General features: G+C 53.7%; 59 protein-coding genes, 1 tRNA gene and 5 pseudogenes (2 of these 65 cut by a window edge). 21 read left to right on the forward strand and 44 right to left on the reverse strand.

The genetic code is table 11. The annotated features are described in order from the left end of the window. The 9 genes and pseudogenes from DW082_RS00275 to cls all read right to left on the reverse strand — a co-directional run. A pseudogene (locus DW082_RS00275) lies at positions 1-492 on the reverse strand (glycoside hydrolase family 78 protein) (it extends 2,282 nt beyond the left edge of the window). Positions 493-530: 38 nt separating this feature from the next. Further along, a complete protein-coding gene (locus tag DW082_RS00280; RefSeq protein ID WP_118456844.1) occupies positions 531-1,529 on the reverse strand; it encodes a diacylglycerol kinase family protein in 999 nt (332 codons plus the stop codon). Between the two features lie 5 nt (positions 1,530-1,534). Continuing rightward, positions 1,535-1,765 carry a hypothetical protein gene (locus DW082_RS15255; protein ID WP_310648281.1) on the reverse strand — a complete coding sequence of 77 codons (231 nt, stop codon included), beginning with the start codon at positions 1,763-1,765 and terminating at the stop codon, positions 1,535-1,537. Beyond that, complete coding sequence (gene pepD / locus DW082_RS00285) at positions 1,762-2,997, reverse strand: beta-Ala-His dipeptidase (RefSeq protein ID WP_310648282.1); 1,236 nt, start codon at positions 2,995-2,997, stop codon at positions 1,762-1,764. Before pepD ends, DW082_RS15255 begins: the two co-directional genes overlap by 4 nt. Before the next feature lie 35 nt (positions 2,998-3,032). Continuing rightward, positions 3,033-3,986, reverse strand: coding sequence for a phosphoribosylaminoimidazolesuccinocarboxamide synthase (locus DW082_RS00290; RefSeq protein ID WP_101572328.1), 954 nt, complete (start codon positions 3,984-3,986; stop codon positions 3,033-3,035). Positions 3,987-4,012: 26 nt separating this feature from the next. Further along, positions 4,013-4,972 carry a PhoH family protein gene (locus DW082_RS00295; RefSeq protein WP_118456845.1) on the reverse strand — a complete coding sequence of 320 codons (960 nt, stop codon included), beginning with the start codon at positions 4,970-4,972 and terminating at the stop codon, positions 4,013-4,015. Positions 4,973-4,985: 13 nt separating this feature from the next. Then, positions 4,986-5,603, reverse strand: a complete 618-nt coding sequence (locus DW082_RS00300) for a porin family protein (protein ID WP_055205294.1) — start codon at positions 5,601-5,603, stop codon at positions 4,986-4,988. Positions 5,604-5,743: 140 nt separating this feature from the next. Continuing rightward, positions 5,744-6,547 carry a transglutaminase domain-containing protein gene (locus DW082_RS00305; protein WP_101572326.1) on the reverse strand — a complete coding sequence of 268 codons (804 nt, stop codon included), beginning with the start codon at positions 6,545-6,547 and terminating at the stop codon, positions 5,744-5,746. 63 nt (positions 6,548-6,610) lie between these two features. Further along, positions 6,611-8,080: a cardiolipin synthase gene (gene cls, locus DW082_RS00310; protein WP_055205289.1), complete on the reverse strand. Its 1,470-nt coding sequence runs from the start codon at positions 8,078-8,080 to the stop codon at positions 6,611-6,613. A 536-nt stretch (positions 8,081-8,616) separates the two neighbouring features. Between cls and DW082_RS00320 the strand changes: the two genes are divergently transcribed. Beyond that, complete coding sequence (locus tag DW082_RS00320; RefSeq protein WP_055205287.1) at positions 8,617-9,099, forward strand: hypothetical protein; 483 nt, start codon at positions 8,617-8,619, stop codon at positions 9,097-9,099. A gap of 3 nt (positions 9,100-9,102) precedes the next feature. Here the strand turns inward: DW082_RS00320 and DW082_RS00325 are convergent, their stop codons facing one another. Together DW082_RS00325 and argS are read right to left on the reverse strand one after the other, a co-directional pair. After that, entirely contained in the window at positions 9,103-10,593 is a 1,491-nt protein-coding gene (locus DW082_RS00325) for a lipopolysaccharide biosynthesis protein (RefSeq protein WP_101572322.1), read from the reverse strand. A 33-nt stretch (positions 10,594-10,626) separates the two neighbouring features. After that, complete coding sequence (gene argS / locus DW082_RS00330; RefSeq protein WP_101572320.1) at positions 10,627-12,408, reverse strand: arginine--tRNA ligase; 1,782 nt, start codon at positions 12,406-12,408, stop codon at positions 10,627-10,629. A gap of 66 nt (positions 12,409-12,474) precedes the next feature. Here argS and dusB point away from each other — a divergent pair, with 66 nt between their 5' ends. The 5 genes and pseudogenes from dusB (at position 12,475) to DW082_RS00345 (ending at position 16,371) form a co-directional block, all read left to right on the forward strand. Next, positions 12,475-13,497, forward strand: a complete 1,023-nt coding sequence (gene dusB / locus DW082_RS00335; RefSeq protein ID WP_101572318.1) for a tRNA dihydrouridine synthase DusB — start codon at positions 12,475-12,477, stop codon at positions 13,495-13,497. A 438-nt stretch (positions 13,498-13,935) separates the two neighbouring features. Then, a pseudogene (locus tag DW082_RS15260) lies at positions 13,936-14,621 on the forward strand (trypsin-like peptidase domain-containing protein); the annotation flags it as partial. Between the two features lie 30 nt (positions 14,622-14,651). Next, the gene (locus DW082_RS15265) at positions 14,652-14,963 is read left to right on the forward strand and encodes a S1C family serine protease (protein WP_409049064.1); all 312 of its coding nucleotides are present in this window, start codon (positions 14,652-14,654) and stop codon (positions 14,961-14,963) included. Further along, positions 14,960-15,403 (forward strand): PDZ domain-containing protein, encoded by a 444-nt coding sequence (locus tag DW082_RS15270; protein WP_310648286.1) that lies wholly within the window; start codon positions 14,960-14,962, stop codon positions 15,401-15,403. Before DW082_RS15265 ends, DW082_RS15270 begins: the two co-directional genes overlap by 4 nt. Positions 15,404-15,510: 107 nt before the next feature. Continuing rightward, positions 15,511-16,371, forward strand: coding sequence for an RNA polymerase sigma factor RpoD/SigA (locus DW082_RS00345; RefSeq protein ID WP_055205283.1), 861 nt, complete (start codon positions 15,511-15,513; stop codon positions 16,369-16,371). Positions 16,372-16,512: 141 nt separating this feature from the next. Here DW082_RS00345 and rpsT read toward each other — a convergent pair whose 3' ends face one another. The 3 genes from rpsT to DW082_RS00360 form a co-directional block, all read right to left on the reverse strand. Then, on the reverse strand, positions 16,513-16,764 hold the full coding sequence (rpsT, locus tag DW082_RS00350; protein ID WP_055205282.1) for a 30S ribosomal protein S20: 252 nt from the start codon (positions 16,762-16,764) through the stop codon (positions 16,513-16,515). A gap of 33 nt (positions 16,765-16,797) precedes the next feature. Next, a tRNA-Glu gene (locus DW082_RS00355) sits at positions 16,798-16,869 on the reverse strand. Between the two features lie 159 nt (positions 16,870-17,028). Next, positions 17,029-17,397 carry a hypothetical protein gene (locus DW082_RS00360; protein ID WP_147387404.1) on the reverse strand — a complete coding sequence of 123 codons (369 nt, stop codon included), beginning with the start codon at positions 17,395-17,397 and terminating at the stop codon, positions 17,029-17,031. 61 nt (positions 17,398-17,458) lie between these two features. Between DW082_RS00360 and DW082_RS00365 the strand changes: the two genes are divergently transcribed. Next, complete coding sequence (locus DW082_RS00365) at positions 17,459-18,664, forward strand: pyridoxal phosphate-dependent aminotransferase (protein ID WP_055205280.1); 1,206 nt, start codon at positions 17,459-17,461, stop codon at positions 18,662-18,664. Between the two features lie 36 nt (positions 18,665-18,700). Here the strand turns inward: DW082_RS00365 and DW082_RS00370 are convergent, their stop codons facing one another. Then, the gene (locus tag DW082_RS00370) at positions 18,701-20,137 is read right to left on the reverse strand and encodes an aminoacyl-histidine dipeptidase (RefSeq protein WP_118456849.1); all 1,437 of its coding nucleotides are present in this window, start codon (positions 20,135-20,137) and stop codon (positions 18,701-18,703) included. A 104-nt stretch (positions 20,138-20,241) separates the two neighbouring features. Between DW082_RS00370 and ispF the strand changes: the two are divergent. Beyond that, positions 20,242-20,723: pseudogene (gene ispF / locus DW082_RS00375) on the forward strand (2-C-methyl-D-erythritol 2,4-cyclodiphosphate synthase). A gap of 72 nt (positions 20,724-20,795) precedes the next feature. On the opposite strand, the gene topA reads toward ispF, so the two are convergent. The 12 genes and pseudogenes from topA to DW082_RS00435 form a co-directional block, all read right to left on the reverse strand. Further along, the gene (gene topA / locus DW082_RS00380; protein ID WP_118456852.1) at positions 20,796-23,099 is read right to left on the reverse strand and encodes a type I DNA topoisomerase; all 2,304 of its coding nucleotides are present in this window, start codon (positions 23,097-23,099) and stop codon (positions 20,796-20,798) included. Between the two features lie 114 nt (positions 23,100-23,213). Continuing rightward, positions 23,214-24,581 carry a DUF4270 family protein gene (locus DW082_RS00385; RefSeq protein ID WP_182424052.1) on the reverse strand — a complete coding sequence of 456 codons (1,368 nt, stop codon included), beginning with the start codon at positions 24,579-24,581 and terminating at the stop codon, positions 23,214-23,216. Then, a complete protein-coding gene (locus DW082_RS00390; RefSeq protein WP_101572305.1) occupies positions 24,574-25,392 on the reverse strand; it encodes a glycogen/starch synthase in 819 nt (272 codons plus the stop codon). Before DW082_RS00390 ends, DW082_RS00385 begins: the two co-directional genes overlap by 8 nt. A 94-nt stretch (positions 25,393-25,486) precedes the next feature. After that, the gene (queA, locus tag DW082_RS00395) at positions 25,487-26,536 is read right to left on the reverse strand and encodes a tRNA preQ1(34) S-adenosylmethionine ribosyltransferase-isomerase QueA (protein ID WP_101572303.1); all 1,050 of its coding nucleotides are present in this window, start codon (positions 26,534-26,536) and stop codon (positions 25,487-25,489) included. Between the two features lie 118 nt (positions 26,537-26,654). Next, complete coding sequence (gene truB, locus DW082_RS00400; protein ID WP_228385808.1) at positions 26,655-27,386, reverse strand: tRNA pseudouridine(55) synthase TruB; 732 nt, start codon at positions 27,384-27,386, stop codon at positions 26,655-26,657. 33 nt (positions 27,387-27,419) lie between these two features. Next, positions 27,420-28,216, reverse strand: a pseudogene (locus tag DW082_RS00405) (undecaprenyl-diphosphate phosphatase). A gap of 3 nt (positions 28,217-28,219) precedes the next feature. After that, the gene (locus tag DW082_RS00410) at positions 28,220-28,486 is read right to left on the reverse strand and encodes a DUF3098 domain-containing protein (RefSeq protein ID WP_055205271.1); all 267 of its coding nucleotides are present in this window, start codon (positions 28,484-28,486) and stop codon (positions 28,220-28,222) included. Between the two features lie 103 nt (positions 28,487-28,589). After that, the gene (locus tag DW082_RS00415) at positions 28,590-29,471 is read right to left on the reverse strand and encodes an ABC transporter permease (RefSeq protein WP_055205270.1); all 882 of its coding nucleotides are present in this window, start codon (positions 29,469-29,471) and stop codon (positions 28,590-28,592) included. Positions 29,472-29,478: 7 nt separating this feature from the next. Next, positions 29,479-31,890, reverse strand: coding sequence for a YfhO family protein (locus DW082_RS00420; protein WP_118456856.1), 2,412 nt, complete (start codon positions 31,888-31,890; stop codon positions 29,479-29,481). A 67-nt stretch (positions 31,891-31,957) separates the two neighbouring features. Next, entirely contained in the window at positions 31,958-32,809 is an 852-nt protein-coding gene (locus tag DW082_RS00425; RefSeq protein WP_055205268.1) for a metallophosphoesterase, read from the reverse strand. A gap of 28 nt (positions 32,810-32,837) precedes the next feature. Then, positions 32,838-33,692: an endonuclease/exonuclease/phosphatase family protein gene (locus DW082_RS00430; RefSeq protein ID WP_055205267.1), complete on the reverse strand. Its 855-nt coding sequence runs from the start codon at positions 33,690-33,692 to the stop codon at positions 32,838-32,840. 4 nt (positions 33,693-33,696) lie between these two features. Next, positions 33,697-33,867, reverse strand: a complete 171-nt coding sequence (locus DW082_RS00435) for a MarR family transcriptional regulator (protein WP_055205266.1) — start codon at positions 33,865-33,867, stop codon at positions 33,697-33,699. A 253-nt stretch (positions 33,868-34,120) separates the two neighbouring features. On the opposite strand from DW082_RS00435, the gene rpmI reads away from it, so the two are divergent. The 5 genes from rpmI (at position 34,121) to DW082_RS00455 (ending at position 37,070) form a co-directional block, all read left to right on the forward strand. Beyond that, positions 34,121-34,315, forward strand: coding sequence for a 50S ribosomal protein L35 (gene rpmI, locus DW082_RS00440; RefSeq protein ID WP_055205265.1), 195 nt, complete (start codon positions 34,121-34,123; stop codon positions 34,313-34,315). Between the two features lie 98 nt (positions 34,316-34,413). Then, on the forward strand, positions 34,414-34,758 hold the full coding sequence (gene rplT, locus DW082_RS00445) for a 50S ribosomal protein L20 (protein ID WP_055205264.1): 345 nt from the start codon (positions 34,414-34,416) through the stop codon (positions 34,756-34,758). A gap of 306 nt (positions 34,759-35,064) precedes the next feature. Next, on the forward strand, positions 35,065-35,349 hold the full coding sequence (locus DW082_RS14210) for a hypothetical protein (protein WP_145996532.1): 285 nt from the start codon (positions 35,065-35,067) through the stop codon (positions 35,347-35,349). A 69-nt stretch (positions 35,350-35,418) separates the two neighbouring features. After that, positions 35,419-36,543, forward strand: coding sequence for a 6-bladed beta-propeller (locus tag DW082_RS00450; RefSeq protein WP_118456857.1), 1,125 nt, complete (start codon positions 35,419-35,421; stop codon positions 36,541-36,543). After that, complete coding sequence (locus tag DW082_RS00455; RefSeq protein WP_118456859.1) at positions 36,540-37,070, forward strand: hypothetical protein; 531 nt, start codon at positions 36,540-36,542, stop codon at positions 37,068-37,070. The genes DW082_RS00450 and DW082_RS00455 overlap by 4 nt, the downstream gene beginning before the upstream one ends. 131 nt (positions 37,071-37,201) lie before the next feature. Here DW082_RS00455 and greA read toward each other — a convergent pair whose 3' ends face one another. From greA to DW082_RS00475, 3 genes are all read right to left on the reverse strand, one after another. Beyond that, positions 37,202-37,678 carry a transcription elongation factor GreA gene (greA, locus tag DW082_RS00460; RefSeq protein ID WP_055205263.1) on the reverse strand — a complete coding sequence of 159 codons (477 nt, stop codon included), beginning with the start codon at positions 37,676-37,678 and terminating at the stop codon, positions 37,202-37,204. A 50-nt stretch (positions 37,679-37,728) separates the two neighbouring features. Next, complete coding sequence (locus DW082_RS00465) at positions 37,729-37,923, reverse strand: hypothetical protein (RefSeq protein ID WP_055205262.1); 195 nt, start codon at positions 37,921-37,923, stop codon at positions 37,729-37,731. Positions 37,924-38,189: 266 nt separating this feature from the next. After that, on the reverse strand, positions 38,190-39,110 hold the full coding sequence (locus tag DW082_RS00475) for an alpha/beta hydrolase (RefSeq protein ID WP_118456862.1): 921 nt from the start codon (positions 39,108-39,110) through the stop codon (positions 38,190-38,192). A 170-nt stretch (positions 39,111-39,280) separates the two neighbouring features. Here DW082_RS00475 and DW082_RS00480 point away from each other — a divergent pair, with 170 nt between their 5' ends. Genes DW082_RS00480 through DW082_RS00490 form a run of 3 tightly spaced genes read left to right on the forward strand, consistent with a single transcriptional unit; the run spans position 39,281 to position 42,403 of the window. Next, positions 39,281-39,868 (forward strand): SagB/ThcOx family dehydrogenase, encoded by a 588-nt coding sequence (locus tag DW082_RS00480; protein WP_259335435.1) that lies wholly within the window; start codon positions 39,281-39,283, stop codon positions 39,866-39,868. Positions 39,869-39,887: 19 nt separating this feature from the next. Beyond that, complete coding sequence (locus DW082_RS00485) at positions 39,888-41,771, forward strand: ATP-dependent DNA helicase RecQ (RefSeq protein ID WP_310648287.1); 1,884 nt, start codon at positions 39,888-39,890, stop codon at positions 41,769-41,771. An 11-nt stretch (positions 41,772-41,782) separates the two neighbouring features. After that, entirely contained in the window at positions 41,783-42,403 is a 621-nt protein-coding gene (locus DW082_RS00490; protein WP_055205421.1) for a 3'-5' exonuclease, read from the forward strand. Positions 42,404-42,446: 43 nt separating this feature from the next. Here DW082_RS00490 and rimM read toward each other — a convergent pair whose 3' ends face one another. The 3 genes from rimM to DW082_RS00505 all read right to left on the reverse strand — a co-directional run bounded on the left by rimM (position 42,447) and on the right by DW082_RS00505 (position 43,907). Further along, positions 42,447-42,983: a ribosome maturation factor RimM gene (rimM, locus tag DW082_RS00495; protein WP_055205258.1), complete on the reverse strand. Its 537-nt coding sequence runs from the start codon at positions 42,981-42,983 to the stop codon at positions 42,447-42,449. 11 nt (positions 42,984-42,994) lie between these two features. Beyond that, positions 42,995-43,540, reverse strand: coding sequence for a 30S ribosomal protein S16 (locus DW082_RS00500; protein WP_081032616.1), 546 nt, complete (start codon positions 43,538-43,540; stop codon positions 42,995-42,997). Positions 43,541-43,604: 64 nt separating this feature from the next. After that, on the reverse strand, positions 43,605-43,907 hold the full coding sequence (locus DW082_RS00505) for a hypothetical protein (protein WP_118456868.1): 303 nt from the start codon (positions 43,905-43,907) through the stop codon (positions 43,605-43,607). Between the two features lie 174 nt (positions 43,908-44,081). On the opposite strand from DW082_RS00505, the gene DW082_RS00510 reads away from it, so the two are divergent. Further along, complete coding sequence (locus DW082_RS00510) at positions 44,082-44,300, forward strand: hypothetical protein (RefSeq protein ID WP_055205255.1); 219 nt, start codon at positions 44,082-44,084, stop codon at positions 44,298-44,300. A 145-nt stretch (positions 44,301-44,445) separates the two neighbouring features. Then, entirely contained in the window at positions 44,446-45,579 is a 1,134-nt protein-coding gene (locus tag DW082_RS00515; protein ID WP_101572283.1) for a glycosyltransferase family 4 protein, read from the forward strand. 282 nt (positions 45,580-45,861) lie between these two features. Here the strand turns inward: DW082_RS00515 and DW082_RS00520 are convergent, their stop codons facing one another. From DW082_RS00520 to DW082_RS00535, 5 genes are all read right to left on the reverse strand, one after another. Continuing rightward, positions 45,862-47,007, reverse strand: a complete 1,146-nt coding sequence (locus DW082_RS00520; protein ID WP_259335436.1) for a transglycosylase SLT domain-containing protein — start codon at positions 47,005-47,007, stop codon at positions 45,862-45,864. Beyond that, positions 46,944-47,234, reverse strand: a complete 291-nt coding sequence (locus DW082_RS14775) for a hypothetical protein (RefSeq protein WP_259335437.1) — start codon at positions 47,232-47,234, stop codon at positions 46,944-46,946. The genes DW082_RS00520 and DW082_RS14775 overlap by 64 nt, the downstream gene beginning before the upstream one ends. Before the next feature lie 31 nt (positions 47,235-47,265). Next, entirely contained in the window at positions 47,266-49,212 is a 1,947-nt protein-coding gene (locus tag DW082_RS00525) for a putative porin (protein WP_259335438.1), read from the reverse strand. Between the two features lie 246 nt (positions 49,213-49,458). After that, positions 49,459-50,148, reverse strand: a complete 690-nt coding sequence (pssA, locus tag DW082_RS00530; protein WP_055205252.1) for a CDP-diacylglycerol--serine O-phosphatidyltransferase — start codon at positions 50,146-50,148, stop codon at positions 49,459-49,461. A gap of 55 nt (positions 50,149-50,203) precedes the next feature. Next, positions 50,204-50,482, reverse strand: a complete 279-nt coding sequence (locus DW082_RS00535) for a hypothetical protein (RefSeq protein WP_101572281.1) — start codon at positions 50,480-50,482, stop codon at positions 50,204-50,206. Positions 50,483-51,160: 678 nt separating this feature from the next. Here DW082_RS00535 and DW082_RS00545 point away from each other — a divergent pair. The 3 genes from DW082_RS00545 to DW082_RS00555 all read left to right on the forward strand — a co-directional run bounded on the left by DW082_RS00545 (position 51,161) and on the right by DW082_RS00555 (position 52,974). Beyond that, on the forward strand, positions 51,161-51,460 hold the full coding sequence (locus tag DW082_RS00545; RefSeq protein ID WP_101572277.1) for a hypothetical protein: 300 nt from the start codon (positions 51,161-51,163) through the stop codon (positions 51,458-51,460). Positions 51,461-51,736: 276 nt separating this feature from the next. Continuing rightward, positions 51,737-52,162, forward strand: a complete 426-nt coding sequence (locus tag DW082_RS00550) for a hypothetical protein (RefSeq protein WP_101572275.1) — start codon at positions 51,737-51,739, stop codon at positions 52,160-52,162. Next, positions 52,159-52,974 (forward strand): class I SAM-dependent methyltransferase, encoded by an 816-nt coding sequence (locus DW082_RS00555; RefSeq protein ID WP_101572273.1) that lies wholly within the window; start codon positions 52,159-52,161, stop codon positions 52,972-52,974. Before DW082_RS00550 ends, DW082_RS00555 begins: the two co-directional genes overlap by 4 nt. A 166-nt stretch (positions 52,975-53,140) precedes the next feature. On the opposite strand, the gene DW082_RS15385 is transcribed toward DW082_RS00555, so the two are convergent. From DW082_RS15385 to DW082_RS00585, 6 genes and pseudogenes are all read right to left on the reverse strand, one after another. Then, positions 53,141-53,401, reverse strand: a complete 261-nt coding sequence (locus DW082_RS15385) for a DUF362 domain-containing protein (RefSeq protein ID WP_101572270.1) — start codon at positions 53,399-53,401, stop codon at positions 53,141-53,143. Beyond that, positions 53,398-53,751 carry a DUF4405 domain-containing protein gene (locus DW082_RS15390; protein ID WP_118456873.1) on the reverse strand — a complete coding sequence of 118 codons (354 nt, stop codon included), beginning with the start codon at positions 53,749-53,751 and terminating at the stop codon, positions 53,398-53,400. The genes DW082_RS15385 and DW082_RS15390 overlap by 4 nt, the downstream gene beginning before the upstream one ends. Positions 53,752-53,755: 4 nt before the next feature. Next, on the reverse strand, positions 53,756-54,184 hold the full coding sequence (locus tag DW082_RS00570) for a MarR family winged helix-turn-helix transcriptional regulator (RefSeq protein WP_101572266.1): 429 nt from the start codon (positions 54,182-54,184) through the stop codon (positions 53,756-53,758). Positions 54,185-54,806: 622 nt separating this feature from the next. Then, positions 54,807-55,100, reverse strand: coding sequence for a hypothetical protein (locus DW082_RS00575; RefSeq protein WP_259335439.1), 294 nt, complete (start codon positions 55,098-55,100; stop codon positions 54,807-54,809). Beyond that, positions 55,046-56,478: pseudogene (locus DW082_RS00580) on the reverse strand (MFS transporter). The gene DW082_RS00575 and the pseudogene DW082_RS00580 overlap by 55 nt, the downstream one beginning before the upstream one ends. A gap of 31 nt (positions 56,479-56,509) precedes the next feature. After that, positions 56,510-56,582: the 3' portion of a bifunctional 4-hydroxy-2-oxoglutarate aldolase/2-dehydro-3-deoxy-phosphogluconate aldolase gene (locus tag DW082_RS00585; RefSeq protein WP_118456875.1), read on the reverse strand. It continues 599 nt past the right edge of the window; the window shows 73 of its 672 coding nt (coding positions 600-672); the start codon falls outside the window, past its right edge — the gene reads right to left on this strand; the stop codon is at positions 56,510-56,512.

Raw genomic sequence — 56,582 nt, forward strand, 5'->3', positions numbered from 1 at the left:
GGCGGCCAGACGGCTGTCGCCGGTCAGGCGATCCGTCGCGTTCAGCGAACTGTCGATCCCGATCCACTGCGCCTGCCAGTCGCCGTCATCGAGCAGCGCCATCGACCACTGCGCGGCATCGCTCCACAGCGAGTCGCCCTTATTGGTGGTAATCAGCACCTTCCAGTAGTAATCCTTGCGGGATTCGAGCTGAGATCCCGCGTAAGGAACGAACGTAGACTGGTCGGACGAAACGACGCCCGAATCCCACACCAGATTTTCCGCTTTGTCGAGATCGGTCTTCGTAGGAGCCACCATGATCCGATAGGAAGTCTGCATCACGTCGTCCTGATCGGATTCGATCCGCCATCCGAAACGGGGATGCTGCTCGTCGAGCCCGATAGGGTTCTCCTGCAACTCGACAGTCAAATCGACGACGCCCGCCGGTTTTTCACCGCAGCCCATAAAAAACAACGCCGCGCAAACCAGTGATAAAAGTTGATTTTTTTTCATTTTTGGTTTTGTTAAGGTTAGTTCGTAAAAATATCGTTTTATTTTTTATTTTCCAAAATTCTATCCGCAACGGACTTGCCGGCGCTTCCTTCTTCCAGGAAGCGTTTGGCCACGACCACCCGGACGGCGCGGTCGATGATCTCGAACTCGAACGGCGAATATCCGAGCGCTTCGCCGTCAACCTCCAGCGCGATCTCGGGCGACGACTCGATCCGGATGCGCCTTCCCCGGTTCAGGCTCGTCTTGCTCAGCCTGTAAATTTTCCCGTTGAACAGCACCTTGAAATGGAACAGCACCGAGAGCCAGCTCATTTTGCGAATCACGGTCAGGTCGAACAACCCGTCGTCGGCCACGGCGTCCGGCGTTTGTAACATCCCGCCGCCGTTGTACCTGCCGATCCCGATCGTAGCGCTGTAAACCAAGTCGTTAACGACCAATTCATCGTCGACATACACCTTGACGCCGGTCGAAGAGTAACGCAGCAGGGCTTTCAGCGTGCTCCACAGATACAGCCATTTACCCCGCTTCCCTTCCTCTTTCAGGTGGTTGTAACGACGGTTCACGACGGCGTCGAAGCCCACCCCGGCCACGTTGGCCATATAACGCTCCTGCTTGTAAGTCGCCTTGTGGTACGAAACCACGCCGACGTCCTGCAAAAAAGAGTGTCCTTCGACGATCGCCCGGATCGCTTCGGAATATTTGCGCGGAATCCCGAACATCCGGATCCAGTCGTTGCCGGTACCGACGGCGATCACGCCCACCAGCACCTCGGTCGTAGGAACCGCCTTTTGAATAAACAGGCCGTTGACCACCTCGTGGATCGTCCCGTCGCCGCCGACCACCATGATCTTGCGGAAACCGTTGTTGATCGCCTCAACGGCCAGTTCGATCGCATGGTACTTGCGTTCGGTGAACGCATACTCCGGCACGATGTGGTGATCGCGCAATAACTTGCTGATCAGCGGCCAGTCGCTCAGTCCCTTGCCGCTTCCGGCGACGGGATTGACGATGGCAAACCATTTATCGAACGTCTCCATAACCTTTACGATCTGAACGGTACATTGCGGAGCGTGGCCAGCAGATACTGCCAGAAACGGCCGACCGACGCGACGTTCACTTTTTCGTCGGGCGAATGCGGGTGCAGGATCGTCGGGCCGAACGAAATCATATCCAGCGCAGGGTAATTCGTACCGATGATCCCGCACTCCAGTCCGGCATGGATGGCCGTAACGACCGGTCGGCGACCGAACAGCGACTCGTACGACGCGATCATCGTATGCAGGATCGGCGAATCCGGATTCGGATTCCAGCGTCGTAACCGCCCTCGAGCGCGACTTCTGCTCCCGCGAGTTCGAATACCCCGGCGATCCGGTCGCCCAGATCGGCCTTTTCGCTATCGAGCGAGCTACGTAACAGGCAGTGCACCAGAATCTCCCCGCTTCCGGCGGTGACCCGGGCCAGGTTGGACGAAGTCTGTACCAGCCCCGGCATCGACGGATTCATCCGGATTACGCCGTCGGGACATCCGCGTACGGCCCGGATCAATTGCCGTTGCGATTGCGGGTCGATCAGCGAATCGGGCCGCCGGGCATCCGTAATCCGAACGGTCACCGCATCGTCGACGCCCCGGAACTCCTCTTTCAACACCGATTCGAGACCGGCGGCCAGCGTCCGAAAAACATCCGAGACAGCGTCCGGAACGACAACCGTCGCCGTCGCCTCACGCGGAATGGCATTGCGCAGGCCGCCGCCGTCGACCGACGCCAGCCGCAAGCCGTACTCCCGTTCGCACTTTCTCAACAGCCGGAACAAAATCCGATTCGCATTGCCGCGTCCCAGATGGATATCGATGCCCGAATGTCCGCCTTTCAAACCGCCTACCGCAATCCAGAAAGCCTTATATCCTTCAGGAACAATATCTTCACGATACGTCATGCGCACCGAAGCATCCAAACCGCCGGCGCATCCGACATACAGTTCGCCCTCCGTCTCGGAATCCAGGTTAACCAGTATCTCGCCGTCGAGCATTCCGCCTTTCAGACCGCGGGCCCCGTCCATGCCGGTCTCCTCAGTCGCGGTGATCAGCGCTTCCAACGGCCCGTGCACGACGTCCTCAGACTCCATAACGGCCAAAATCGCAGCAACTCCGATCCCGTTGTCGGCTCCGAGCGTCGTTCCGTCGGCCCTTACCCATTCGCCGTCGACACGGACTTCGATGGGATCTTTCGTAAAATCGAACCGCTTGTCGCCGTTTTTCTGCGGAACCATGTCCATGTGCGCCTGCAGAATGATCCCCTTGCGGGACTCCATGCCCGGCGTAGCCGGTTTGCGCAGGATCACGTTCCCGGCATCGTCGACCGTACAGGCGATGCCGTGCGTCCGCGCTTCGGCGACCAGATACGCCCGAATCGCCTCCTCGTGCCGCGACGGACGCGGCACACGAGCGATCTCGGCGAATTTTTCCCACACCTCGCGGGGCGAAAGCCCATCCAGATTCGTATTCATAAAAACCCGTTTTATCTAAGCTCTCCGAACAAACCTCAGCGCAGCCGTGCCAGCATGTTCTTTACATTATTTTCGATCCGCGAAGTGATATCGGCCGCTTCGTCCTTGACGAATTGCTCGCCGGTGATCTTCTCGTACAGCTCGATGTACCGGTCGCTGACGCTCCCGACGAACTGATCGGTCATCTGCGGAACCTGCTGTCCGGGCTTCCCCTGGAAACCGTGGTCCATCAGCCATTCGCGGACAAACTCCTTCGACAACTGACGCTGCGGCTCGCCTTTCGCAAAACGTTCCTCGTAACCGTCGGCATAGAAATAGCGCGAACTGTCCGGCGTATGAATCTCGTCGATCAGGTAGATCTCGCCGTCCTTCTTGCCGAATTCGTACTTCGTGTCGACCAGGATCAGGCCGCGCTCGGCAGCCATCTTGCTTCCGCGATCGAACAGCGCCAACGCGTATTTTTCGAGCATTTCGTAATCGGCCTTCGAAACCAGTCCTTTGGCGATGATCTCCTCTTTCGAAATATTCTGATCGTGCTCGCCGATCTCGGCCTTGGTCGTCGGCGTGACGATCGGGTGCGGGAAACGCTGGTGTTCGCGCATTCCGTCCGGAACGGGTACGCCGCAGATCTCCCGGGCGCCGGCTTTGTAATCCCGCCACGAACTGCCGGTCAGGTAAGCGCGCACGATCATCTCGACCGGAAACGAGTCGCAGCGGTAACCGACCGTCACCATCGGATCGGGCGAAGCGATTTTCCAGTTCGGGCAGATATCGGACGTGGCGTCGAGAAATTTCGACGCGATCTGGTTCAGCACCTGTCCTTTGTAGGGAATCCCTTTCGGCAGGACGACGTCGAACGCCGAAATCCGGTCGCTCACGACCATCACCAAATACTGGTCGTCGATATTGTAGACATCACGTACCTTTCCTTCATACAGGCTCTTCTGCCCGTCAAACCGGAAATCGGTTTTTACGATTGCTTTTGTCATGTTTGTTTCGATTTATATGTTTCGAGTCATTCTTTCTCGGAGTTGCCGGCATGTCGTTCGAAGGCTTCAACGATGTGCTTTACCAGCCGGTGACGGATGATGTCGCGGTTGTCGAATGCGACGATCCCGATACCGTCGATCCCTTTCAGCATCTCCACAACGGGCATCAGACCCGAATCGCTGCGCCGCGGCAGGTCGATCTGCGTGATGTCGCCGGTAACGATAAACCGGGCGTTGCGCCCCATGCGGGTCAGGAACATTTTGATCTGGGCGACCGTCGTATTCTGCGCTTCGTCCAGGATGACGAAAGCGTTGTCGAGCGTCCGCCCGCGCATATAGGCCAACGGCGCAATCTGCACCGTGCCGTCTTCCACGTATTTACCGAGTTTCGCTGCCGGAATCATGTCGTTCAACGCATCGTACAGCGGCTGTAAGTAAGGATCGAGTTTCTCCTTCATGTCGCCGGGCAGAAAACCGAGCTTTTCGCCGGCTTCCACGGCGGGACGCGTCAGAATGATGCGTTTCACTTCGCGGTTCTTCAGCGCCCGAACCGCCAGCGCGATCGCCGTATAAGTCTTGCCCGAACCGGCCGGGCCGATGGCGAAAATCAGGTCGTTGCGGTCGTACAGGTTCAGCAGGCGCTCCTGGTTGATGGTGCGCGCCCGGACGACCAGGCCGTTGTTGCCGTAGACGATCACATGCTGGTCTTCCGGATCGTCCTGCACCGCAGAGAGTCCCCCGTCGTAAATCTGGTCGATCACCTGCGGGGATATATGGCCGTAACGCTCGTAATAAGCCAGCAGTTCGGCAAGCTTCTTGTCGAACCGCACGATCTCGCTCTCCTCCCCCATCACCTTGATGGCGGAACCGCGCGCCACGATTTTCAGTTTCGGAAATTTACCGCCGATTTTTTCGATGTTGGCATCGGCGAGGCCGTAAAACTCCACCGGGTCGATCCCTTCGAGAAGAATTACTTTTTCGGTCATCCGCGTACAGGATTTAGAACAGGTAGCTAATGTTCAACTGCCACTGATTCATGCTCGTCTTGTAAGTGCGGGCCTGCTGCTCGCCCTTGACCACGGTGAGCTCCGGCTTTTTGAACTGGCCGCCGTAACGCATATCCACGTTGACGCGCCCGAATTCGACGCCGCCGCCCAGTTGATAACCGACCAACGATTTTGCGAGTTCGGTATTGATCGCCGCCGAAGTATTTTTCAACTTGTTGCCGGTATCGTTCATCAGCGTGAAAACGGGGCCGGCAAACAACCGCACAAATGCGATTTTCCACCCCACGAGGATCGGCAGCTCAATGTTGTTCACTTTTACCTTCGTCGTGGCGCCGTCCTCCATATCCATCGTAAAGCGATGCTTGGCATAGTTCAACTCCGGTTGTATATACAACATCGGAAAATTGATCCTGGCCACGAAGCCGAACTGATAACCGAAATCCTTATCGGCCGAAAACACGCCGAGCACCTCGTCTTTCGAAGCGTGAAGACTCTGGCTCTGGATACCGGCCTTGATCCCGAAACGAATCGGGCCTTTGGCCCCGGCATTGTTCGTTATTCCGCATAAAATCAATGCGATCGCAGTCGTGAGCAAACACCTTTTCTTCATAGATTGCATATTTACACCGTTAAACATTTCAAAGGTAGAAAAAATATTCCTTTCCTGTTTCCTTTTCGGTCTTAAAGTGGAAAATATCCGACAAAGAGGACCGAAAGGCAAACGCAATCCCGGTTACCGGGGTTCCCCGACTATTTTTTCGCTATCTCCACAGGCTCTATGTCTTCTTTCAACAGACCGATGTCGCAGTCTTCGTAATCAACCCCGTCCCGCATCTTGACTATCATGAAATGGGGAAACCAGAAAGTATTCATCGTAGGATCGACGGCAAACCATCCGATGCCATCGAGATAGCATTCGGGCCATGCATGGCTTCCGACGGCTTTGTATTCGGGAGCGTAAACATAGCCCACGGCAAGGCGGGCGGGGATATTCTTGCGGCGCATCAATGCAATGAACAGGTTCGCATATTCGCTGCAAGTGCCTCTCCTCCGCTCGATGATCGACGCCACGTCCAGCGTCCTGCAAATTCCCGCATCGATGCGGCGGGCAAGCGAATCGTCGGGCGATAAAAAACCGTGGGTAAATGAAAGCGCCTTGTTTATTACGGCAAACGCGCTGGATTCGTCGGTAAACAACGTATCGGCAATTCCCGCCAGGAGTTCGTTTTCAGGGTCGATCAGCGGCGTCGGCAACAAATATTTCGCCGTCTCTCCGTCGTAGGATCGATTGCGGGAATAAGGCGCCTCCATCATTTTCGCACGCCGCGCACTGTCGGCATAAGGATTGACCACGGTAAGAACGACCCGGTAACCTTTTCCGTCTTTCGACAGCCCGGTTATTCGCTGCGGATAAGCATCCATAGCCTTCGTCGACAGGGAACCTACCGTCAGGACGAATTCGGTGGTGTCCGCTTCGAAAGGATCGTGAGACTGGGCTGCGGAAAACACGGGCGCCAAAAACGCACAAAAAACAACAAATAGTTTTTTTCTCATAACGGGCAGTTTAACGGTTTATCAAGTCATTCCCACGGCGGTACGGCAACATCCGAACCTCGTTTACAGCAACGGGCTGAACAACCGCGACAACGCTTCGTAAAAACTATGCAGCGCGGGGCGACTCTCCCAGTAGTCGCGCGTTACCATGCGGCTCTGATCGAGGTCGTGCAGGAACTCCGCTTCCAGCTCCTGCGTGATCTTCCGGTCGTACAGCAACGCCGACACTTCGAAATTGTCTTCGAAACTGCGGATGTCCATATTGGCCGTGCCGACCGAACTGAACTGCCCGTCGATCATAATCAGCTTCGAATGGTTGAATCCCCGGCGGTACAGGTACACCTTCACGTTGGCGTCGATCAGTTCGCCGATGTACGAGCGGGAGGCCCAGTAAACCACCTTCGAATCGGAACGGCTCGGGATCATGATCCGCACGTCGATCCCGCTCAGCGCAGCCACTTTGACCGCCGTCAGAATCGCCTCGTTCGGAAGGAAATAGGGCGACGAAATATAGATATGGTGCTGCGCATGCGTGATGGCCGAGAAAAACGCCTGCATGATCGACGCCCAGTCGGAATCGGGTCCGGACGTGGCGATCTGGATCATCGTCTCCTCCTTGACATGCGTTTTGGGCAGGTATTTCGGATAGTCGTTCAACAACTGCTTGCTGACGAAAAACCAGTCGGCGATGAATACGATCTGCAACATGCCGACCGCTTCGCCCTCGAGCCGCAGGTGGGTATCGCGCCACGGCCCCATTTTCGTCCCGGTGACGTACCGCTGGGCGATGTTGATCCCGCCCGTGAACCCGATCTTGCCGTCCACAACCAGGATCTTGCGGTGATTCCGGTAATTGACGTGGCTGGTCAGCCACGGGAAGACCACCTGCATGAAACACTCTACCCGGACGCCGGCCTTGCGCAGCCGGCCGATGTACTTGCGCCCGAGCCCCCAACTGCCCACGTCGTCGTAGATCAGCCTCACCTCGACTCCCTGCTGCGCCTTGGCGATCAAAATGTCGGCGATCTCGCGGCCCAGCGGATCGTCCTCGATGATGTAATATTCCAGATGGATCGACGAACTGGCCGACCACAGCGCCTTGCGGATTTCGTCGAACGTCTCCGTTCCGTCGTTCAGCAGCTTCACCCGGTTATGCACCGTCAGCAGCGCCTTGTTGCTGTTGAGCAGCAGCGTAATGATATCGCGGTTGTCGCTGATCTCCGGTTTGTGCAGCACCGCGGCGTTGTTGATCTCGTAGATTTGCTGCCGGCTCAGCGTGTCGATCTGTTCGAGATCGCTCAGTTCCTTGCGGCTGAACAATTTTTGCTTGCGGTGGTTGCGCCCGAAAACGATGTAAAAGATAAATCCGACGACCGGCAGCAATGAAATCACGATGATCCACGACAGCGCCTTCACCGGATCGCGCTTGTCGTGAATGATCACGGCGATCGTGATAATCACGAAAACGATGTACCCGAAACTCAGGTAAGGCTTCAGGTCGATCAGGGCGAAAAGTAAAAAAGTATCCGGCATGGCGTTCCAAATAGCAGTATTTGATACAAATATAATAAACCCCTCCGGAAAAAAGAGGCGGTCTGCCGAAAAATTGCAAAACGGCTCGCCTCCGTTCCTTTTCGATCGAAATAAATAACCGGAACTTTGCATAAAAATATATCGGACCGTTGGATTATCTTGAATTTTAATTATATTTGCATCATAAAGTTATGTAGTTATAACTATATTTATAATAAATTTTATTAAATCAAGGATCGAAAAGTACGATCAGGACGAATAATCCGGAGAAATCGCGGCGTCGGACGTACTGTAAACAAATGATTATGCCCTTCTTCCATTCACAGCGAACTACAGAACAGCCTCAACGGATTACGATCCGGAAAACGGAGAAAGTATGCTTTTGTCCGACCGATACCGGGCGGTCTCGTGCGACCGCTCCCGAAGTCCGCATCGGTTCCGCCGGGAAATGCCGTACCGCAAACGGGAATACGGGCAAATGCGTTCTCGTCGCAAGCGGGAGCAATCGTTGATCGATCCTACAAAAAGTCATCATTATGAACAGAGAAAAACGATTGTACCGGGACACCGAGAAATTTTTGAAAGCCCACACGTCGGACATCGTGTTCGCGCAAGAGATCCCGACGCGCCTGTTGATATTCTGGCTCGGGAAACGCAACAACCGCCGCGATCGGATTTTCAAACTCGCATTACAGAATTATCAGGATTTTACGGGACGCCAGCTCGTATTCCTGCCCGATTACAATGCGTTCATGGATCGGCTCTGTTCGGGAAAATACCAGTGGAACGGATTCCTGATCAACAAATACGAACGACTGGTGGATCCGAAAGATCCGTCCGTCGTTTATTGTTGCGATAAAGAGTACGACGACCTATACACGCTGTTTTTCATATTCGTCAGCAAAATCGTATGGGGACGGTTGCTCCCGTGGCGGCGCCGGCGCGACGAAATGACCATCTTCGCATTCGACGATTATCCCATGCTCTTTACGTATCGCCAAGCCCAACTGCGCGCCTGACCGTTAAGAGCGGCGGACGAAAATCCGGCGAAGCAGGCCTTCGAGCATCCGGTTCAGCGCCGGAGAAATCTTCGAATAATAAATTCCCGTACCGAATACGAGCGAAATCAGCGTCGTCCGGATCGTTCCGTCGACGATGAAATTGTCTTGCCGCGGAATCAGCATCGAGACGCCGATCATCGCGGCTCCCCACAGGGCGACGAGGACATCGCGCCACGACAGTGAAAAAATCCGGTAGAATTTCCATACGAACGCAACGTGCCCAACGTTGAAAACCAGCAGCGAGATCATCGTCGCCAGCGCCGCCCCGTTCATCCCCCAGCGGGGAATCATCAGCGCGTTGGTCAGGACGGTCAGCCCGACCAGCAGGATCGAAAGCATGAACTCATAGCGGTATTTCTTGGAAGTCATCAGAATCGTGCTGTTCAGTCCCACGTACATATTCACGACCCAACCCAGGCCGAGGAACAGGAAAACGTAACGCCCGCTGGCGTACGACTCCGGCATCAGCGAAAAGATATTGTCGAGGTTGACCCAGATGACGACGAACAGAAAGCAACCGGCGATCAGGTTCATCAGCGACGCATCGCGCGAGATTTTGCGCATACCTTCCATGTCGCGCTCTTTCCACAGGTTCGTAACCACCGGCGTAGACACCTTGACGATCGAACGGTAGGGCATCTGCATCGCGCTGGTCATATAGATGATCGTGGTATAGATCCCTCCTTCCGCCAGCCCGCAGATCCCGGCCAGCATCGTCTGGTCGACGATCGGTACGATATACATCGAAGCCCCTCCGAGATACTGCCACAATCCGTATACCGCCGTGATCGAAAGCAACCTGCGCACGCGCGGAGTGACCGGAACCGGCCGGAACCGCGTTTGCCGTATCGTCGCCATATAAACCAGCAGGATCGCCGCCGGTACGAAATAGATCAGCACGTACCCCACGACGAATTGCTCGAACGTAATCAGCCGCAACGCATACAGCGAAATTTCGATCGAAATCAACAGGCGCAGCAGAATCTCGTTGACGAAAGAGGTGACGACCGTCTTGTAAAATGCCTGCAACCACGAACTGAAAAAATTATAGGACAACGTAGCCAGCCCCAGCGGAATCAGCATCAGGTAGTGCTCGGACAGTAGCGGAGATTCTTTCGAATAGTACGCCATGACCGGTTCGCGGAACGCCAGGAACAGAACCGTGAACACGACGAACCCGGCGCCGACACCCAGCGCCGACCAGAAAAAGAAACCGTTGTCCCGCCGGTCGGGCGTCCGGAAAAACGGGAAGAATTTGACGACCGAAAAATTGATTCCCAGCGCGGAAAACTGGGCGTACAGGACGGCCAGCCCGGTCAGAATATTGACCAGTCCGACCTGCTCCTCGGTCAGGAAGTTCGTCAGCAACAGGATCTTGTTGACATATCCGATCAGGATCCCCAGGTAGGACAGGATCGTGATCGTGATGCTGTTGCGTTGTACGATGCCCAAGGCCGTATCGGTTAAAGGCTGCGGAAAGCCGGTTTACATGCGTTGCGGAACTCCGATACCGAGCAGCGCCATCGCCGAAGCGATCACGCGGGCTACGGTTTCGGAAAGCGTCAGACGCATCGTTTGTTTCTGCGCATCGGCCTCCCGCAGGATCGGGAAATCGTGGTAATAGCTGTTGTACGCTTTGGCCAATTCGTAAGCGTAATTCGCGATCACCGACGGCGAGAACGTCGCGCCGGCCTGCGCTACGGCGCCCGGATAGTCGGCAAGCATCTTGATCAGGCCGACCTCTTCAGTCGAAAGCGCCGAGCTATGCAGCTCGGAAGCCGGAACGATCCCGCGCTCGGCCGCCTTGCGCAACACCGACTTGATCCGGGCGTGGGTGTATTGGATAAACGGCCCGGTATTGCCGTTGAAGTCGATCGACTCGCGCGGGTCGAACAGCATCGTCTTACGCGGATCGACTTTCAGAATGAAATATTTCAACGCGCCGAGTCCTACCATCCGGCTGATCCGCATCGCCTCGTCCGGCGTCGCATCGTCGAGTTTGCCGAGCTCCTGCGACATGTCGTAAGCCGTCCGCACCATCTCGTCGATCAGGTCGTCGGCGTCCACCACCGTCCCCTCGCGCGACTTCATTTTTCCTTCGGGCAGCTCGACCATACCGTACGACAGGTGCGTGATATGATCGGCCCAGCCGTAACCGAGCTTGCCGAGGATCAGTTTCAATACCTGGAAATGATAGTTTTGCTCGTTGCCGACGACGTAGATCATGTCGTCCAGGCGTTCCTCTTTGAAACGAGTGTAGGCCGTGCCGAGGTCCTGCGTCATGTAGACCGACGTACCGTCGCCGCGCAGCAACAGCTTCTGGTCGAGACCGTCGGCGGTCAGGTCGCACCAGACCGAGCCGTCCTCCTTACGGAAAAACACCCCTTTATCCAGTCCCTCCTCGACGATCGATTTGCCGAGCAGGTAGGTATTCGATTCGTAGTACACCTTGTCGAAGCTGACGCCCATCGCTTCGTACGTCTTGTCGAAACCTTCGTACACCCAGCCGTTCATCGTCTGCCACAACCCGTAAATCTCCGGGTCTTTGGCCTCCCACTTGCGCAGCATCGCCTGGGCCTCTTTCATAATCGGCGCTTCGCGCTTGGCTGTTTCTTCGTCCATACCGCCGGCCGTCAGTTCTTTGACTTCGGCCTTATAAGCCTTATCGAAGGCCACGTAGTACTTCCCGACCAGGTGATCGCCCTTCATGCCGGACGAAGCGGGCGTCTCGCCGCCGCCGAACTTCCGCCACGCGAGCATCGACTTGCAGATATGGATTCCGCGGTCGTTGACCAAATTCACTTTCAGCACCTTATTACCGCCCGCCTCCAGAATCCGGGCCACCGAGTAGCCGAGCAGGTTGTTGCGAATATGGCCCAGGTGCAACGGCTTATTGGTGTTCGGCGAGGAGTATTCGACCATCACCGTCCGCCCGGTCGGAGCGGCCTGCCCGTAAGCGGGATCGGCGAGGATTTCGTTCACGCGCTCGCTCCAGAACAATTCGCTAAGGGACAGGTTCAAAAATCCTTTGATTACATTGAAACTTTTGATTTCGGGCGTCGAGGCGACCAGCGCTTCGCCGATCTCCGCGGCGGTGGCTTCCGGATTTTTGCGGCTGAGTTTCAGCAACGGGAAGACCACCAGCGTCATATCGCCGTCGAATTCCTTGCGGGTTTTCTGTATCTGTACCTGTCCGGGGGCGGGTTCGCCGTACAGCGCGGTCACTGCGGCCCGCACTTTATCCTGCAAAAACTGTTCGATATTCATGATTTGCGGTTTCGTGATTTCAAAATCAGCACAAAGATAGCTATTTTTGCCGTCAAAATACAACCGATGCGGATAGCCGACATAGATTTAGGGGACAAGCCGCTGTTCCTGGCCCCGATGGAAGACGTGACCGATCCGTCGTTCCGATACGTGTGCAAGCGGTTCGGAGCGGACATGGTCTACACCGAATTCATATCGAGCGACGGACTGATCCGCGACGCGGCCAAATCGGTCGCCAAACTCCGCACTTACGACTACGAACGCCCGGTGGGCATCCAGCTCTACGGCAACGAGATCGAACCGATGGTCGAGGCGGCGCGGGTCGCCGAGGCGGCACGGCCCGATCTGATCGACATCAATTTCGGCTGCCCGGTACGCAAGATCGCCGCGCGCGGAGCCGGCAGCGGCATGATGCGCGACGTGCCGAAGATGGTCGAAATGACGCGGCGGATCGTCGATGCGGTACGCCTGCCGGTAACCGTCAAAACCCGCCTCGGCTGGGACGAAGACTCGAAAAACATCGTCGAGATCGCCGAACGGCTGCAAGACGCGGGAATCGCCGCGCTGACGATCCACGGCCGGACGCGGGCGCAGCTTTACCGCGGCGAGGCCGACTGGACGCTGATCGGCGAGGTAAAACGCAACCCGCGAATGCATATCCCGATCATCGGCAACGGCGACATCGACTCGGCGGAAAAGGCTGCGGCGGCATTCGAACGCTACGGCATCGACGGCATCATGATTGGCCGCGCCACTTACGGCCGGCCGTGGATCTTTAAAGAAATCCGCCATTTTCTGAAGACCGGCGAACAACTCAAGCAGCCCTCCGTGCACGAGCGAGTGGAATTGGCGAAACTCCACTTCGCAAAATCGCTCGAATTCAAGGGCGACAAAGTCGGCGTGCTGGAAATGCGGCGCCATTTCTCCTGTTATTTCAAAGGACTGCCCGATTTCAAGCCTACGCGACTGAAGCTGGTAACGCTGAACGATCCGGCCGAAATCGTCGCTACGCTCGATTACGTCGCCGAACGGTGGGGCGACTTCGACACGTCGGAGATCGTTCCGCAACCGCTCTCGCACGACGTCTGACAGGCTTTTCCGCTCCGGGTCGTTCACGCGCCCAGCAAAAACCTATCGGGAAAAAGACTGCAGGAACGATTTTTTCGACAGTATCCATACAATATTTAAAAAATAGGAATCGTTATTTTTACCGGTTCCGAGGAAAGGCCGTGTCCGGAAGCCGGATCAGCCCGCCCGTAAAACGCCGGAACCGCAAAACCGCATCGTCAGGACAATATTCCGCGAAGTTTCGCAGTTATATAAATAAAATAAAAACCAACGGCAACTGGGTTCCCGTCGCAGACTCCGCCGAAAAGAGTGCGCGGAGCGCGAAAAGGAACCGCTAAAAAACAGGAAACAGACACAATGAACCAATTCTACCTTTTTTATAACTGACAAATTCATTCACTAAAATTTATTGTTTCTATGAAAAAGGGTTTTGTATGGGCAGGGGTGCTGGCAGTCTCGATGGTTGCGAGCGGAGTAACTGCTTACACCGTAACGAAAGCAGCCGACAAGGACAGCTATACGCCCGCCGAATCGTTCGCATCGAACGTCGGCACGCACTTCACCGCCTATGAGGAAGGCGGATATCCAGACCTCACCTATGCGGCCGAAAACGCCGTCAAGGGAGTCGTTAACATTGTCAACACGCAGGAAATCTCGTCCCGCGCAGGTTATCGCGGCGGATACGGCGACGACGGCGGCTTCGAACAGTTCTTCGACCTGTTCGGCATTCCGAGAGGCCAGTACCGGCAACAGCCGGAGCAACAGCCGCGGCCGCAGGAGCGCAAAAGCGGCGGATCGGGCGTCATCATCAGTCCGGACGGCTATATCGTAACGAACCACCACGTAGTGGACAACGCGTCGAAACTGAAAGTGACGCTGAACGATAAACGGACGTTCGACGCCAAAGTCATCGGCACCGACCCGACGACCGAAGTGGCGCTGATCAAAATCGACGCGACCGACCTGCCGACCATTCCGATCGGAAATTCGGACGCTCTGCGTCTCGGCGAGTGGGTGCTGGCCATCGGCAGCCCGTACGGACTGCAGAATACGATCACGGCCGGGATCGTCAGCGCCAAGGGGCGTAGCTGCAGGCGTTGCCGACGCAGTACAGCCTCGAATCGTTCATCCAGACCGACGCGGCCGTCAATCCGGGCAACAGCGGAGGCGCGCTGGTGAATACCAAAGGCGAGTTGGTCGGCATCAACACGCTGATCCAGTCGCAGACCGGAAGTTACATCGGCTATTCGTTCGCCGTGCCGACCTCGATCGTTAAAAAAGTGGTGGTCGACCTGAAAGAGTACGGCGTCGTACAGCGGGCCATGCTGGGCATCGGCTACAACGCGATCGACGAAGCGTTCCTCGAAAGCGATAAAGGCAAATCGACCGGTATCAAGGAACAAGGCGGTATTTACGTCGGCGAAGTATACCCGGCAGCGCTGCCGAAGCCGCAGGAATCAAGACGGGCGACATCATCACCGAAATAAACGGGGTGAAAATCGAAGGATCGGCCCAGGTTTCTGAAGAGATCGCCAAGCACCGACCGAACGATAAGATCACGGTAAGCGTAAAAAGAGGCTCGGACGTGAAACAAATCGAAGTGGTCTTGCGTAATAAGACTGGTAACACCGACGTGATCACCAAAGACCAAGTTTCGGCCTACGATGCGCTGAACGGCGAGTTCGCCGAAGTGTCGGAAAAAGCGCTGAAATCGCTTAAGATCAAAGGAGGTGCGGTAGTGACAGGCGTTCACGAAGGAGGGTTGCTCGACAAGGCGGGCATCCGCAGAGGATCGGTCATCACGCGGATCAACAACTCGACCATCAGTTCGGTAAACGACCTGAACCGCATTACGTCGGCAATCGAATCGATCGAATGGATCAACCCGGACGGCACGCGCGACCGGTTGCTGATCATGCCGAAATAGGCGGAGAAACTTTCCCCGTTGTTACTTGAGAAACGTTGCAGGCTCTTTCACGGAGCGCTGCAACGTTTCATAAAAGTTTAGTTAGGTATCAACAAGAGAACTATACGATGAGACAATTAAAAATTACCAAATCCATTACCAATCGCGAAAGCGCATCGCTGGACAAATACCTGCAGGAGATTGGCAAAGAGGATTTGATTACCGTAGAGGAAGAGGTAGATCTGGCGCAGCGGATCAAAAAGGGCGACAAGGAAGCCCTCGAAAAACTGACTCGCGCCAACCTTCGGTTCGTGGTTTCCGTTGCGAAACAGTACCAGAACCAGGGCCTGTCGCTGCCTGACCTGATCAACGAGGGGAATTTGGGACTGATCAAGGCCGCCGAGAAGTTCGACGAAACGCGCGGCTTCAAATTTATTTCTTATGCCGTATGGTGGATCCGCCAGTCGATCCTGCAGGCGCTGGCCGAACAGAGCCGCATCGTCCGCCTGCCGCTGAACCAGGTGGGATCGCTCAATAAGATCAACAAGGCGTTCGCCCGGTTCGAGCAAGAGCACGAACGGACTCCGTCGCCCGAAGAGCTGGCCAACGAGCTGGACTTGCCTAAAGAAAAGGTGACCGACACACTCAGGGTTTCGGGACGCCACGTATCGGTGGACGCTCCGTTCTCGGACGGCGAGGACAACAGCCTGCTCGACGTGCTGGTCAACAACGATTCGCCGATCGCCGACCGCGGCCTGATCAACGAATCGCTCGGCACGGAAGTCGAACGCGCCCTGTCGACGCTGACCGACCGCGAACGCGACATCATCAAATATTTCTTCGGGATCGGCTGCTCGGAAATGACGCTCGAAGAGATCGGCGAGAAATTCGGACTGACCCGCGAACGCGTCCGTCAGATCAAAGAAAAAGCAATCCGCCGACTGCGCCACAGCACCCGGAGCAAATTGCTGAAATCCTATCTCGGATAATTCGACGCAATCTACCGCAATCAAAAAACGCCGGCTAAAAATAGCCGGCGTTTTTTATTTCCTCTGGTATCTCGCATCGGACACGTAAAAAAGCCATCCCGGAAAAGGATGGCTTTTATATTCGACGCCGAAAACGGCAGACTACAACGCGTTGACGTGAAGCTGAACGCTGCTTTTCAGGTTGGCGGCTTTATTCTTGTGGATCACATTCGTTTTGGCGAGTTTGTCCAGCATGGCGGTCACCTTCGGAAGCAACGCTACGGCGGCATCCTTCTCAGTCGTATTGCGCAACGCCTTTACGGCATTACGGGCCGTTTTGTGATAATATTTATTCCGGGCGTTTTTCACCTCGGTCTGGCGTATTCTTTTCTTCGATGACTTGTGATTTGCCATTTTCGTAAATTTATTTATTTCATCTTTATTTCGTAGCCCATAGGAGAATCGAACTCCTCTTTCAAGAATGAAAATCTTGCGTCCTAACCGATAGACGAATGGGCCATCGCGCAACCAGATTGACTGATTCAGCGGTGCAAAGGTAGCCAAAAACTGAATATTTGCAAATTTTTCGACGAAAATTTCATCTTTTATTTCCGATTCTTTGGATTCCGGCGAAACCGCCGGCCCGAAAAACCGGCCCCGAACCTCCGCCGGAGCAGGCTACAACTCCCCGGCCCCTTTCTCTTTTCCGGCCGACGCCCGCTGGCGCTTGTCGTACAAAAAATAATCGAGCCCCAGAGCCAGCAGCAGGAAAAAGTTATAGACCGTGCCGGCGACCAACGCAGCGATCAGCAGATAGAGCGTACAGAGCCACGAAACGGCCAGAAACCGTTTCTCGATCCCGCCCGACACGAAATGCAGCAGATAGCACATTCTGCGACGGAAAGTCAGCCCGAGGTAAAATGCGATGAAACACGCCGACACGACGAGTCCCGCCTTCGGATAATCGCGGCTGAGCAACGCCCCGATTACGACGCCAGAAACGACCGCCTGAATCGCTGTTTTCGGAGAAATCTTCATTATTTTCATCAACGGCAAAGGTACTATAAAAATATATTTATAGCTTTGCGGTGTTTTAAAATATTTTTTCATGCCTAACTTATCCGATAAGGGGGTATACCTGCCCCCCTCGCCGATCCGTAAATTGGTACCGTATGCCGAAAAAGCAAAAAGCCGCGGAATCAAAGTCTACCACCTGAACATCGGGCAGCCCGACATCTGCACGCCGCAGGTCGCCGTGGACGCCGTCAAGAATATTTCCGATCACGTCTTCGAATACGGCCATTCGGCGGGTAACGAAAGTTACCGCCGCAAACTGGTCAAATACTACGAAAGCGTCGGCATCGACGTGACGGCCGACGACCTGATGATCACCGTCGGGGGGTCGGAAGCGATTTTCATGGCCATGACCATCTGCCTGAACCCGGGCGACGAGGTACTGGTACCCGAACCGTTCTACGCCAATTACAACGGCTTCGCGATGGAAGCGGGCGTGAATATCAAGCCGATCTCGTCGACCATCGCCAACGACTTCGCACTGCCTCCGATGGAAGATTTCGAACGGCTGATTACGCCGCGCACCAAAGCGATTCTGATCTGCAACCCGAACAACCCGACCGGATACGTCTATTCCGAAGAGGAGTACGCGCAACTGCGCGATATCGTGCTGAGGCACGACCTGTACCTGATGGCGGACGAAGTATACCGCGAATTCTGCTACGACGGGACGCAATGCATCTCGGTAATGAACCTCAAGGGAATCGAACAGAACGTGGTAATGATCGACTCGGTGTCGAAACGTTACAGCATGTGCGGCGTACGGCTCGGAACGCTCGTATCGCGCAACAAGGCGATCATCGCCGCCGCGCTGCGGATGGGACAAGCGCGGCTGTGCCCGCCCTATCTGGCCCAGGTGGCGGCCGAAGCGGCGCTGGACACTCCGGCGAGTTATTTCCGGGAAGTGCACGACGAATACGCCGCGCGCCGCAACTGCATCGTCGAGGCACTGAACAAAATCGAAGGGGTCTACTGCCCGATGCCGAAAGGATCGTTCTACTCGATCGTGAAGCTTCCGATCGACAGCAGCGAGCGTTTCGCCCAATGGCTACTCGAAGAGTTCGAATACAAAGGACAAACCGTCATGCTGGCCCCGGCGACCGGATTCTACGCCTCGTGTTACCTCGGACACGACGAGGTGCGCATCGCCTACGTCATCAAACGCGAAGACCTGCTGGCCGCCGCCGAATGCTTGCGCGAAGCGCTAAAAGTATATCCGGGCCGCAAAACGACCCGCTAACCCGGTTATCGGAAAATCTGCGGAAAACGCCTGCGGTCACCGATCGCCGGCGTTTTTCAACGCGCCGAGTATTCCGGTCAGAAACTGCCAGAACCGTCCGACGGAAGCGATCTCCAGCTTCTCGTCCGGCGAATGTACGCCGCGAAGGGTCGGACCGATGGATATCATCTCCAGATCGGGATATTTTTGCAAGAACAGACCGCACTCCAGTCCGGCATGGATCGACCGCACCTGCGGTTGCGCGCCGAACAGCTTGTCGTAAACACTGCGGGCCACCTCCAGCAGCCTGGAATCCGGATCGGGATTCCAGCCCGGATAGCCGTCCGAACGACTTACGTCGGCGCCGGCCAGCCGCAGCACCGATTCGACCGATGCCGACGCGGCATCCCGCGCGCTCTGTATCGCAGAACGCTGCGAAGTCGTGATTTCGACCAACAGTTCGCCGACGAATTTAACGGAAGCCAGGTTCGTCGACGTTTCGACCATGCCCGGCATCACCGGACTCATCGCCAGCACGCCGTTCGGCACGCCGCACACGGCGTCCAGCAGACTACGCTGCGCTTCGACATCCATTACCGTATCCGGCGCGGGCATATCGGTCAGCGCCAGATCCATTCCGGTTTCGATCGTCCCGTATTCGCGTTTCAGGTCGTCCCGAAACTCCTCAAAAAAACGCCTGACCCGTTTCACCTCGCGGGACGGAACGCCGAAAACGGCAAACGCCTCGCGCGGGATCGCATTACGCAGGTTCCCGCCGTCGAAATAGGCGAGCCGCAGGTCGATATCGCTCGCGTCGATCCTCCACAAAAAACGGTTCAACACTTTGTTCGAATTGGCCCTGCCCTTTTCGATATCGTCGCCGGAATGACCGCCGAGCAGACCGGAAACGTCGATCCGGAAAAATTCGTAATTCTTGACCGGTTCTTCCTGCCGGTAATTCAGCGTAGCCACCGTATCGATCCCGCCGGCGCAGCCGATAAAAATCTGCCCTTCATCCTCCGAATCGAGGTTGATCAGATACTTGCCGGAAAGCATATCCTCGCCCAGCCCGAAGGCCCCGGTCAGTCCGGTCTCCTCGTCTACCGTGAACAGGCATTCCAGCGGTCCGTGCGGAACGTCCGCCGAAGCCAGCACCGCCAGCTCGGCCGCCATGCCGATGCCGCAGTCGGCGCCGAGCGTCGTGCCGGTCGCCGTAACCCAACCGTCCGCGATGCGCGTCTGGATCGGATCTTTCTCGAAATCGAAATTCACGCTACTGTTTTTCTCGCACACCATATCCACGTGGCTCTGCAAGACGACGGTCGAACGGTCTTCCATCCCTTCGGTCGCCGGTTTGCGGATCACGAGGTTGCCCACGCCGTCGCGCCGGTACTCCAACCCGTGACTTTTGGCGAAATCGACCAGGTAAGCCATGATCTTCTCCTCTTTCTTGGACGGACGGGGAATCCGGGTTATCTGTCGAAATAGTCCCACACGATCCGAGGGGTCAATTGTGCAATTTCTGACATTTCCTTAAAAATTTAATCTTCCTTGTAAATGTAATCATAATTTCGTTAGTTTGTACAAAACTTCGGCCAATGATGAATTTCAGAATCGGGCACGGATACGACGTGCACGCATTAGCGCAGGGGCTCCCGTTGTGGCTGGGAGGCATACGTATCGAACACGCCCTCGGCTGCGTCGCCCACTCGGACGGAGACGTACTGATCCATGCGCTGTGCGACGCGTTGCTCGGAGCCGCCGCGATCGGCGACATCGGATTGCATTTTCCGGATACTTCCGAAGCGTACAAAGGCATCGACAGCAAGATCCTGCTGCGCCGTACCGTGGAACTGATCGGACGGCAGGGCTACGCAATCGGGAATGTCGACTGCACGCTCTGTCTGCAACGTCCCAAAATCAAACCGCACATTCCAGCCATGCGCGAAACGCTGGCCTCCGCGATGGGAATCGCTCCGGAAGCCGTATCGGTCAAGGCGACCACCACCGAACGCCTCGGTTTCGTCGGACGCGAAGAGGGGATCGAGCTCACGCGGTAGCGCTGATCTTCAAACCATAGCCTCCGCTCGCGCCGAAAAGACGAAAAGCCCCGCATCGGTTCGATGCGGGGCTTTTCGTCGGAAGCAATCCGTTATTTTTTTGATTTTGCGATGATCTCGCGGCACTGTTCGAGCGTCAGGTCGGCAGGCACGTACCCTTTCGGGATGCGGTAATTTTTCCCCTGCCAAGCGATATAAGGGCCATAACGGCCGTTCAGTACCTGCAATCCGTCGTCCTCGGGATAAGTGCGGATCGGCTCCTTCGCCTTGGCGTCCTTCTCGCGCTTGTCCCGGATCAGCGATACGGCACGATCCAATTCGATCGTATAAGGATCGTCTGTCTTGCCCAACGAGACGAACTTGCCGTCGTGCCGCACATAAGGCCCGAACCGGCCGATGCCGATCACCACCTCTTTCTCCTCGAACTCGCCGACGGTACGCGGCAGCGTAAACAGGTCGAGCGCCTCTTCGAGCGTGATCGAAGCGATCAACTGCCCTTTTCTCAGGCTCGCGAAACGCGGTTTCTCCGCATCGTCGGCATCGCCGATCTGGGCGACCGGGCCGAAACGTCCGATTTTGACGTAAACCGGCTTGCCGCTCTTCGGATCGGTTCCGAGCAGATGGGGCTGACTGCTTCTGACCGGTTGGCTTTCGAGCGCCCGATCCACCGTCGAATGGAACTTTTCGTAGAACTTACGGATCATATCGACCCAACTTTTATCCCCTTCGGCAATTTCGTCGAACTCCTTTTCGACCATCGCCGTAAAATTATAGTCCATCACATCGGTAAACTGCTGGTCGAGATAATCGGTCACCAACATGCCGATATCGGTCGGAGAAAGCTTGTTTTTCTCTTTCCCTACATGCTCGCTGAGCTCTTTGCGGACAATCTCCCCTTTTTCGAGTTTCAACTGGACATACCCCCGTTTGCCGCCCTCGCGGTTCTCTTTAACCACATAGCCGCGCGTGATGATCGTCGAAATCGTCGGCGCATAGGTGGACGGGCGACCGATCCCCAGCTCTTCAAGCCTTTTGACCAGCGACGCCTCGCTGTAACGCGGCGGACTCTGCGTGAAACGCTGCAACGCCGTAACGCTTTTCGCCTCCGGCCGATCCCCCTGTTTCAACGGGGGCAGCAGCGCCTCTTCGCCCTCCTGCGCCTCGTCTTCGGTCGATTCGGAATACAATTTCAGGAAACCGTCGAACAGCACGGTCTCGCCCGTAGCGACGAAACGCTCCTCCGCATTGCTGATCTCGATATCGACCACCGTCCGTTCGGTCTGGGCCGCCGCCATCTGCGAGGCGATCGTCCGTTTCCAGATCAAATCGTACAGCCTTTTTTCGGCCGGAGCGGCGTCGATCACGGTCTTATCCATGTAAGACGGGCGGATCGCTTCGTGCGCTTCCTGTGCTCCTTTCGTTTTGGTTTTATAGTTGCGGACTTCCGAATATTTTTCACCGAAAAGCTTGACGATCTCCGCTTTCGCCGCAGCGATCGCCTGTCCGGACAAGTTCACCGAATCGGTACGCATATAAGTGATATACCCCGCCTCGTACAACCGCTGCGCTACCGACATCGTCTGGCTCACCGACATACCGAGTTTGCGCCCGGCTTCCTGCTGCAACGTGGACGTGGTGAACGGCGCGGCCGGAGATTTTTTCGACGGCTTGCGCTCGACGTTCCGTACGGTAAAGACGGCGGTCTTGCACTTTTCGAGCAGCGCGAGCGCCTCCTGTTCGGTCGCATAGCGTTTACTGAGTTCGGCCCGGAACGCGGATTTCTTCCCGTCCGCATCGGTAACCGTAAAATCGGCCAGCACCCGGTAATAGGCCGCGGCCTTGAAATCCATGATCTCGCGCTCGCGCTCGACGATCAGCCGTACGGCCACGCTCTGAACGCGTCCGGCCGACAACGACGGCTTGATCTTTTTCCACAGAACCGGCGACAGTTCGAATCCCACCAGACGATCCAGAATCCGGCGCGCCTGCTGGGCATTGACCAGATTCAGGTCGATCGTGCGCGGATTTTCGATGGCATGTAAAATGGCATTTTTCGTGATCTCATGGAAAACGATCCTCTTGGTCTTGTCGTCTTTCAGCCCGAGCACCTGGGACAGGTGCCACGCGATGGCCTCCCCCTCGCGGTCTTCATCGGACGCCAGCCAAACCGTGCCGGCCTCCTTGGCGAGTTTTTCCAACTCCGCTACCGTCTTCTTCTTATCGGGAGATATTTCGTAATGCGGTGTAAAATCATTTTGGATGTCGATTCCCAACTCTTTCTTCGATAGGTCCCGGATATGCCCGAAACTGGATTTTACCACATAGCCCTTACCCAAAAATTTTTCGATAGTCTTTGCTTTGGCCGGAGACTCCACGATCACCAGATTTTCCTGCATAAATATTTTCGTTTTTCGGCGGTCCGGTTGCCCGATACCGCGACTTTCATTATTGTATTATAAAGAGAAAACCTAAAGTTCTACTCCTTTAGGTTTCGTTGATTTGTTTCCGAATCATTTTACCAACGTATAAGCGACGATCACCCGCAACGGCGGATCGCTCGCCCCGGTCTTCAGCTTCACCTGTTTGAATTCGGCGAGTAGGTCTCCGCCGGGGCCCAGCGTCATCGTCCGAGGAGCGCTGTCGGGCTTGGCGATCAGTTTTTGCAGAAAGATCGTGATGTCGGTAGCGTAATTGCCGTTCGTCCGATCCAGATAACCTCCGTATATCAGGCTCGTGCCAGAACTCGTTTCGTAAGAATAGTCGTAGTCCGGAATCCCGGTAAACTTCCTATAATCCGAATAGGAACCGATCCGCGAAGGCGCCTGATTGAAATTCTCTGCGGTAGGATCGGCCAGCGACCAGACCAGCGACGCTTTGTTGATAACCATCGAATTGTACGGAGCGACGACCTTCCCGAGCAACTGATCGACGAAATCGTCGGTAAACCGCACGAACGTAGCCACCCCGCCCAGCGTCTGCACATAACCGTACGGCAGCGGCGTCGAAGTCGTCAGCGTATCGTTGATCCCCTGAATCGGAGTTCCCGTGTAATCATGGCTGATCATACTGACATGGGCCTGATTGAACAGCGTATTGTCGAACGAATAATAAGTAATGACCGTATCTTTGGGAGTCGTCGCCGTCGCATCGGTAAAGTTGCGAGTATAGAGCCCCATCTCCATCGACGCCAGGGCGAGCCGGTAAACGCACGCATCGGGGTCGGACGAAGGATCCGGAGCAAAACAGAATCCCTTATACGCATCGTGGAACAGGGAATCGCTGGTATAAGTCCCCCCCGTGGTATCCATCAGCCGGTGGGCGAACTCGATAGCGGCTTCGCTGTCCAGCTTCAGCATCACTTCTTCGGACGGGACGCCGGTTATCTCGAAACTGAACAGCACCTTGTCGCTCACGATGGAAGACGGGTCGAAATCGGCATAATAAGTCGTATCGCTGTCCAAGTACCCGGTCAGTTCGTAGATATTGAATTTCTGGGTTTTGCTCGAGTCGCCGTAAAACGAACCGTTGAACGTCAGCCACAACATCAACGAGTCGAACACCGGCGCGATACCGAACATTTCGCTGCCCGTCGTAAAATAATTCATGTTGTACTGGGCGCAAAAAGAGGCTTTCGTCCGGCCGAAAACCGGATCCCAACCCGATCCCATATAACCGTAGACCATTCCGCTCGTCGGGAACGAATCCGACTCGGTCAGGTAAGTGTCGATACCGCGCAAAGTGTCCAGACAGACCTTCATCTGCTCGTCGTCGGGAATGAAATCGTCCCCGAACTGATTATCCACTTTCGTACAAGAAAACAAGATGGCTGCCGTGAGCAACAATGTCGCTGCGATCCCTCTTCGATTCGGCCTATTCATTTGCGAGTATTTTGTTGTAAAACGCCTGATAATGATCCAGATATTCTGCCGTCGTTTTATCCTGGAACTCCAGAAAAGGCTTTTTCTTTTCATGCAGGAAATCCACGATCGGCGCAGCAGGCTCCGGCGTCTCGAAAATTACGCCGTCCGCATAGTTGATAACGAACTTCATCAGGTTTTCGTATGTGGGATCGTCCAGATAATCGAGATATTTTTTAGGCACGCCCTCGCCCTGTATCTTGGCTTTGAACTTTTTGTCCAGCTCTCCTTCGAACGCATCGTCGTAAAGCGAAACGACGATCTTCACTTTTTTGAATATCGGATCGTCTGCGAACAGATTGCGCAGGTAAACCGGCACGATCGAAGAGAACCATCCGTGGCAGTGCACCACGTCCGGCGTCCAGCGCAGTTTTTTGACCGTCTCCAGCACCCCCCTGGCAAAAAAGATGGCCCGCTCGTCGTTGTCCGGGAACAAAACGCCGTTCTCGTCGCGGACGATCGCCTTGCGGTGAAAATAATCTTCGTTGTCGATAAAATAGATCTGCACCCTCGCCGCAGGAATCGAAGCGACCTTAATGATCAGCTGATGGTCGTTGTTATCGATGATCAGGTTCATTCCCGACAGGCGGATCACCTCGTGCAACTGGTTGCGCCGTTCGTTGATCAAACCGTAACGCGGCATGAAGGTTCGAATCTCATTTCCTCGTTCCTGCATATTTTGGGAGAGCGTTCTGCATAAAACGGACATATCGCTTTCAGGGAGATACGGAGTTATTTCCTGACAGACATAAAGAATTTTGCAGTTACTCATTGGTACGAATTTTTCATCAATAGGATTTGAGACCTGATACAAAGATACTATTTTTTTTACGATTACCGTGCTGCGCAACGGCTTTTTTGCCCGTTTACAGGATCAGCATGGCATCGCCGTAGGTCCCGAAACGGTATTCCTCCGTACGGGCCACTTCGTAAGCGTCCATCAACAGGTCGTAACCGGCAAAAGCCGCCACCATCATCAACTGCGTCGAATAGGGCAGGTGGAAATTGGTGATCATGCAGTTGGCCACGCTGAATTCGTACGGTTCGAATATAAACTTGTTGGTCCAGCCTTCGAACGGCTTCAGCCGGCCGTCGGTAGACACGGAACTCTCGATCGAACGCATCACCGTCGTACCGACCGCGCAAACCTTGCCGCCCGCATCCTTGACTTCGTTCACCCGTTCGGCAGTCTGCTGCGGAATAATCACCTGTTCCGAATCCATTTTGTGCTTGGTCAAATCCTCTACGTCCACCGTCCGGAAATTTCCGAGGCCGACGTGCAATGTCAGGAAAGCCATATGGATTCCTTTGATTTCCATTCGCTTGAGCAGGTGCTTACTGAAGTGCAAGCCGGCTGTCGGCGCAGCTACGGCTCCTTCGTTTTTGGCGAATATGGTCTGGTAACGCTCGTCGTCGATCGGCTCAACCTTCGTACGGATCCACTTGGGCAGCGGCGTCTCGCCCAGTTTGAACAGGGCGGCCTTGAATTCGTCGTAATCGCCGTCGAATAGGAAACGCAACGTCCGTCCACGGGAAGTCGTATTGTCGATCACCTCGGCCACCAGCAGGTCGTCGTCGCCGAAATAGAGTTTGTTTCCGATCCTGATCTTGCGGGCCGGATCCACCAGAACATCCCACAACCGGAGTTCCCGGTTCAGCTCGCGCAACAGGAAGATCTCGATCTCGGCGCCCGTTTTCTCTTTGTTGCCGTACAGGCGGGCCGGAAACACCTTGGTATCGTTGAAAGTGAAAATATCCCCCGGCTTGAAATAATCGACTACGTCTTTGAAAACCCGATGCTCGATTTTTCCGGTTTTGCGGTTCAGCACCATCAGCCGGGATTCGTCCCGGCACTCGGCCGGATATTTGGCCAACATATCGGCCGTGAAATTGTAATTATACTGAGATAATTTCATTATTTATTGAAATGAACTTTGGAATCTGCAAATTCAAACGGGACAATACTATTTATACGCAAAATTTTGGCTTTTGTTTCACTGCGCCGATCTTTTTCGCACGAACGGAGCCTCCGGCCTACCGGCGCACGTCCTCCGTTCCATCCGGATCGGGAAACAGCAGCCCCTGCACCTGCGGAAGCGTATAGGCGTCTTCCAGCGTGAAATCGCCGCTACGGGTACGGCAAAGCGCCGTCAAGTAGGCCCCGCTGCCCAGCTTTTCACCGAGATCGCGGGCGATCGAACGAATATAAGTTCCCTTGCTGCACCGGATACGGAGCGTCGCCCGGGGCGGTTCGAAAGACTCGAGCCGCATCCCGTACACGGTAACCGGCGCGCGGCGCATCTCCACTTCCGTCCCCTGCCGGGCGTATTCGTAGGCCCGTTTGCCATCGATCGACTTGGCCGAATAGACCGGAGGCAACTGCATCTGTTCGCCCTCCATCGTGCGCAGGGCTTCTTCGAGCATCTGCCGCGTAATATGTTCGTAGGGGAAAGTCCGGTCGACCGGGTGTTCCATATCGAAACTGGGCGTAGTCGCCCCCAACGCCAGCGTCGTCAGGTACTCTTTCGGCTGCGCCTGCAACGCTTCGGCCTGTTTGGTCGCGCGTCCCAGACACACGATCAGGATGCCGGTGGCCAGCGGATCGAGCGTGCCGGCATGTCCGACCTTGATCTTGCGATGTCCCAGCCGGCGCATCATTACCTTGATTTTTCGGACGACGTCCGAAGAGGTCCACCCAAGGGGTTTGTCGATAGGAAGCACATACCCTTCGGCAAAGGGCAGATCGGCAGAAAGCGGTTGTTTCAAAACGAAATTTTTTTAAGACTGTTCAATTCGGATTCAGACCAGCGAATAGACGATGGACGCCGCGCCGACCAACAGGCAGTACACGGCAAAATAGATCAGCTTGCCCCGCTTCACGATCCCGATCATCCAGCGGCAGGCAATGAATCCCGACACGAGGCCGTAACGAAACCGGCCAGCAGCGCAACGGCCGAAATTCCGCTCTCGGAAGGGTGGAACCCGCCCTTCATCGCATCGAGGAATGCCTCGCCGAGAATCGGGATCAGCACCATCAGGAACGAAAACCGGGCTACTTCTTCCTTGCGGTCGCCGAGCATCAGTCCGGTCGAAATAGTCGATCCGGAACGCGAAAGACCGGGCAGGATCGCCGCGAAAGCCTGCGCGAGCCCGATTACGAAAGCATCCTTGAACGAAATTTCCGCTTTCTGCCGGGGACGGGCGTAATAGGCGAAAGACAACAGCGCAGCCGTAATCAGCAACGAAATCCCCACGACCAACAATCCGGATGCGAAAAGTTCCTCCACATAATCCTTAAAGAAAAATCCGACGATCGCCACCGGTACCATCGAAAGCATTATTTTGCAAATATAGATCGTTTCGTCGTTCCACTGGAAACGAAAAAATCCGGCGATCAACCGGGCCAGTTCGTTGCGGAAAACCACAATCGTGCTGCATACCGTAGCGGCGTGCACCGCGACGGCGAAAGTCAGGTTCTCTTCGCCCTGAAGACCGAACAACGTATTGAAAATCTGTAAATGGCCGGAACTGCTCACCGGCAAAAACTCCGTAAGTCCCTGTACCAGCCCCAAGACGACCGCTTCCCACACCTCCATCGGTTACTCCTCCTTTTTCGGTTTCTTCATAATAGCGTAAATCTCGAAGGCGAAACCGCCCAGCACCAACAGCGGAGCGAGCGTAATGCGCCGGAAACTGAACATATCCTCGTTGAACACGTTCGGATCGTCGCTGCCGCCGCCGCTCATCAGGATAAATCCGAGGACGATCACGGCAAAGCCGATCAGCATCAACTTATAATTGGTAAAAGTCAACGGCATCCGGTTCGATTTTCCGGCGTCCGTCGTGTTTTTCTCATTTTTTTTCATCCGTTCTCCGTGTTTATGACGGCAGGCCCGCCGCCTGTTATGCTCTAAAATATAACGCAACCGGCCGGCAATCATTGTAAAACCGGGCCGGATTCCGAAAAAATCAATACAAATACAACTTATCGGTCCGCATCCGCAGGAATTTACGAACGGCGAAAGCGGTGAACACCAGCGAAATGAGGATACCCCCCACCATCATCGCCCCGAAAATGAACAGCAGTTGCAACTGATCCGAAACGAACTTCACCTCCGGCAGCCCTTCGTGCAGCCCGGCGATCATCACGGCCAGCATCGCCCACGAGATCAGCCCGGCATAGATTCCCTGCAAGATACTGCCGCCCAGGAACGGCTTCGTAATAAACCAGCGCGTGGCCCCGACCAGCTTCATCGTATGGATCAGGTAACGTTTCGAGAAAATCGTAACGCGGATCGTATTGTTCAGCAGGATCAGCGAAATAATCAGCAGCGCGCCGCCGAACAGCAACAGCACCAGGTTGAATTTATTGATGTTGGACGTAACCTGCTCGATCACGTTCCGCTGGTAGACCACCTCGTCGACCCCGTCCCACGACATGACCTGCTTCTCGAGGGCCGACAGCGCCCCTGTTTCGGCCGAACGTCCGTCCAGTTTCACCTCGTAGGAATCCGGCAGCGGATTCGTCTGCAGAAATTCGACGAAATCGCTTCCCAGATAGGCCTGGAAATCGGCCGCCGCCTGGTCTTTCGGAATGAATTTCACTTCCCGGATCGCGGGGTTCGTCTCCAACTGCCGCTTTACCGCAGCGGAAGTCTCCTCCGGAATGCCGTCTTTCAGCATCACGAACACCGACACGTTCTCTTTCAGCCGGTTCGAAGCGTTCAGCGCGCCGAGGATCAGGTATCCCACCGCGCCGAGCAGAAAGAGCACCAGCGCGATGCTGACCGTCGAAATAATGTAGGCATTCCGAACCTTGCGTTTGATTTTCCTGTTATTGTTTACAGCCATAACCTAATCAGCTATTTTCCGTTTGTTTGCGTTTGCGTACCGCCGCGACGGAGACGGCTGCGACCAGCCCGGCCAAAAGCAACAGCGAACAGGCGCGCGTAACGGCCGTCAGCGCCGCATAGTGCGGAGCGCGGAAACGGAACTCGACCGTATGGTTTCCCGCCGGCAACGCCATCGCCCGCAGCACGTAATCGGCACGAAAATAGGGCGCCTCTTCGCCGTCGACATAGGCCGTCCATCCGTGCGGATAATAAATTTCGGAGAATACGGCGACCCCTTCCGCCGGGGCCGTATATTCGTAACGTTGCAGATTGACCCTGTATTCGGTCATCCGGATCGACGCAGTCGAGTCGGCCGCCGGCACGACTCCCTGCAACGCATCGGCGAAGCGCTCGTCGACTACGGCCACCCGTTTGGTATCGGTCGTCGTCAGCGCATCGATCTCCAGATCGGGGGTTTCGACGAAAGCTACCGAATCGACGAACCAGGCGGCGCCGTTGGCTTCCGGATTATGCTGCACGGATAACCGGCCCGTCTGTTGATCCGGCACGATGACGTAGCGCGTATTGAGCATATTGTACACGTTCATATTCATCTTCGACAGATGGCGGTCGATCAGATCCTGGTAGCGGTGCAGCTTGGCTCCGTGGTAGCCGCCGACCGAACGGTGGAAATAGGAAGTCGAAGCGTCGTTGAACGTGCTGACCGAAAGATTCAGCACCCGGTATCCGGGCTCGCCGGTCGAGTCGGCCAGGATCTGCCGGTCGGCCTCCGTCGGACGGATTTCGGCCCGGTTCGGCAAAACGAATGTGTCGCCGTTCAGATAGCGCAGGTTGACGGGCACCATATCGGCCGTCACCAACACGCCGAGCAGCAGCACGAAAGCCGTCTTCTTGATCTTTTCCGCCGCGAACGCCCAGACTACGCCGGCCGCCAACAGCACGAACAGCAACGAACGGAACGCATCGGCCCGCATCATCGAGGCGCGCTCGGAACGCATCGCCGAAGCCACCTCCTGCGGAAGCTGATCTTCGCCCTGACCGGAAAACGACATCAGCGCGCCGCCGAACACGAGGAACAGCAACGCGATTCCTCCGACCGTCAGCACCGCCGATCGAAGTCCTTTCATCAACCGCTGCCGGTCGAGTTCGCCGCACCAGAGCCGCTGCAACACGACGGCCATCAGAAACGGCACGCTCCATTCGGCGATCACCAAGATCATCGACACGGTGCGGAACTTATTGTACATCGGGAAATAGTTGAAAAACAACTCGGTGAATCCCATAAAATTACTTCCCCAGGACAACAGCACCGCGAGCAGAGTCACGACGAACACCCACCATTTCGAACGCCCGCGCAGCACGAACATGCCGAGCACGGCCAGCAACAACGCCACGGCCCCCAGGTAAACGGGGCCGCTGGTCATCGGCTGGGGCCCCCAGTACGCGGGAACCTGCGAAACGTCGGCGCGGTAATTCCTCAGCACCCCGGCGACCTCCCCGTCCTGCGAAAACCCGCCTTGCGAAGTTCCCCCGTACAGGTTCGGAATCAGCATGTTGAAAGTCTCCGCCTTACCGTAACTCCACGCCGTAGCGTACTGCAGGCCGAGTCCGTCCTGCTTCTTCCCGTCAGCGGAAGTCAGTTCGCTACCGCCGCGCATCGTCTCGGACGAATGGCTGTCGATATAATAAAGCATTCCCGCATTACTCCCTACGGCCAGCACGGCCGCCAGCGCCAGCAGTCCGGTCGCTTTGGCAAAATGCGGCAATATCCTTTCCCGGATCGAAAGCACCAACTCGTTGACCCAGAAAGCAATCAAAATAAATAAGAAATAATAGGTAATCTGCGGGTGATTGACCCCGATTTCGATCGTGGCGAAAACACCGGTCAGCGCGGCGCCAATCCACATATTCCGCCGGAACGCGTAATACACGCCGCCGAACAGCATCGGAGCGAAGGCCAGCGCGAGCATCTTTGTAATGTGTCCGGCCCCTATAATGATGAAGAAATAGGTCGAAAAACCGTAAGCGAGAGCCGGAACGATTCCGATCCACGGATTGAACCGCATACACAACAGCATGAAGAAAAACATCGCCATCGCAATGAAAATCAGCGAAGCGGGCTGTCCGAGGAAATAAAATACGCGGGCCAGCGTCTTGATGATCGTGCCTTCGTACTGTACGTTGATCAGGTAGGCCGGCATCCCGCTGAACATATTGCCTTCCCATTGCGGATCTTCGCCATACTTCGCACGGTGCTGCATAATGTCTTCGACACTGCCCTTATATTGCAGAATATCGTGCTGAGCCAGCACTTTCCCGTCGAACTGCGGGGCGAAATAGAACAGGTTGATCACGACGAAAACGACCAGCGCCACCAATATCGGCATCCATCGTTTGAGGGCTTGTTTAGACTCCATGCGGATAAGCTAATAAATGTCAGTCTGCAAAGTAACGAAAAAATGTTGAGAATTCCCCACCCGCGCTCTAATTCCCGGCCGGGAATCCGTCGATCCGCTCCGGCAGCCGGTCGAAACCGTAATAGACGGTTTCGATCTTCTCCGGGAAAACTTTTACGACCCGGAATCCGGAACGGTCGTTGCCCAGCGGCCGACCGGCGGCCCCGGCGGTATGGAATCGCACGCCCCCAAACGAACCCGAAGCGCAGAAATGCAGGTGCCCGGACAGGTAACAGTCCACGCCGTACCGCGCGAACAGGTCGAGGTACTTTCCGCGGCGAACGGACGGGATATTTTCGTAACGGTCCTTTTCATCGGCCGATTCGAGAAAAAACGGATGATGTCCCAGCACGATCGTACGGCCATACCTCCGGGAGCGTTTCAGTTTCGCCGCGAGCCATCTCCACTGCTTCCGCTCGCGGTCGGGACAATCGGCCCAGACGACCGGCGTATTCAACCCGATCAGGTAAGCGCCGCGGTGTGCGAATGCGAAACGGTCGTAACCGTACTTTTTAATATAAGCCTCGACCAGCCGGTCTCTTGCCTCGTTGCCCACGTCGTGGTTGCCCGGCGTAAAATAGACCGGGATCGCCGGATCGATCCGGGCGATCAACCGGTCGAATTCGGCCACTTGTCCGGCGTCGTTCAGGTCGTGCACCATATCGCCCGTCACGACCACGAACGCGGGCCGCAGCCGGTTGATCGCATCGGTAAAAAGCTCCATCAACTCCGTCTCGCGGGCGTAGGAACGGTTGTCGTCGATAAATCCCAACTGCGGATCGCTCAGTTGGATAAAAAAGAACGGATCGCTGCGCTTTTGCGCGGCGACGGAGGAGGCGACGCTTCCCAGAATCATAATCCAAACCAGCAGTTTTCCCATTTTTACAGTTCCCCGTTCGCCGCCGTGATTATTTCAACAACGCTTCGACAAAGACGGGAAAGTGGTCGGACGGATGATTGCGCCCGTCCGAATCGGTCAGGATGCCGAATTTCAGCACCGTCACGCGGTCGTTGACGAACAGGAAGTCGATCTTGCCTTTTTTCATCAACCGCTCCGGAACCTTCACCCCGAAATCGGTGTAACTCCAACCCGGCGTATAGGGCGGCGTCTGCGACACGGCTTCCGCATCGGAAAAAGCGCTCAGCATCACCTCGACCGGATCGCTCCCGGCCCCCGAGTTGAAATCGCCGGAACAAAAGACCGGATACTTCTCCCCGACCGTCTCGCGGATCCGGGCGACCAGCAGTTCGGCCGACTTATGCCGCGCCACGGGACCGATATGGTCGAAATGCGTATTGAAAAAGTAAAACACCCGACGCGTGGCGCGGTCCTTCATCTTGGCCCACGTACAGATCCGGTTCAAAGCGGCGTCCCAGCCTTTCGACACCTTTTCGGGCGTTTCGGAGAGCCAGAATGTTCCGCTGTCGAGTACCTGAATCCGGTCGACGCGGTAGAAAATCGCTGAGAACTCGCCTCCCGCCTCCCCGTCGCGGCCGACGCCGACCGACGCGAAACCGGGCATTTGTTGCAGGTCTTCCATCTGCTCGGGACGGGCCTCCTGCACGCCGACGACATCGTACTCATGAAATAAAATCAGCGCTTTAACCCGTTCCTTACGGTTCGGCCACGCATTTTCGCCGTCGCCGGGGTTGTTGCAACGGATGTTGTAGGAACCTATGTTCAGCGGACGGTTGCGGGCAACGAGACTATCGGCGCCGAACAACAGGATCAGCGCCGACAGATACAAGATCAATCTGTTCATGCCGCTACTTCTGAATGTCGTAAAAGCAGCGTTTCGGAGAGTAGACCTTGCCCTCTTTGACCAGTTTTTTGATCGCTTTGTCGGCTTCGGCTTTTTCGACGCCGGCAGCAGCCGCGATGTCGCCGGGACGCATCGCACCCTTTTCCTGAAGGGCTTTGAGAATTTTTTCTTCCATGACTCGATTCCGATTTGGTTGGTGACGTAAAAATAAGCATTTCGCCCGGTTCTTGCAAATCGGAAATTTTTATCGGGCGATCGGAAAATACGATACCGGAACAACGACGGAGCCATCCCTCATAAACATCTGATTAAAATAACTTTAATTAAAAATCACTCAAGTCGAAAAATATTTCGTAAAAACGGGATTTTTTTATTCCGGGATTAATTCCTACCTTTGAAGGCTGTTTAACATTAAAATTTTTAGTAGAATGCCGAAAATGAAAACCAATTCCGGTGCCAAGAAGCGTTTCGACTTCACCGGATCAGGAAAGATCAAAAGAAAGCATGCTTTCAAAAGTCACATCCTGACGAAGAAAACGAAAAAACAAAAACGGAATCTCACCTACTCGGGACTGATCTCGAAGGTCGATGAAGCCAACGTAAAACTGCTGCTGGTTAAATAAACCGCCGCGCGTTTTACATCAATGTCAAACAAAGAGTGACTTAGCCCCGAAGAGTGTGGGAGAACCATGCCGCTAACCGCTCGTAAAACTTTACAATTATGCCAAGGTCAGTAAATGCAGTTGCATCCAGAGCCCGAAGAAAAAAAGTTTTGAAACTTGCCAAAGGTAACTTTGGTTCAAGGGGAAATGTATGGACGGTCGCCAAAAACACCGTAGAAAAAGGTCTCACCTATGCGTACAGAGACCGCAAGAACAAAAAACGTCAGTTCCGCAGCCTGTGGATTCAGCGTATCAACGCCGCTGTCCGCGGTCAGGGAATGACCTACTCGGAATTCATGGGTAAGATGAACGCCAAAGGAATCCGGCTCAACCGGAAAGTCCTGGCCGATCTGGCTATGAACAACGCCGCAGCATTCGAAAAAATCGTTAAAACAGTGAAATAGCGCTTTCTCCGGGCCTCCCGGACAAACCAGCTAAAGAAAAAGTGTCGGAAACAATTTCGGCACTTTTTTGTTGGTTACTACTTACTACATTCAGCCATTATGCTAATTTTAGTCTAATTTACAGCACAAAACAATTCAAACAATAATAATTACAAAAAAAATTATAATTTAGCAAATCAAAATCACATTCTATAAATTAACAAAAAGGATGTGTATAGCAAAACAAACAGTCAGACGGAGAAATTACGTATTTCTCGATTTTATTTCAAACAAAATTTAATTCATATTAATTAAAAAAACTATTAAATGAAACGAAATTTATTTTTAGCAGTCGCATTTAGTGTTGCGGCAGTAACTTTTTACAACGTTTCCACACCGGCAAATACTAAATATGATCTACTGGTGGGAGATATAGAGGCTCTAAGTCAAGATGAATCATCTTCAGACAAAGGAGCTCCTATGAGTTTTACTTGCGGCGCTCTTATCGGCTATGACAAAAAAGGGAAACCAATCTATTGCCAGACAACGGTTGTAACCTGTCAAGGAACGGGTACACATTGCGAACGCCGTCCATGCAATTTACACGGTTAATCGAATATAAACAACAGAGACAGATATAAAAATCTGTCTCTGTTGTTAAAGCATAAATAATATTATCTCATGATGAACTATTTTATAAAGACAATTTTACCCTGCATAATTTTATCCAGCATCTCTGCCTGTACTCAACAACCAAATACGATATCGCAAAACGATCAAAAAAATCTTTCCTGGATCGAACAAGAGGATAGTACCGCAGCGAACTATATCGACACCGTAGAATATATTTTATTGGAAGCCCATCCGGACGGTCTTTTTAGAGAAATCGATAAATTAATCGTAAAAAACGATAAAATCTTTATTTTTGATTTTATAGGCCGAAACCAAGTACTGGTTTTTGACAGAAACGGGAAATTTCTATACAAAACAGGGAACAGGGGGCGCGGGCCGAAAGAGTATATCCAACTTCGCAATTTTACCGTAGACGACAAATTTATTTACCTGATCGACAATATTAAACACGAATTGTTGCTACATGACATCCAAAACGGGAACTTCATCACAAAGAAAACTCTACCGTTTGTTGTTTATGATATGGCTGTTTTCGATAACGGAAATTACATTTTTTCATGGGCTGTAGTCGACGGCGCCATCCTTTCTCCCGGCCAACAACCTTACCGCATATATATTACCGATTCGGATATGAATATCAAAAACAGCATTTTCCCGACAAATGAAAACGACTGTAGCGTCTTATCCCGATTCTCGTATTTAACTCATTCCAAGGGATATTTCGTCTTTAATACGCTGGTTTCAGATTCCATAGCCGTTTTCGACAGAAAAGCGCCGGATTCAGTGAAAGTTTATCACATCGATTTCAAAAACAGAAAAGCCCCACTAGAGGCAAAAAACGACCCGGAAAGACTATCCGGATTTCATTATCTGAGCGAAACACCGATCATGACACCCAAATATATGATCGGACAATTCAATGAAGATAAATACGGAGGACAGCCTTTCATATACGATCTGAATCGCCAAACGGCGGTGGGCACGAACATAATCAAAGATACATCCCGCTTTTTGCAAAAACCACTGGCTTATTTCGACAATCAGATTTTTTCACTTTATGATTATTCGACTTATATTTTTCAGATGAAAAACGGATTATGTACATTACCGGATTCAGTAAAAAAACATATGGACAAAGGCGACGGAGTCCTGATAACCTATCATTTGAAATGAAAATAATTTTTGTCGTATTAACCAACATACTTCTTTTTGCCTGCGTAAATAATAATCGCACAGATGCGCCTGAATTACTCGACAAGATTCTCGACAAGCAAATTTTAATTAAAAACCATTCCTATTGCATCAATGGGAAAGATACGCTAATCTCCGACATGATGGATACATCCCATTTTAAAATCGTAATATTCGCCGAATCATCAGATTGTGAGCGCTGTTCCTGGAGGCTGGAAGAATGGTTCCTGAAAAAGAAAGAATTGTCACTACTCGATAAAAATCCGTCTTTTATATTTATCGTACAGAGCAAAAACAGAAATTTAACTGAACATTACATCCGTGAAGCTTTGCCGGATATTCCTGTAATTTACGATTCAATCTCTAATTTTATTTCAGCAAACGGATTACCTCAAGAATCCGCTTATCATACGTTACTTTTAGATAAAAACAATCGTGTACGTCTAATCGGATCGCCCATCAACAACGACAAATTGTGGGAGTTATACAAAAAAGAAATCGACAATTAATTTAACAGGCAACAAACAGGACGGTTATCTCGGACAACGGGTTATCCCTAAAAAACAGATTATAAATTAATTAAAAACGGATCCGGTCGAAATCGACCGGATCCGTAAATATATTCAGGAAACCCAACCGGTCAGATCGAAATATTCAGTATCTCGAAACGCAGCACGCCCGACGGAACGGTAACGTCGACCTCTTCGCCCTTTTTGTGTCCGAGCAGCGCCTGTGCGATCGGGGTACCGATCGACAACTTGCCCTCTTTCAGGTTGGCCTCGTTTTCGGAAACCAGGGTGTACTCCACGACCTTCCCGGTGGTTATATTTTTAAGAGTTACGCGGTTCAGAATCTGAACGGTACTGGTGTCAATACGCGATTCGTCGAGCACCCTTGCATTGGCAACGGTATCCTCCAACTTGGCAATACGCATCTCAAGCATGCCCTGAGCCTCTTTGGCCGCATCATACTCTGCATTCTCCGACAGATCGCCTTTGTCGCGGGCTTCTGCGATCGCGGCGGAAATAGCAGGACGCTCGACCGAACGGAGGTGATCCAGTTCGTCTTTCAGCTTTTGTAAACCCGCTTCGGTTAAATAAACAACGTTTGATGCCATAATAATAATGATTGAGTTTAAATGTTTTCAGGAATTCACGCCGCGGCTTTTCAACCTTTATCGTTCAGATTGAGCATCTGCCGCAGCAGGTAAAGAAAAGTTACCGCACAACACGACAGGATCAGCACGGTCAGGTAATTGCGCATCTCCCCGTCGAACAGACACAACACCACGCTTCCCCCGAGGCAAAACACCGAGAGCAGCAGGAATGCCACATAAACATAAAATCGTGTCTTCGGTTTCATCGATTCGTTTGCGTTAACAAAAAGAAAAAATCCCGACCCCTGTCGGGGGGTCAGAACCTTTTCGATAAGACAAATGTAAACAAAGATTTTCGATTTTCCAAGTTTACCGCATTTTTTGCGAAAACTCGGAAAATCCCGATTCCGTTCGGCCGCTGTCCGGCGCGGACGCCTCCGGCATTACCCGCTGAAACGGCAGACGTAATCGAAATCTCCGGTCTGAGAACCGTACCGGTCGGCATTACAATCCGCAAAACGGCCGTTCTCCGCTACCGAGAAAGTTTCGGACAGGCGGTATCGGCCGCCGCGGCTTTCTTTCGCAATTGCTTTAGCCAGCGGGACAGCGACGCATGGTACTCGTCCCAATAGACGAAGTCGCCGATCCAACCGTGACGACCGGTGGGATAAACGTGCAGTTCGGCGGGAACGCCTTTCGAGCACAGCGAATCGTAGAACATCGTACTGTTGCGCGTCGGAACCACTTCGTCGTCGCTGCTCAGCGCGATGAAACACGGAGAAGTGGCGGGAGTATGTTCCGTGGCGGCAACGATGTGCCGCTCGGTCGAAAACCTCCGGATCAGATCTTCGGACGGATCTTTGCCCATCAGGTTATCGCGGCTTCCCCCGTGAGAGAATCCGTCCTGCATCGTAATCACCGGATAGATCAGTATCCCGAAATCGGGACGCGCGTAACTGAATTCGAACAGCGTCAGAGCCGAGGCCGCCAGATGCCCCCCCGCCGAAAAGCCCATGACGCCGACCTGGCACGGGTCGATTCCCCATTCGGCGGCATTTTCGCGCACGGTGCGAAACATTCGGCGCACATCGGTCAGCGGTATTTCGCTGTGTCCGTTCGGCATCCGGTAGCGCAGGACGACGGCCGTAATTCCGTTTTCGTTCAGCCAGCGGGCTACGTCGATCCCCTCGCGCTGGTAGCAAACACAACCGTAACCGCCCCCGGGCAGGACGACGACGCACTGTCCGTTCGCCTTGTCCGGCGCAGGACGGAACAGGAAATAATCCGGGACGGCAACGCCGAAACGGACGCCGTCGCGATCGGCCGTGACCGAAGAGTCGAGTCCGTTGTCGCCGTCGAACTTCCCGTCCGGATACAACGGCTGCGGCGTCTGAGCGGATGCTTCGGCGCAGCACAAAACGACCAGCGACAAAAAAGCAAGTATTCTTTTCATGGAAAAACAATTTATAAAATTTACGGAAGACGAACGCGTCCGACGCCGTCCGTTCGTTTTAGCATTAGTAAAGGTAAAAAAAATAAATTAAATTTGTAGGAACAAAACGTCCGAATCCGATGAGAAAAGCAATTTTGACACTTACGACACTGTTATTAACTTCATGGGCTATGGCACAGAACAATATCATCAAACTTCCGGCTCCGTCCAAAACCGGAGGAATGCCTTTGATGGAGGCGTTGTCGAAACGTGCGACGAACCGCACGATGGACGGCGAAAAATCGCTTTCGCAGCAACAGCTCTCCGACCTGCTGTGGGCAGCTTGGGGAATCAACCGCGAAGACGGCCGCCGCACAGCGCCGTCGGCGCTGAACCGCCAGGAGATCGACCTCTACCTGATCGGTCGTAAAGGGGCTTACCACTACGACGCCGAAGCGCACGCGTTGGTTCCGGTCGCCGAAGGCGATCTGCGCGGCAAGGTCAACAGCCAGGAGTACACCCGCACCGGGGACTGGATCCTGATCTTCGTGGCCGACTACATGCGGATGACGCAGGGCGACATGCAGGGCAACGCCGTCACCGCCGGTATCGACGCCGGACTGATCGCGCAAAACGTCTACCTGTACGGGGCTTCCGAAGGGCTGGCCGTGGTGGTTCACTCGACGGTCAACCGCGAAGAGGTCGCCAAAGCGCTCGGATTGAAATCGTCGCAGCATATCGCACTGGGGCAGACCGTAGGAATCCCGGCCCGCCGATGACCGAACGCTGCGCCAAATACTGAAACGATACTGGGGGTACGACGATTTCCGTCCGTTACAGCTCGAAACGATCGAATCGGTCTGCGCAGGTCGGGATACGTTGGTGCTGATGCCTACCGGAGGCGGGAAATCGGTCATCTACCAGGTGCCGGGCCTCGCTTTGGACGGGGTGTGCATCGTCGTGACGCCGCTGATCGCGCTGATGAAAGATCAGATCGACCAACTGCGCCGCCGGCGCATCCTCGCCGAGTCGATTCATTCGGGTATGCAACCGCGCGACATCGACCGGATTCTCGACAACTGCGTCTACGGCGACGTGAAATTCCTGTACATTGCGCCGGAACGCATCGACAGCGAATTGTTCCGGACGCGTTTCGCCAAAATGCGGGTGTCGCTGCTGGCCGTCGACGAAGCCCACTGCATCTCGCAGTGGGGATACGACTTCCGCCCGTCTTACCTGCGGATCGCCCGGCTGAGGGAGTTGCAGCCCGAAATACCGGTGCTGGCGCTGACCGCGTCGGCGACGCCGGAAGTGGCCGAAGACATCATGCAACAACTGAAATTCAGCGAACCGCACGTCCTGCGGACGAGTTTCGCGCGCAGCAACCTGTGTTACGTAGTGCGCAACACAGAAGACAAACACGAGCACCTGCTGCGCATCCTGAACAACGTTCCGGGAACGGGCATCGTCTACGTACGCACCCGCGAAAAGACGGAAACCATCGCCGGATTCCTGAACGAAAACGGCATAACGGCCGGATTCTACCACGGCGGCATGGGATACCTGATGCGGACAGCGCGGCAGGACGACTGGATACGGGGACGGCTGCGGGTCATGGTCGCTACCAATGCGTTCGGTATGGGCATCGACAAGGCGGACGTCCGAATCGTCGTGCACTACGACCCGTGCGATTCGTTGGAAGCCTATTATCAGGAAGCCGGACGGGCCGGACGGGACGGTAAAAAGGCTTATGCGGTGCTGTTGCTGTCCGAGGGAGATACCCCGCTGGCGACGCGCCGGATGCAACTCGACTTTCCGCCCGTAAAAACGATCCTGAACGTATACGAAGCGCTGTTCAACTACCTCTCCGTCGCCGTAGGGGACGGCAAGGGAACCGTCCACCCGTTCAACGTCTACGAATTCGCCGCGCGATTCCGCTTTTTCGTCCCGACAGCGCTCAACGCCATCAAAATCCTACAGACGAACGGCTACCTGATCCTGACCGACGAGTCGGATAACCCGCCGCGGATCCGGTTCGTCGTGCCGCGCGACGAACTCTACCGGATCCGCGTCGACCGCAAGGAACTCGACCACCTGATCACCGTGCTGCTGCGCCGTTACACGGGACTTTTCAGCGACTTCGCCGCGATCGACGAGGACGAACTGGCGCATCTGTCGGGATACACCGTGGCCCGTCTGCACGAACTTTTTAAGAAATTGTGGCAGTTGCACATCATCCGCTACATTCCGGGCGGAAGAAGTCCGATGCTGATCCTTTCCGAAGAGCGTTTGCCGGTGGCCAACGTCCGGATCTCGCCGGAAAGCTACGCCCGGCGCAAAGCCGTGGCCGAAAAACGGCTCGACAGCATGTTCCGTTACGCCACCGACCCGGCGGAGTGCCGCAGCGTATTGATACAGCGTTATTTCGGAGAAACGGATGCAGTCCCGTGCGGCACGTGCGACCGTTGCCTGGAACAGAAAAAAAGGGGGACGGATACACCCGGACAACAGGCCCTGCAACGGGAAATCCTCTCCCGGCTGTCCGACGGGCCGGCCGACGTGCGGTCGCTCGCAGCGCAGATACGCCGCGACATCCGTCATATCCTGGAGTGCGTGACCGTCCTGCTCCGGGAAAAGAAAATAATCGAGGAAAGTGACGGGAAACTTCGGATAAATCCGTAAATTTGCGGCCGATGGGAAAAATTTACGCGGAAAGCATAACCAACGAAGCGATCAACCAACTGTCGATAGGGGCATTCCCCGGGGAAATCGTCGTCGTCGATACTCCGGAAGCGGCGGAGGCTGCCTGCGAATACCTGAGCCGCTTCCCGTTGATCGGATTCGATACGGAGACCCGGCCGTCGTTCACGAAAGGACATTTCAACAAGGTGGCGCTGCTACAACTCTCGGCCGACGACAAAGCCTTCTTGTTCCGGCTGAACCTGATCGGGCTGCCCGAATCCGTACAACGCGTACTCTCTTCCGACCGGATCGCCAAAGTCGGCGTCGCCGTATACGAAGACGTCCGGATGCTGCGTTCGTGGCACCGGTTTCCTCCAAAAAAATTCGTGGAATTGCAGAACATAGCCCCGCGGTACGGGATTACCGACAAAAGTCTACGCAAGCTGGCCGCCATCACGCTGAACATCCGTATCTCGAAAGCCCAGCGTCTCAGCAACTGGGAAGCGCAGCAACTGACGCCCGCACAGCAACTTTACGCGGCGACCGACGCATGGGTCGGACGCGAGATTTTCAAAAAACTTTCGCAGAGCGAACCCGAAAAACCGGAGGAACCGGTTTCGGAGAAGGGCTGACCGCCCGACTCGTTTCGACGGCGCGGCAGGCGCGCTTCGCATATCAATCGTTCAGATCGATCAGTCCTTCGGGCAGTTGCATCCGGATTTTCCGCCCGGCAACGTCGATCTCGGTAATAAACTCGTCGGCGACGGGAACGTAAACGGACTTTCCGTCCAGCGACAGCAGGAACAGCGGATTCTCCCCGTCGATAAATCCGGTCACGATCCCCTCCCCGGCCTCATCAACCATTACGCCGAATCCGACCAAGTCTTCCGGATAAAATTCATCGGCATCCGGATCCAGCGGTTCTCCATCCGGCACATCCTCCTCCCCCTCCAGGAAAAGTTCGCAGCCGATCAACTCGTCCGTGCGTTTCTCGGAATAGAAATCGGAAAATACGACCAGCGCGCTACGCCTTCCGCGACGCTCGAAACGGTCGCAAAAAAGAGGAACCGCCAGTTTGTCGATCACGACAAAAAGCGGTTCCTTCGTATCAAAATCGGCAGGAAACGTATCGAACAGACTGACCATCAACTCGCCCGAAAGTCCGAAAGACTTGGCGATACGGCCGACCGCCGTTTTACGTCGCTCCTGCATCGGGCAAAAAATCAGGCTTCGGCAGCCGGTTCTTCGGCAGGCGCTTCGGTCTCGGCCTCGGTCGACTCGGCGGCAGCGGCAGCAGCGGCGGCGGCGATTTCCGCTTTCTTGGCGGCAACGGCTTCGGCACGGGCTTCCTTCACTTTCTTTTCCGCTTCTAACCGGGCTTTCTTATCGGCTACTTTGTCTCCGCTGAGTTTGGACTCCTTAGCTGCGATCTTTTCGGCTTTCTGTTCCATCCACTGGGCAAAACGGGCATCGGCCACTTCGGCGCTGAACGCACCTTTGCTGACGCCTCCCAGCAAATGTTTCTTGTACATGACCCCTTTGTAGGAAAGAATCGCCCTACAGGTGTCGGTAGGTTGAGCGCCCTTCTGCAACCATGCCAATGCTTGGTCAAAGTTGAGTGTGATTGTGGCAGGATTGGTATTGGGATTATACGACCCAATATTCTCAATGAATTTACCATCACGTGGCGCCCTGCTGTCGGCAACGACAATGTGGTAGAAAGGATAACCCTTTTTACCGCGGCGTGCTAATCTGATTTTTACAGGCATTTTGTAATTTTTAATTGGTTTTACACAACCTACTGAAGTAAGTAGGGTGCAAAAGTACCGTTTTTTATCGATTCTGCAAAGGATCGCGCTCTTTTTTATTCTGATCGATCAGTTTTTGCAGCAATTTCAACTGGCGCAACTGCAATTCCGTATAATTGGTCAGGTTGGACACCATGCTGTCGATCACCAGCGGCAAGTCTTCGTCCTCGCAGTTCGTTTTGCCGCCGGCGTCGGAAGCGTCCCGGAAAATATTCCCCCGCCCGGTCAACAGCCAGTACAGGTCGATGCTCGGGAAACGCTGGATAATCTTCGACAACTTGTCCGACCCCAGAGCGCCTGTCATGTTGGAAATATTCCCCCGTTTCATCCGCACTCGCGTTCAAATTCCCGGATGGATAGTCCCAAATGCACACTCAGTATTTTAATCCGCCCTTTTAAATCCATCGTGGTGACATAAATAATTGACAATATTGTTTTTTATGTCAAAAAAATTGGGTATTTTTGCGTATTACTACAACAAAGGTATCAAATATTGCCGATTATGAAAAAAAGAATTGAACGAAAAGAGGAGCGTATTGCGGCTATTCGTTCGGAAGCCGCACGCCATCGGGGAGTCTATGCCGAAGTCGCACGCGAAAACGGTTGGGGAAGAGATTACGTATGCAGCGTCATGGCGGGACGCAACAGCAGCGAGAACGTACTCTTCGCCCTTGAAAAAAAACTTCGCCTGAATATTCCGAATACGAAACAAACATCGTAAACCGACGCTCGATTATAATTCATAACTTCCTAACCGATTAAGATAATCGGTCGCTTTTCCGGGAAAAAAAACATCAAGACAACCTGCTCGGATAATTTTGTTCCGAACAGAGAAATGCCTACCTTTATCACAACCAAACAACTTTATGAATCCGACTTTGTTTTATTTAATCGCCGGCGCATGCATTAGTTTTATGATCGGGCGGGTCGCTATCCCCCGCATCATACTAATCGCCAAAAGAAAGCGCATCTTCGATACGCCGAATCCGCGTAAGATCCATACGCAGCAGATTCCGCGGCTCGGGGGCGTGTCGTTCCTGCCGGGTATGCTGATCGCCTACTTTCTGATCCGGGGCATACAATGCACCATAGGCGGAAACGGAATGCCGGACGTCGAAACCATTTACCAGGAAACCATTTTCTATTTCTTCACGGGACTGATCACAATCGCCGCCGTAGGACTCTGGGACGACATCATCGGCCTGACTTACAAATACAAACTGCTCGTACAACTGTTCGTCGCACTGCTATTGGTATTGCCGGCGGGACGCATCGTCAACCTGGAAGGAATTTTCGGAATATACGCCATACCGGACTGGATGTCGACGCCGCTGACCGTACTCATCGTCATGGTCGTTATCAACGCCTTCAACCTGATCGACGGGATGGACGGGCTTTGCTCGGGGCTGAGCATCGTAACCCTACTGACGCTGACCGTACTGCTGGTGCACAGCGGCAACCCGATGCTGGCGCTGCTGTCCGCGTCCACCGTCGGAGTGGTCGCCGCGTTTTTCCGGTACAACTACTTCGGCAAAAGGCTGAAAGTGTTCATGGGCGACTGCGGGTCGCTGACGCTCGGCTACATCACGGCATTCCTGCTGTTGCAACTGGCTTCCGCGAACAACGGCACGGGAAATTCGCAGCTGACCCTGGTAACGCTGATGAGCATTATCTTCATCCCGCTGTTCGACACGACCCGGCTGTTCATCCAACGAATCTGTCTCGGGCACTCCCCGTTCTGTCCCGACAAAAATCACATTCATCATAAATTCCTGCAAATCGGATGTTCCCAGCGGCAAAGTTTCTGGCTCATCCTGTGCATCCAGATCGTCTATATCATCGCCAATTTTCTGCTGGCCCCGATTGTCAACATCAATGTGTTATTGTTCGTCGATATCCTGTCGGCCCTCGCGCTGATCTTCTTTCTGGACAGCAAAAAAAGCAGGGAAAAGTCGCAGCGTTTCGCGGAAAGAAAGAAAGTAACCAAAACAGTCAGATAAAATCGGACCAAGCTGAATCCGGACAAGCGCATCCGCCATTTTATCGAATACAGAACGCTTTAATTCAATGCATTAACAGCTATCGACATTCTACAAATCGGCGGATTACGGCCCGAAAAACGGCGGGGAAGCAATGCGGCGACGGGAGTACGGGATTCCCGCAAACCGGCCCGGTCTCTTTCAAATACGGCATGAACCGATCCGCCGTATAAAACCGATTCGGCGACGCAAGAAACAGCGCCGGCCGAATTTAAACAAGCCATAACCCGGCAGTACGGGACGCTACCGCGAGACGTTCCGGCAATAGACCGAATAACGGCTGATCACGTCGCGGACGAATGCGAGCGTCTGCCGGCCGACGAAACGACCGTTGCGCACCACTTCGTCGCGGGCATACTGCGGATCGGACTTCAAGGTCAGGTACTCCGAAACATCGTTCCACGAATCGGGATTCGCGCCGTATTTCCGGGCCAGATTCCGCGCATCGGTCACATGGCCGATCCCGCCGTTGTAACACGCCAGAACGATTTTCATCCGATCCATTTCGGATGTTCCGGGAGCGAAACGCAGCGACTTCTCGATCTTTCCCAATATCTTCACCGCCAGCAGCACATTGTTTTCCGGATCCATCACATTGCCCTGCACGTCGAACTGCCTGGCCACCCGCGGCATGATCTGCATCAGGCCCTGCGCGCCGCGGCTCGACACCAGGAACGGATTGAAACGGGATTCGTTGTAAGCGATCGCCGCGACGAAACGCCAGTCGTAGCCCTCTTTCTCGCAAATCTCCTTGAAAAGTTTGTCGAAGGCCGAAATTCCGCCGGCGCGGGACGAAGCCAGCCCGCGGCCCACCACCTGACGGACGATCCCTTTTTCGAAATAGAGGTAGTTCAGCATGGCGTACTCCTCGCTGTTGCGGAAACGGTTCAGCCACGCTTCGAAATCCTGCCGCAACCCTTCATCCCGCGGCGAAACGACCGCGCTCAGCGAAACCGGCTCGGCGAAAGTATAGACTTGCTCGACGTTTTTGGACAGCGCGCATCCGAGCTGGGCTTCGCTCATTTCGCAGATCAGGTAGTCGTACTGTCCGTCGCCGAGCGCCTCGAGCATTTCGAAACTGTTGCGGGACGATACGTAAATCGCAGCCGACGAGAGGGAATCGAGCAACATGCCGTACGTTTTCGATTTTTTAAAACCCGAGGAGATCAGCACCCGTCCGTCGCCGACGAAAGACGAGAGGTTGAAATGTTTCGCCTTGCGCGCCGCGGCAGCGCGGGACTTATCGGCCAGCAAAACATAGGATGTGTTGTAAATAGGAACCGAGGCGGGGACTTCCGCCGCAGCGATTCGAGCCGTAAGCGCGGTCACGAAATCCAACTCGCCGAGCGCCAGCTTTTCCGAACGCTCGGATGCGGAAAGACCTTGCACAACCTGCAATTCAAGCCCCCGGTAATCGGCATAAGCTTGAACAGATCGTACTGGTAACCGTAATTTTCCCCGCCGAACACGAAGTAGCCGGGCATGTCGTCGTCCATAGCGACCGTCAGCCGTACCCGTTCGGGGAGTTCGGCCTGCCGCTGTTCGCCGCAGGCGGTAAGGATCAATAAACTGAAGAACAAAAATAACTTACACGATACAATCGATTTGTAAATCATAAAAACTGTTTTCGGGGGCAGCTCTTACGCATCAGTCGTAGAAGCTCCAGGAAAATCCCATTTTGAAGACCCGTTTGTTCTGCGGATAATGGAGCACCGTAAAATAGTTACGGTCTCCGAACAAATTGTCGTTCAGATGCTGCATCTTGGCCAAAATCCGCATGCGTTTCCACTTGGCAGCGACAAACACATCGATCATCGGATAATTTCCCAGTTTCTTTTCACGCTGGTTGTAAAACTGCGCCGTCGCAGGATTGTAACCGAACGCATAATACTCCGTATTGTAACGTCCGTCCAAACCGATCTGCAGCCGCAGCACGTTTTTCACCACGTTGAATTCGTAAAAATAACTGAGATAAGCACTGGCCAGAGGCACCGGGACAACTTCCTGAACTGTACTAAACTGAAGCAATACCCTGTGGTTCAAATGGAGTCCGCCGATGCGGAAATCCTTTCTGGCATACAAACCCGAAACGCTGACGTTGCCCCCGTGCTGGGCAGGGAGCGCCTGAGCGTCGTAATAGATCCTGTCTTTCAAAAGGCTCTGATAAGCGCCCAGTTCGAGTCCTACGGACGGGACGCTCAGGGTCGCAGAGATTCGGGTTTCAGACTCTTTCGCAAAAGAGTTGTTCCACGCATAGTGGTTAGAGAAATAGTTCTCCGTCCAGTAGTCGGGCGTACTGATCGTATGCCCGATGCTGCCTTTCAGAGTGATTGGCTTGCCTGCTATGTAAACCGAGAACGCCACGTCGCCGCCCAGCTCGAGATCCTGGCTGCGGTATCCGAACAGGTGGTACTTGATATTGGCGTCCCAACTGAAATATTTCCTGAATTTTCCTTCGACGGAACCGTATACGAAAGTCCCGTTCTTGTTGACCCCCTTATTCCTGTTGGTCAGGTAGTCCTCCATGCTGAACTGGTAATAATGGTGGGCGTCGTTGCCGATCCCGGCGTTGATCACCCCGACGGGGCCGTCCCGATCCCACGGCTGGATCTGAACGAAAATCCGGTTCGACAGCACGCGCTCGTACATCGAGTCGACGCTCTGGGTGGGACTGATATACCAGTTCTCGTAGAAATCGCCGCTTTTCGCCTTCGTATCGGTGTACTTCTTATAGAATTTGCTCAGTTCCAGCGAATGGCCGATAAAAAACGAAGAATTCTGAGCGATCGAAAAATCCTCGTCGGTCAGTTTCCGCAACGGCACCCCGTAAGACTGCACGATATAAAAAGTATTGTTTTTAAGCTGATTGCGGGCATCCTGCAAACGCACTTCAATCAACTCGGGCATTTCAAAGACCGTATCGGTAATGTCCTCGTCGCGCATGATACCGCCATTCTCTTTAACGTTCTGCATGTTGTAAATATAGCCCGCATGAACGCTGTACTTTTTGCCGGTATGCGAAAAGGCGAGCGACAGATTGCGCTCGCGCGTACCCTGCCACGTATAGATCCCGCGCGTACCGCGGCTGCGGTAATCGACGTTGAACCCCGTCGAAGGCGAAACGTTCTGCGCATGGGCCCCCCAAAAACTCTCTTCGAGACGGCGGGTCTGCCCGGACATAAAATAGGACAAATGCGTAAACGGCTTCTTGACATTAAAATAACGCACCCGTCGCGGAGTGAACAGGTAGGCATCGAAAGATTGGGCGAAACTGAAGTTGCGGTACTGCGGACGAAGGAAATAGTCGAGCGGCACGGAGGCGGCGCCCAAGTTGCCCAGGTAGGCCGAGCCCACGTTGTTCTGGAGGTAAGGATACTCGTTCTGGAAACCGACCAGCGCAGTGTCCACGTCGATGATATCGATATCGTTTCGCTCGAGGTTCACGTTCCACGCGAAACTCTGCCGGGCGCGGATCGAATCGTTGAAAAAATAGGATTCCAGCGGCTTGCGGATCTTGGGCGGTTTTTTGGTGGTATCGGCCTCCTCTTCGGGGGCGTCGTTGTCCTGTACCCCGCCGATGCTGCCGTACTGCATCTGGTTCTGATTTTGGTTATTAAGTCCGGGAAGAGTCCCGTACTGATTGCGGTTCTGGTTCGAAGTAATCGGCCGTTGCGCCGATGCGACACAAATGTTCAGAACAAAAACCGTCCCGAATAACACTTTTAACGCATACCCTTTTGATATTCCAAACATCAGTCGCAGGCAATTACCTCCCGAAATAACGGCAAAGGTAGCAAAAATATTACACATGCAAATTTCATGCAATCCGAAGACGGTCGCTTACCGCTGCGTCCGGAACGCATACACCGATACGGAAACGACGATATAAGCCAGAATGATAAACGGAATCGCCGCAATCCCCGCTGCGCACAGAGCCGCCAACGAACACAGTGCGAATACGTAGCGCACCCGGTTGCCGGCGAAACGGTAATGGGTGAATTTAAGGGCGAACATCGGCACGTTGCATACCAGCAGACCCGCAAAAACGACTGCGGCGGCGATCATCACCCAGGCCGGAGCCGTAAAAGCCCCCGCCTGCATCAGATAGCCGGCCGACACGAAAAACAAGGCGCAGGCGGGCGTCGGCAGGCCGATGAACTGGGTGGTCTGATTCTCGTCCAGGTTGAACTTCGCCAGACGCAGGGCCGAAAAGGCCGCCACGACGAACACGGCGAAACCCCAGACGTCGCTACCGCCGGTCATCGCATACATCGTATACAATACGGCAGCGGGAGCGAACCCGAAACTCACCATATCGGCCAGCGAATCGAGTTCCTTGCCGATCGCCGAATGGGATTTCAAAAGACGCGCCACGAAACCGTCCAGAAAATCGAACACGGCCGCGACAACCACGCACCAGAAAGCCCACTGCAGGTCGTTCACGCACAGCGCGAAAACCGCCGCGGCACATCCCGACAGCAAATTACAAAGCGTCAGGATATTGGGTATCGTAAACAGTTTTATTTTCATCTTTTCCACTTAAAATCGGTTAAAGTCTATCGCAAATACGGCGAAAACGGACGATTCATTCCCGGATATCGGGAACCGAATCTTCCCAATTGCATTCATACTCGACGGACTGGTAACCGCCGAAACGCTGACCCGGAAAAATTTCCAGATACTTTATTCCCAATTCACAGATTTTGTCCATGGCTTGTTCGAGCGTAAAACGTTGAAAAGTATAAGATTGCATACACAGCCGAAACCCTTTTCCCGGCCGGAGCCGCGAAGAAGCCCGCATACCGGCAAACAGCAGTACGACCAGACAGACCATCCAAACGATCTTCGTATGTTTTCCGCTCATAACCGCAATGTCCTTCAGATTCGACCACTGTGCGAAGGTAGCGATTATTTTGTAAAAACAAACCGCTGCCCCGCAAAGCGAAAACCCACGAAATAGAACGTCTTTAAATCAATGTAACAGTCTGTAAAATCGGACTGTTACCTTCTTATAATTAGGTCGATGTAACGAAAAGGCAACGGTTCTGTTTTCTGTTTCTTACGTCGGCTTTCAATGTCAAACAACTGATCCGACGTTAATTAATTCTTTCATAAGGTATACTCTTGAAGGATTTTATTTCGTCCCTATACGAGAATCCTTCGAATAATCCGATCTCCTAACGAGGATCGAAACGATCCATTCGGCAGACATTGTATGAGCTGTTAAAGATGGCGACCAAAAAATTTTAGTCGCCCTCTTTTTGTTTGTACTCTTCATGGAGATTTCTTTTGGATTTTCAATTTTCAGAGAATTTTTTTACTGTTTAGCCTCTTCCTTTAATTTTATTTATCGGTACCAGGTGGAGTTCATCATCACAGAGATGTTCAACCTATACGTAAAGCCCACGGGCATTTACACAATCAGTTCCGATCTGGAGAAATTTGCATTTGTTCCGGGAATGGGGGTAAAACTCTATTTCTAACGGAGATTAGGTAGTGTAGGTTACAGGCGGAGGCGGGACGGGAAACAGCCGTCGCAGAAATGGAGAAGGCGAGGACTGAGACTGAATGGCTCGACATCGAGAACCGCGCCCAAGAGCGCACTCGCGCGAAACTTGACGAGGAGATTGCCGGGAAGGGCAGCTGGGCTGACAGGGAAAGCGGCAACACCATACTGTCGGGGCTTGCCAACATCGCAGGGCGCGGCAGATATGCAGAAATCAAGAACCGGAATCGGAAATTGGAAGCATCCTTGCCAAAGGAGAAAGAACGGCTGCAGAATCCGTTTACCAAACAGGCGGAAGCTGAAATAAGGAAACTGGCTTGTGAACTTTGCCCGTGACAAGGGAAAGCAGACCGAATTACAGACAGACCGCGCCTATAAGAAAATTGGCGATGTGGCTGAAGGTCGCTACGACTGGCGGATAAGACTAAGTAGGCGACGGGATGAAAAGACGATTCCATATCACATCGGACACACGTCCCGAACAGAACTACTTCGCCAACCTCACCGTGCTTTCGGTGGTTTTTTTACTCTGCCGCTTAAATTTCATCACTTTTGGGTATTTCATTCCTTGTTTTCCCTGTATAACTTTGAATTTACTAACAAATCATTACAATGGAAGATAAAAACATCATCAATCGGACAGGCCGCCATACCAAAATCGCTATCCTGTGGGTGGCCGTCATGTGTGGCCTGACTCTACATTCGCTTGCCGATCTCATGCCGCTTTTCTGGAATGAGGCCATTGCCATAAGCGAAACGGGGCATGCTCCCGAAGGACTGCTTACATTCATGATGTCGATAAGCTATCTTGTCCCTGTATGCGGTATTCTGTTATCCCTATATGGGAAAACCCGCTCATGGAACATTCTGAACGGCTTGCTCGCCACCTTCATTCTGTTGTTCAACCTGTTCCACACCTGTGAACTGTTCACGGATTTTTCCATCGTACAGCTTCCCTTGCTGCCGGTTATTCTAATCGTCAGCGCCATTCTCTGTGTAATGTCTTGGAAACTGACAAAACAAGGACAAAAAGAATGAACAGCACATTTTTCGCAGACACCGTTTCTGAAACGCTCCTTATTCCGCTATATATGCGGGCCAAAGAAAGCCGTCGCGGAGAAAAGGCTATCATCCGCGACCCTGTCGCTGAAAGACTGGTTGAGCAGATACCATACGACTATTCAAAGTTCGACGGTGCAGTCCTCAGCGAAGTAGGGTGCAATGTCCGTGCCTGGTATCTCGACAATGTGGTTCGCGATTATGTGAAATCACACGTCAATCCGATCATTGTCAATCTTGGGTGTGGATTTGATGCCCGTACACAACGTACAACAATAGAATCTTCTGCAAGGTATTACAGTCTTGACCTTCCCGAAGTAATCGCTGCCCGTGACAGACTTTTGCCTCCGGCAGAGAATGAAACGTATGTCCCCGGTTCAATGTTTGACGAAAAGTGGATGGCGGAACTGAAATCCGCGAATCCGGAGGCTGAATTTCTTTTTATTGCCGAGGGTGTGGTAATGTATTTCCGGGAGGACGAAATCAAATCCCTGTTTCAAAAACTGCTGAAACACTTTCCCGGCTGCGAGATATGGTTTGACCTGTGCGGGACATTATCGGTTAAGAATCAGAACAAGCATGATACCGTCAAAAAAGTTTCGGCACGTTTCAACTGGGGGCTTGACAATGGCCGCGACATCGAGAAATGGGATAGCCGTATTCAACTGATACGCCAATCTTCTCAGGGGCTGTTTTTCAGAAACCGCTATCCTTTCTTTATGCGGGTTATGACAATTTCCCACAGATTGATGTTCCGGTTCTGTTCCATAGTCGGGTACAGATTATCTTAAAACCCTGTTTTTTCGTCATACTGGGCTTTACCGTACTTTCGCAGCACGATAAAGCCCGTTCCATTATGAAGACAACATCAATCAACTTTCAGTTGCCCGAAGCATGGCCGTGGCACGAACGCTATGGGACATGGTGCAGATTCCCCGGATTAGGTAATAATTCTTGTCAAATACGTTTAAGCAGTTTCATCACGACATTCGACATGCTTTCGCTGAAAACACCCGAAGGGCAGCTTTTCATACACTTTTTACAGCCGATGCAATTATCGGCATTTCGGATGACAATGTGTTTGTGCCACAAGAAACCGACTTTGCCAATAACATCGCGCGGGCAGTTGTCGATACATTTCCAGCAGGCAGCACACGCTCTGGGGTTCACCCATATGTATGGAGTATGGATACGTTGTAGCTTATTCATCTTACTCATGGCGTATTTTGGTTATTGGTAGTTATATATGTGTAACGCGTATCGTATGCCGTTTTCAGCCAGCAGACAATCAGGAGAACAAGCAGGAGAATACAGCAGACGATAAATTCACGGCTTATCTTCCCTGCGGCTTTACCTTTTATATATGCTCTAATGGCTCTCCAATTTTTCAGGATGTGGAGTATCGAGAATACCAGAAAGAAGATTGCCGAGACATTGTGCAAGACTGTAAAGAACACTTTTGCAGGAGTGTACGGCTGGTGGTTCGTCATCTGCAAGGCTACACCGGAAACCGCCAGACAAAGAAAAGTGGCGAAAGTCGCAAGGGATACGAATGGACGCGCGGTCATTTTGTTATTTTTTTTGACTGATGGCCTCGATTTTGTTTTTCAGATGTGTCAGCACCTTGCCGTATATATCCAGGTCGGATTTGCTCACTCCGTCAAACAAAAAGTTCGACAGGCTGTCCAATTCGGCATCTGCCGACACCAATAGCTGCCTTCCCCTTTCCGTTATCTGTATGACATTCATACGCTTGTCATTCGCCGTATTTGAACGGGTTATCAATCCCTGACTTTCAAACAGATTGATATGGCGTAAAATTGCGGACTTGTCCTTTTTTAATGTGTCTGCGATTTCCTGTTGAATCATGCTTGCTTTATGCCGTATAGCCATAAGGACACCTAAAGACTCGACCGGAATCTCCAGCTTCCCGGATATCCGTTTCTTAAACGTGAACTGTAATTCTTTGGCGACCAGTACAAAGAATAGAATGTCATTCATGCTTCACTCTCTTTTTATGGGCACAAAAGCAGCAATATTAGTTGATATTATCAACTAATAGATAGATTGGCGATTTAGCCAATCTTAACAGTTCCCCCTCACACTCTTTTGTGCTGTAAAGCGTCGCGGTTCTACGGTGCAACGCTTTTACTCAACAGTTCACGTTACCGCAATCAATGCATTTTCCAGTATGGACGCAAAGGACGCCGCCGCAATGTGAGCAACGTCATTTCGCGTTTTCGTTTCGCAAAAACACATCCATCCCCAATCGGCGCATTTCGGAAAGGTTGTTCATAAGTGATTCCTTCATCGGATACTCATGCTGATATTTTTCTTCCATTCCGAGGATATGTCCGCATGGATAATGCCGACATTTGTCGCAATAGCCGTCATCCAAGTTCCGGCGATGTTCATAGAACGCAATTTTGCATAACCGGGCGCAATGTTCGGGTTTGCCTTCTCCATCGCTCCAACAACCCGGACAAGGCGGATTTTTCCCCAGTCGGGCGATACAGACACTGCAATCCAGTCCGCAGAGGGCTATCATTTCTTTTGTGAACAAAACCTAAGTCAATCTTATCACAGTTATTAATCCCGTTATTCATAGCACAAAATAATGCATTTAGATAATCCGCGTTTCTGTTCTAATAAAAATGCCAGGCAATTCCGAAACCCGGCTTACTGCCTCTATCTTGGTTCCCATTACCACATCCGCATACACCTGTGTTGAATGAATATCGGAATGTCCGAGCAGCTTGCCAACCGTATATAGATCGCCCTCGGCTGCCAGCGCAAGCACGGCAAAGGCGTCGTTGTCCGTTTGCCGTGCGCCGACATGCAGCAACCGATCCGCCGGCGTAATTACCGGTCGGCGATCGGTTTGTATTTCGGAACCAACGCCTTCATCACGCACCACGCCACGACATAGGCTACGGCGCAAAAGATAAATGCGATCGCATATCCGGCCGGTTTGCCCTCGAATCCCATGAACGCGAGGTTCGCGTCGCCGCTGTAAGTGAACAGCATCCCGGCTCCTTTCTGAATAAATACCGAGCCGAGGCCGCCCGCCATACCGCCGATACCGGTAATCGTGGCGATCGCGCTACGCGGAAACATATCGCCGACCGTCGAAAAAATGTTTGCCGACCAAGCCTGGTGCGCCGAGGCCCCGACCGAAATCAGCAGGATCGGCACCCAATAGCTAAGGTATCCCAGCGGCTGCGCCAACAGTACCACGAGCGGAAAAAACGCGATAATCAGCATCGCCCGCATACGTCCGGCATAAGGTTCATACCCCGGTTGATGAAATAGGTCGGAAATTTTCCGCCGAACACCGAACCGAACACCGTGATCGTGTAGAGCACCGCGATCGGCCATGCGATCTGCGTGCCGACCATGCCGTACTGCGCCTTCAGGTAGGCGGGCGTCCAGAACAGAAAGAACCACCACACGCCGTCGGTCATGAACTTGCCGAACGCGAACGCCCAGGTCTGACGGTATTTCATGCATTCGACGAACGACATTTTGCGCGCCGGAGCTTCGGCCGCGACCAGACCGGCGGCGGCGTCCGCCTCGATATCCTGATTGATATAGGCGCGCTCGGCGGCGTTCATTTTCGTATTTTCTTCCGGCCTCTTGTAAACGAACTGCCAGATCCCGAGCCAGACGAACCCGACCAGGCCGACGACGATGAACGCCGTCTCCCACCCCCACAGTTCGGCCATTACCGGCACGGTCAGCGGGGCCACGATGGCTCCGACGTTCGCCCCGGAATTAAAGATCCCGGTCGCGAAAGCCCGGTCCTTTTTCGGGAAATATTCGGCCGTCGCCTTGATCGCCGCCGGGAAGTTGCCCGCTTCGCCGAGCGCCAGTACGCAGCGGCAGACGACGAAGGCCGTCACGCTGACCATCGAGATCTGCGCGACGAGATCGGCCCCCTGCGCCAGGCGCAACGCCTCGGCGTTTTCGAGACCTACCCACCGCTCGGTCACGACGCCGCACACGGCGTGCAGCGCCGCGCCCAGCGACCAGACGGCAATCGACCACGCATACCCTTTTTTCGTTCCTACCCGGTCTACGAAACGGCCGGCGAACAGCATCGATACGGCGTAGAATAACGAAAACACAGCCGTTATGGAACCGTAGTCGTTATCCGTCCAGTGAAACTCCTCCTCAAGGATCGGCTGCAGCAACGACAGCACCTGGCGGTCGAGGTAGTTGACCGTCGTCGCAAAAAACAGCATCGAGCAGATCACCCACCGGTAATTGGTCATTTTTTCGTTCAGTTTGCTCATCGTAGGTTGAAGTTTGGTTAGTTAGTTTCGGTTATTTCCGGTATTTGGCGACGATCGACAGCGCCTCGCGGCATTTGCCGGCGATCGAATCCCAATCCCCGGCG

Origin of the sequence: Alistipes sp. AF48-12, assembly GCF_003477565.1 — a bacterium.
GTDB classification, from domain to species: domain Bacteria; phylum Bacteroidota; class Bacteroidia; order Bacteroidales; family Rikenellaceae; genus Alistipes_A; species Alistipes_A hominis.

Excerpts from the sequence above, each read along its gene's own strand:
- DW082_RS00320 (WP_055205287.1), top strand. The coding sequence starts at position 8,617 with ATGAACAGAGAAAAACGATTGTACCGGGACACCGAGAAATTTTTGAAA.
- rpsT (WP_055205282.1), bottom strand. The coding sequence starts at position 16,764 with ATGGCAAATCACAAGTCATCGAAGAAAAGAATACGCCAGACCGAGGTG.
- DW082_RS00280 (WP_118456844.1), bottom strand. The coding sequence starts at position 1,529 with ATGGAGACGTTCGATAAATGGTTTGCCATCGTCAATCCCGTCGCCGGA.
- DW082_RS15255 (WP_310648281.1), bottom strand. The coding sequence starts at position 1,765 with ATGATCGCGTCGTACGAGTCGCTGTTCGGTCGCCGACCGGTCGTTACG.
- DW082_RS00525 (WP_259335438.1), bottom strand. The coding sequence starts at position 49,212 with ATGCAGTACGGCAGCATCGGCGGGGTACAGGACAACGACGCCCCCGAA.
- greA (WP_055205263.1), bottom strand. The coding sequence starts at position 37,678 with ATGGCATCAAACGTTGTTTATTTAACCGAAGCGGGTTTACAAAAGCTG.
- DW082_RS00545 (WP_101572277.1), top strand. The coding sequence starts at position 51,161 with ATGGAGAAGGCGAGGACTGAGACTGAATGGCTCGACATCGAGAACCGC.
- DW082_RS00290 (WP_101572328.1), bottom strand. The coding sequence starts at position 3,986 with ATGACAAAAGCAATCGTAAAAACCGATTTCCGGTTTGACGGGCAGAAG.
- queA (WP_101572303.1), bottom strand. The coding sequence starts at position 26,536 with ATGAAATTATCTCAGTATAATTACAATTTCACGGCCGATATGTTGGCC.
- DW082_RS00475 (WP_118456862.1), bottom strand. The coding sequence starts at position 39,110 with ATGAAAAGAATACTTGCTTTTTTGTCGCTGGTCGTTTTGTGCTGCGCC.
- DW082_RS00555 (WP_101572273.1), top strand. The coding sequence starts at position 52,159 with ATGAACAGCACATTTTTCGCAGACACCGTTTCTGAAACGCTCCTTATT.
- DW082_RS00480 (WP_259335435.1), top strand. The coding sequence starts at position 39,281 with ATGGCACAGAACAATATCATCAAACTTCCGGCTCCGTCCAAAACCGGA.
- pepD (WP_310648282.1), bottom strand. The coding sequence starts at position 2,997 with ATGAATACGAATCTGGATGGGCTTTCGCCCCGCGAGGTGTGGGAAAAA.
- DW082_RS00550 (WP_101572275.1), top strand. The coding sequence starts at position 51,737 with ATGGAAGATAAAAACATCATCAATCGGACAGGCCGCCATACCAAAATC.
- DW082_RS00415 (WP_055205270.1), bottom strand. The coding sequence starts at position 29,471 with ATGGCTGTAAACAATAACAGGAAAATCAAACGCAAGGTTCGGAATGCC.
- argS (WP_101572320.1), bottom strand. The coding sequence starts at position 12,408 with ATGAATATCGAACAGTTTTTGCAGGATAAAGTGCGGGCCGCAGTGACC.
- DW082_RS00490 (WP_055205421.1), top strand. The coding sequence starts at position 41,783 with ATGGGAAAAATTTACGCGGAAAGCATAACCAACGAAGCGATCAACCAA.
- rimM (WP_055205258.1), bottom strand. The coding sequence starts at position 42,983 with ATGCAGGAGCGACGTAAAACGGCGGTCGGCCGTATCGCCAAGTCTTTC.
- DW082_RS00510 (WP_055205255.1), top strand. The coding sequence starts at position 44,082 with ATGAAAAAAAGAATTGAACGAAAAGAGGAGCGTATTGCGGCTATTCGT.
- DW082_RS00360 (WP_147387404.1), bottom strand. The coding sequence starts at position 17,397 with ATGAAAATAATGAAGATTTCTCCGAAAACAGCGATTCAGGCGGTCGTT.
- DW082_RS00455 (WP_118456859.1), top strand. The coding sequence starts at position 36,540 with ATGAAAATAATTTTTGTCGTATTAACCAACATACTTCTTTTTGCCTGC.
- DW082_RS00390 (WP_101572305.1), bottom strand. The coding sequence starts at position 25,392 with ATGAGTAACTGCAAAATTCTTTATGTCTGTCAGGAAATAACTCCGTAT.
- DW082_RS00305 (WP_101572326.1), bottom strand. The coding sequence starts at position 6,547 with ATGAGAAAAAAACTATTTGTTGTTTTTTGTGCGTTTTTGGCGCCCGTG.
- DW082_RS00410 (WP_055205271.1), bottom strand. The coding sequence starts at position 28,486 with ATGAAAAAAAATGAGAAAAACACGACGGACGCCGGAAAATCGAACCGG.
- DW082_RS00465 (WP_055205262.1), bottom strand. The coding sequence starts at position 37,923 with ATGAAACCGAAGACACGATTTTATGTTTATGTGGCATTCCTGCTGCTC.
- DW082_RS00420 (WP_118456856.1), bottom strand. The coding sequence starts at position 31,890 with ATGGAGTCTAAACAAGCCCTCAAACGATGGATGCCGATATTGGTGGCG.
- DW082_RS00300 (WP_055205294.1), bottom strand. The coding sequence starts at position 5,603 with ATGAAGAAAAGGTGTTTGCTCACGACTGCGATCGCATTGATTTTATGC.
- DW082_RS00345 (WP_055205283.1), top strand. The coding sequence starts at position 15,511 with ATGAGACAATTAAAAATTACCAAATCCATTACCAATCGCGAAAGCGCA.
- cls (WP_055205289.1), bottom strand. The coding sequence starts at position 8,080 with ATGCCGGATACTTTTTTACTTTTCGCCCTGATCGACCTGAAGCCTTAC.
- DW082_RS00435 (WP_055205266.1), bottom strand. The coding sequence starts at position 33,867 with ATGGAAGAAAAAATTCTCAAAGCCCTTCAGGAAAAGGGTGCGATGCGT.
- DW082_RS00570 (WP_101572266.1), bottom strand. The coding sequence starts at position 54,184 with ATGAATGACATTCTATTCTTTGTACTGGTCGCCAAAGAATTACAGTTC.
- DW082_RS00385 (WP_182424052.1), bottom strand. The coding sequence starts at position 24,581 with ATGAATAGGCCGAATCGAAGAGGGATCGCAGCGACATTGTTGCTCACG.
- pssA (WP_055205252.1), bottom strand. The coding sequence starts at position 50,148 with ATGAAAATAAAACTGTTTACGATACCCAATATCCTGACGCTTTGTAAT.
- DW082_RS00430 (WP_055205267.1), bottom strand. The coding sequence starts at position 33,692 with ATGAACAGATTGATCTTGTATCTGTCGGCGCTGATCCTGTTGTTCGGC.
- DW082_RS00450 (WP_118456857.1), top strand. The coding sequence starts at position 35,419 with ATGATGAACTATTTTATAAAGACAATTTTACCCTGCATAATTTTATCC.
- DW082_RS00425 (WP_055205268.1), bottom strand. The coding sequence starts at position 32,809 with ATGGGAAAACTGCTGGTTTGGATTATGATTCTGGGAAGCGTCGCCTCC.
- dusB (WP_101572318.1), top strand. The coding sequence starts at position 12,475 with ATGCGGATAGCCGACATAGATTTAGGGGACAAGCCGCTGTTCCTGGCC.
- DW082_RS15385 (WP_101572270.1), bottom strand. The coding sequence starts at position 53,401 with ATGAGTAAGATGAATAAGCTACAACGTATCCATACTCCATACATATGG.
- DW082_RS00295 (WP_118456845.1), bottom strand. The coding sequence starts at position 4,972 with ATGACCGAAAAAGTAATTCTTCTCGAAGGGATCGACCCGGTGGAGTTT.
- DW082_RS00515 (WP_101572283.1), top strand. The coding sequence starts at position 44,446 with ATGAATCCGACTTTGTTTTATTTAATCGCCGGCGCATGCATTAGTTTT.
- DW082_RS14210 (WP_145996532.1), top strand. The coding sequence starts at position 35,065 with ATGAAACGAAATTTATTTTTAGCAGTCGCATTTAGTGTTGCGGCAGTA.
- DW082_RS00535 (WP_101572281.1), bottom strand. The coding sequence starts at position 50,482 with ATGAGCGGAAAACATACGAAGATCGTTTGGATGGTCTGTCTGGTCGTA.
- DW082_RS15390 (WP_118456873.1), bottom strand. The coding sequence starts at position 53,751 with ATGACCGCGCGTCCATTCGTATCCCTTGCGACTTTCGCCACTTTTCTT.
- DW082_RS00500 (WP_081032616.1), bottom strand. The coding sequence starts at position 43,540 with ATGCCTGTAAAAATCAGATTAGCACGCCGCGGTAAAAAGGGTTATCCT.
- rplT (WP_055205264.1), top strand. The coding sequence starts at position 34,414 with ATGCCAAGGTCAGTAAATGCAGTTGCATCCAGAGCCCGAAGAAAAAAA.
- DW082_RS00505 (WP_118456868.1), bottom strand. The coding sequence starts at position 43,907 with ATGAAACGGGGGAATATTTCCAACATGACAGGCGCTCTGGGGTCGGAC.
- DW082_RS00365 (WP_055205280.1), top strand. The coding sequence starts at position 17,459 with ATGCCTAACTTATCCGATAAGGGGGTATACCTGCCCCCCTCGCCGATC.
- DW082_RS14775 (WP_259335437.1), bottom strand. The coding sequence starts at position 47,234 with ATGATTTACAAATCGATTGTATCGTGTAAGTTATTTTTGTTCTTCAGT.
- rpmI (WP_055205265.1), top strand. The coding sequence starts at position 34,121 with ATGCCGAAAATGAAAACCAATTCCGGTGCCAAGAAGCGTTTCGACTTC.
- topA (WP_118456852.1), bottom strand. The coding sequence starts at position 23,099 with ATGCAGGAAAATCTGGTGATCGTGGAGTCTCCGGCCAAAGCAAAGACT.